Origin of the sequence: Pseudomonas silensiensis (assembly GCF_050434865.1) — a bacterium.
Taxonomy (GTDB): domain Bacteria; phylum Pseudomonadota; class Gammaproteobacteria; order Pseudomonadales; family Pseudomonadaceae; genus Aquipseudomonas; species Aquipseudomonas fluorescens_W.
The window spans coordinates 57672-115342 of sequence record NZ_JBNDJH010000018.1; the positions used below are offsets into that span (position 1 = coordinate 57672).

Sequence of the window (57671 nt, forward strand, 5' to 3'; positions counted from 1 at the left end):
GCGGCGACGAAGATTTCGCTGCCGATCTTGAACAGAATCCCCGCCAGCAAAGCCGCCGCCAATGACGCCGGAATCTTTTTCACCAGCCGCTCGAAGCTGCCGGTCAAACCACAAATCGTCACCAGCACCGCGCAGGTAATGTAGGCGCCAATGGCTTCGCCGTAGGTCACGCCGCCCAGACTGGTAATCAGCAACGCCGCGCCGGGGGTCGACCAGGCGATGGTGATTGGCGTGCGATAACGCAGAGACAGGCCAATCGAGCACACCGCCATGCCAATCGAGATCGCCCAGATCCACGAGGAAATCTGCCCGCTGGTCAGCCCCGCCGCTTGCCCGGCCTGGAACATCAGGACCAGCGAGCTGGTGTAACCGGTCATCATCGCGATGAAGCCGGCAACGATCGCAGAAGGCGACGTATCGGCAAAAGGGCGGAGCTGCGTGTGCGTGATGTCGTTCATGACAGCGGTGTTCCTTATACAGATGAAGATGTCTGCAATAGCGCAAAACCTGTAGGAGTGAGCCTGCTCGCGATAGCGGAGTGTCAGGCAACAATGTTGTCGACTGATCCACCGCTATCGCGAGCAGGCTCACTCCTACAGGGGATTGTGCGCAAAAGGCGGATTCTGTGATCAAGCCTAAACTCAAACGTAAGGAATCGTTGCAATACAGCGGAAGTGACAAACAGCCGTACAGTCGTGTTGCCACCCTCCATTGTGTACAATCGCAGTGTTTTTTACGCGATACTTGCCAGCGACCCTCTGTGCCGTATTACAGTCACGGTCAATTCGCCGCAGTTCTTCCGACTCGAGTGCCCATGAACGAACAGTTGCAACCCCTAAAGAAACAACCGCGAGCAGGCAAAGCCGGCCGCAGCGGTACCCAGGACGATATTGTCTATGCGCATATCTTCGAGGCCATCCTCGAACAGCGTCTGGCGCCCGGTACCAAGTTGAGCGAAGAAGCGCTGGGGGAAATTTTCGGGGTCAGTCGCACCATCATTCGCCGCGCGCTGTCGCGCCTGGCCCATGAAGGCGTCGTGCTGCTGCGTCCGAACCGTGGCGCTGTCGTCGCCAGCCCGAGTGTCGAAGAGGCTCGCCAGGTGTTCATGGCCCGGCGTCTGGTGGAGCGAGCGATTACTGAGTTGGCGGTGCAGCATGCCACTGCCGAGCAAATTGCCGAGTTGCGCCAGATGGTCAACGACGAGCGCGACAGCTTCTCCCGTGGTGATCGCGGCGCCGGTATTCGTCTGTCGGGCGAGTTCCACTTGAAGTTGGCCGAAGCGGCGAAAAACGCGCCACTGATCAGCTTCCAGCGCAGCCTGGTGTCCCAGACTTCGTTGATCATTGCCCAGTATGAAAGCGGCAATCGCTCCCACTGTTCCTACGACGAGCACACCCAGCTGATCGACGCCATCGAAGCGCGCAATGCCGAGTTGGCAGTGGATCTGATGATGCATCACATGGATCACATCGACAGCAAACTCAACCTCGACGAAGAAAGCGCGTCGGATGATTTGCACGCGGTGTTCTCGCATTTGTTGCAGACCAAGAAGCCAGGGCGGCCTGCTGCGAAACTCTGACACACCGAGGCTTGCTTGCGAAGGCGACCTCAACAACACAAAAAATCCCCCAGGCTGTAAAACGATGGGGGATTTTTTTATGCCCGAAAAACCTAGCGCTGATGCACCTGATTCCCCGCCGCATACGTCTGCAACACCGTCCGGTCATCCCCCAGCGTCATCAATACAAACAACGTCTCGGCAATGTTATTGGCCTGCTTCAAGCGATAGCTCAGCAGCGGCGTGGCGTTGTAGTCCAGCACAAGGAAGTCCGCATCAGTGCCGGGTTGCAGGGTGCCGATCTTGTCTTCCAGCCGCAGCGCACGCGCGCCGCCGAGGGTGGCCAGGTACAGCGATTTGAACGGGCTCAACCGTGCGCCTTGCATCTGCATGACCTTGTACGCTTCGTTCAGCGTTTGCAGCAGTGAGAAACTGGTGCCGCCGCCAACGTCCGTACCGAGGCCGACATTCAACTTGTGCTTCTCGGCCATCGGCAGGTTGAACAGGCCGCTGCCAAGGAAGAAGTTCGACGTCGGGCAGAAGGCGATCGCCGAGCCGGTTTCCGCCAGCCGCGCGCACTCGTCGTCGCACAGGTGCACGCCATGGGCGAACACCGAGCGCTCGCCGAGCAGTTTGTAGTGGTCGTAGACGTCCAGGTAACCCTTGCGCTCCGGGAACAGCTCCTTGACCCACTCGACTTCCTTGAGGTTTTCGCTGATGTGGGTCTGCATGTACACGTCAGGGAATTCGCTGAGCAACTGGCCGGCGAGAGTCAGCTGTTCAGGGGTGCTGGTCGGTGCAAAGCGCGGGGTGACCGCGTAGTGCAAACGGCCCTTGCCGTGCCAGCGTTCGATCAGCGCCTTGCTTTCCACGTAGCTGGATTCGGCGGTGTCGGTCAGGTAGTCCGGCGCGTTGCGGTCCATCATCACCTTGCCGGCGATCATCCGCAGGTCCAGCTGTTCGGCGGCCTCGAAGAACGAGTTCACCGACTGCGGGTGCACGCTGCCGAAGACCAACGCGGTGGTGGTGCCGTTGCGCAGCAGTTCCTTGATGAAAATGCCCGCGACTTCGTCAGCGTGAGCCTTGTCGGCAAACTGGCTTTCGCACGGGAAAGTGTAGGTGTTGAGCCAGTCCAGCAACTGCTCGCCGTAGGCGCCGACCATGCCGGTTTGCGGCAAGTGAATGTGGGTATCGATGAAGCCTGGGGTGATCAGCGCGTCCTGATAATGGGTGATCTCGATGTCGGCCGGCAGGGTCGGCAGCAAGTCGCTGGCGTGACCAAGGGCGCTGATCTGGCCGTTATCAACCACCAGCAGGCCGTCTTCGAAATACTCATAAGACGCTTCGATGCCCACTTCGGCGGGGTCGGCGATGCTGTGCAGAATGGCGGCGCGGTAGGCTTTGCGTGTCAGAGGCATGTGAGTTCTCAATTGGAAGCTTGGCTGCGGCGTGACGCGGGCAGCAATTTGGCAATCGATGATCCGGCGCTGGCAGTTTGCTGGCCGAAATTGGCGTTATAGGTGGCGATGATTTCGCCGGCGATGGAGATGGCGATTTCCACAGGCAACTTGCCTTTGACTTCGCCGATGCCCATCGGGCAGCGCATGCGTTGCAGCACGGCGCTGTCGAAACCACGGTCACGCAAGCGGTGTTCGAACTTCACCCGTTTGGTCTTCGAACCGATCAGGCCGAAGTAGGCGAAGTCGTTGCGCTTGAGGATCGCGGCGGTGAGTTCGAGGTCGAGCTGGTGATTGTGGGTCATGACGATGCAGTAGCTGCCGGCAGGCAGGTCGTCGACTTCGTCCACTGGTTCTTCGGTGACGATTTTGCGCACACCGTGGGGGATTTGTTCCGGGAATTCGGCCTCCCGCGAGTCGATCCAGCGCACCCGGCAGGGCAGGCTGGCGAGCAGCGGCACCAGCGCCCGACCGACGTGGCCGGCACCGAACACGGCGATCTGCGCCTGGACCTGGCCCATCGGTTCGAACAGCAACACAGTCACGCCGCCGCAGCACTGGCCGAGGCTGGCGCCTAGGCTGAAGCGCTCCAGATGGGTGTCCTGCTTGCCGCTGGCCAGCATCTCGCGGCCGATCTGCATGGCCTTGTATTCCAGATGCCCGCCACCGATGGTGTCGAAGGTCTGGGTGGCGCTGATGACCATCTTCGAACCGGCATTGCGCGGCGTTGAGCCGAGCTCTTCGATGATGGTCACCAACACGCAGGGCTCACCCCGGGATTGCAGGTCGGCGAGGGCGTCGATCCAGTTGTACATGTTTCACCTCGACATCTTTGTTGTCTGTTCGGGCCTATTCGCGAGCAGGGCTCACTCCTACATTTGGAATGCATTCCCCTGTAGGAGTGAGCCCTGCTCGCGATGGCCGCGCCTCGGTCTTAAAGCGAAGCCAGCTCCGGCTCAGTTTCGGCAGCTTTCACCGCCTTCAACTGCCGCATCTGCTCACAGCCCCACAACACCCGCTCCGGGGTCGCCGGTGCGTCGATTTTCGGTTGATGCTTGTAGTCGCCCAGGCTCGCCACGGCGTCCTTGATCGCACACCACGAGGCGATGCCGAGCATGAACGGCGGCTCACCCACAGCCTTGGAATGGAACACCGTGTCTTCCGGGTTCTTGCGGTTTTCCACCAGCTTCACCCGCAGGTCCAGCGGCATGTCCGCCACCGCCGGGATCTTGTAGCTGGCCGGGCCGTTGGTCATCAGTTTGCCCTTGTTGTTCCACACCAGTTCTTCCATGGTCAGCCAGCCCATGCCCTGGATGAAACCACCCTCGACCTGACCGATGTCGATCGCCGGGTTCAGCGAGTCGCCGACGTCGTGGAGGATGTCGGTGCGCAGCATTTTGTACTCGCCGGTGAGGGTGTCGATGATCACCTCGCAGCACGCTGCGCCGAAGGCGTAGTAATAGAACGGCCGACCGCGCGCCTGGCTACGGTCGTAGAAGATTTTCGGGGTCTTGTAGAACCCGGTGCTCGACAGCGACACCTGAGCGAAATACGCCTGCTGGATCAGCGCTTCGAAGGTCAGGATGTGATCGCGAACGCGTACATGACCGTTGTGGAATTCCACGTCCTCTTCGCTGACCTTGTACTGCCGCGCGGCAAATTCAACCAGGCGCTTCTTGATGATTTCTGCTGCGTTCTGTGCAGCTTTACCGTTCAGGTCGGCACCGCTGGAAGCGGCGGTCGGCGAAGTGTTCGGCACCTTGTCGGTATTGGTCGCGGTGATCTGCACGCGGTCCATTTCCACCTGGAATACTTCGGCCACGACCTGCGCGACTTTGGTGTTCAGGCCCTGGCCCATTTCGGTGCCGCCATGGTTCAGGTGGATGCTGCCGTCGGTGTAAATGTGGATCAGCGCACCGGCCTGGTTGAGGAAGCTGGCGGTGAAGGAAATACCGAATTTCACCGGGGTCAGCGCCAGGCCTTTTTTCAGGATCGGGCTGTTGGCGTTGTAGCGACGAATCGCTTCGCGGCGCTCGGCGTACTGGCTGCTTTCTTCCAGTTCGGCGGTCATTTCCTCGAGCATATTGTGCTCGACGGTCTGGTAGTAATGGGTGACGTTGCGCTCGGTCTTACCGTAGTAGTTGGCCTTGCGCACCGCCAGCGGATCGAGGGCCAGATGGCGGGCGATGGCGTCCATCACTTCTTCGATGGCGACCATGCCTTGCGGGCCGCCGAAACCACGGTAAGCGGTGTTCGACGCGGTGTTGGTTTTGCAGCGGTGACCGTTGATGGTCGCGTCGCCCAGGTAGTACGAGTTGTCGGCGTGGAACATCGCGCGGTCGACAATCGACGCCGAGAGGTCCGGCGAGCAACCGCAGTTGCCGGCCAGTTCCAGGGCAATACCGTGCAGCCGACCGGTGCTGTCAAAGCCCACGTCGTATTCGACGTAGAACGGGTGACGTTTGCCGGTCATCAGCATGTCTTCGACCCGAGGCAGGCGCATCTTGGTCGGCTGGCCGGTGAGGTGCGCGATCACTGCGCACAGGCACGCCGGACTGGCAGCCTGGGTTTCCTTGCCGCCGAAACCACCGCCCATGCGGCGCATGTCGACGACGATTTTGTTCATCGACACATCGAGCACTTCGGCGACGAGCTTCTGCACTTCGGTGGGGTTCTGCGTCGAGCAGTAGACGATCATCCCGCCATCTTCAGTCGGCATCACCGAAGAGATCTGGGTTTCCAGATAGAAGTGTTCCTGGCCGCCGATGTGCAGCGTGCCCTGGATACGATGCTCGGCGGTTGCCAGGGCGCCGGCCGAATCGCCGCGCTGATGCGTGTGACTGTCGAGCACAAAGTGGCGTTTGCGCAGCGCTTCGACCACATCCAGCACCGGCTCCAGATCTTCGTATTCGATGATCGCGGCCATCGCGGCTTTGCGGGCGGTTTCCAGGTCCTTCGCCGCAACGGCGAGCACCACTTGACCGACGAACTGGACGTCATCGATGGCCAGTAACGGATCGCCCGGCATCAGTGGACCGATGTCTTTCAGGCCCGGCACGTCTTTGTGGGTGATAGCGATGCGCACGCCGTCGAAGGCGTAACAAGGCTGGGTGTCGATGCTGATGATTTTCGCGTGGGCGCGGTCCGACAGGCGTGCGTAAACATGCAACTGGTTCGGAAATTCCAGCCGGTCGTCGATGTACTGCGCTTCACCGGACACGTGCTTGGCGGCGCTGTCGTGCTTGACGCTGCGGCCGACACCGGTGGTCAGGTCCTTGGCGAACAGTTCAGCCAGTTCGGCCTGGGTCTTCTCTACGGCGTGATGGTTAGACATAAGCGGTCACCCGAGTCTCGATGTGCGGTGTTTGCAGTTCGATGAAGTATTTACGCAGCAGGTTCTGCGCGCTGAGCAGGCGGTATTCCTTGCTGGCGCGGAAGTCCGAGAGTGGCGTGAAATCTTCGGCCAGTGCAGCGCAGGCGCGTTCGACGGTGTCGTTGTTCCAGGTGGCGCCGAGCAGAACGGCTTCACAGTTTTTTGCACGTTTCGGGATTGCGGCCATGCCGCCGAAGGCGACGCGGGCGTCGGCGATCACGCCGTTGTCGATGCGCAGGTTGAACGCGGCGCAGACAGCGGAAATGTCATCGTCCAGTCGCTTGGAGACTTTGTAGGCGCGGAACAGTTGTTCGGCGCTGGCACGCGGCACGATGATCTTTTCGATGAACTCGCTTTCCTGACGCGCGGTGACCCGGTAATCGATGAAGTAATCTTCCAGCGCCATCGTGCGGCGAACTTCGCCTTTGCACAAAACGATCTGCGCTCCGAGTGCAATCAGCAGGGGCGGGGAGTCACCGATCGGTGAGGCGTTGCCGATGTTGCCGCCGAGGGTGCCCTGGTTGCGGATCTGCAGGGAAGCAAAGCGTTGCAGCAATTCGCCGAAGTCCGGGTACTCGGTTTTCAAGGCCTCGTAGCAATCGGAGAGGGCGGTGGCAGCGCCGATTTCCAGGCGATCGTCGAAGCGCTCGATGCGCTTCATCTCGGCGACGTTGCCGACGTAGATCATCACCGGCAGGGTGCGGTGGAACTGCGTGACTTCCAGCGCCAGATCCGTGCCGCCGGCCAGCAGGCGAGCCTGTGGATAAGCGTCATAGAGGTCAGCCAGATCGGCGACGGTCAGCGGCACCAGGCAGCGCTTGTCGCCACTGTTGAGTTCGCCGATATCGGTAGGGGCAATGGCCTTCAGGCGAGCGATGGTGTCAGCTTCACGGGCGTCGAACTGGTCCGTTTGCTTGCCGCAGCAGGATTGTTCGGCGGCAGCCAGAATCGGCCGATAACCGGTGCAGCGGCAGAGGTTGCCGGCCAGTGCTTCGTGAGCTTTATGAGCATCCGGTTGATCACTGTTTTTTTGCAGCGCGAACAGCGACATGACGAAGCCCGGCGTGCAGAAGCCGCATTGCGACCCGTGGCACTCGACCATGGCTTTCTGCACGCTGTGCAGTTCGCCTTGGTGCTTGAGGTCTTCAACGCTGATCAATTGTTTGCCGTGCAATGACGAAACGAACGTCAGGCACGAGTTGAGGCTGCGATAGCGAATGTGTTCGCGGCCATCGTCATCCGTTTGCAGCTCGCCAACCACCACGGTGCAGGCGCCGCAGTCACCGCTGGCGCAGCCTTCTTTGGTGCCGGGTTTGCCCACATGGTCGCGCAGATAATTGAGCACGGTCAGGTTTGGGTCCAGGGCGTGCTCGCTACGGAGTTCCTGGTTAAGTAAAAACTGGATCACGGAAGGCCTCGCAGACTCATTATTGTTGTTAACCGACTTGAACCGAATTTATCAGGTCTGACTTTGCGGTCAATGATTTTCTGACTTAAAGGTCAGGAAATGGCATTTTGTCGATCAACGACTCGTTCCTTTATTATTGACCCTCACGGGATAGCCTGCTTTTTGCTGGATTCGTGCCAAAAACCGCCGAGTGGGCACTCCGCCATGACCCTTCATGTGCGCTACACTGCGCCGCTTGTGCAGATCGAAGAGTTTGAAGGACAACCATGACGTTCAAGGCGCCGGACAGCCTCGCCGAGCAAATTGCTCACCACCTCGCCGAACGCATCATTCGTGGCGAAATGAAGCCCGGGGAGCGCATCCAGGAACAGAAGGTCACGCAGGCCCTCAATGTCAGCCGCGGTTCGGTCCGTGAAGCCTTGCTGATCCTCGAGCGCCGCCACCTGATCGCGATCCTGCCGCGACGTGGCGCCCACGTGACCGAGCTCACGGTTCACAAGGTCCAGAGCCTGTGCACGCTGATGAGCGAGCTTTACATCCTGCTGGGTAATGCAGTGGCCAGCGGCTGGAAAGTCCAGGCCGACATGGCGCCATTCGTGCAAATCCAGCAGCGTCTGACCGCCAGCTACGAGCGCCAGGACATTCGCACCTTTGTCGACGACAGCTTCAGTGTGATGCGCGCCGCGTATCCGTTCGCCAACAACCCGTACTTGCAGGAAACCGTCGAGAATCTGCAGCCGGCCATGAGCCGCGCGTATTTCCTCGCCCTGGAACAGCGCAAGGCCTCGATGAGCGAGTTCCTCGAACTGTTCGAACGCTTGCTCGCCGCCGTGCTGGCCCGAGATTTTCCGCAGATCCGCATTGTGCTGACGGCGTATGCCCAGCGCAGCAGTGATCTGGTGGTTTCTGCCCTGACGGACGCTTAAGCGTGCGGCTAAAGTGCATCAAGCTGGCGGGGTTCAAATCCTTCGTCGACCCGACCACGGTGAACTTCCCCAGTAACATGGCGGCGGTGGTCGGGCCCAATGGTTGCGGCAAGTCGAACATCATCGACGCCGTGCGCTGGGTGATGGGCGAGAGTTCGGCCAAGAACCTGCGCGGCGAGTCGATGACCGACGTCATCTTCAACGGCTCGACCAGCCGTAAACCGGTGAGCCAGGCCAGCATCGAGCTGGTGTTCGATAACTCCGACGGCACCCTGCTCGGCGAATACGCGGCCTACGCGGAAATTTCCATTCGCCGCAAAGTGACCCGCGACAGCCAGACCACTTACTACCTCAACGGCACCAAGTGCCGCCGTCGCGATATCACCGACATCTTTCTGGGGACAGGCCTGGGCCCGCGCAGCTACTCGATTATTGAGCAGGGGATGATCTCCAAGCTGATCGAGTCGAAGCCCGAAGACCTGCGCAACTTCATTGAAGAAGCGGCAGGCATCTCCAAGTACAAGGAGCGCCGGCGCGAGACTGAAAACCGCATCCGCCGCACCCACGAAAACCTGGCCCGCCTGACCGACCTGCGCGAAGAGCTCGAGCGTCAGCTTGAACGCTTGTACCGCCAGGCCGAGGCCGCCAAGAAGTATCAGGAATACAAGGGCGAGGAGCGGCAGCTCAAGGCCCAACTGTCGGCCCTGCGCTGGCAGGCGTTGAATGAACAGGTCGGTCAGCGTGAAGCAGTCATCGGCAATCAGGAAGTCACCTTCGAAGCGTTGGTCGCCGAGCAGCGCAATGCCGATGCGGCGATTGAACGCTTGCGTGACGGGCACCACGACCTGTCCGAACGCTTCAATCTGGTGCAGGGGCGCTTCTATTCGGTCGGCGGCGACATCGCCCGGGTCGAGCAGAGTATTCAGCACGGTCAGCAGCGTTTGCGCCAATTGCAGGACGACCTGAAAGAAGCCGAGCGCGCGCGTCTGGAAACCGAGTCTCACTTGGGCCACGACCGCACCTTGCTGCTGACCCTGGGCGAAGAGCTGGACATGCTCACCCCCGAACAGGAAGTCACCAGCGCCGCCGCCGAAGAAGCGGCCGCCGCGCTGGAAGAATCCGAAACCACCATGCACGCCTGGCAAGAGCAGTGGGACACCTTCAACCTGACGGCCGCCGAACCGCGTCGCCAATCCGAAGTTCAGCAGTCGCGGATCCAGCAGCTGGAAACCAGTATGGAGCGACTGGCCGATCGTCAGAAGCGTCTGGGCGAAGAGCGCGCGTTGCTCTCGGCAGACCCGGAAGACGCGGCGATCATGGAGCTCAGCGAGCAATTGGCCGCGAGTGAAGCGACGCTGGAAGATTTGCAGGCCAGCGAAGAAGCCCAGGTCGAACGCCTCGAGCAACTGCGTCAGGAATTGCAACTGGCACTGCAAAATCAGCAGCAGGCTCAGGGCGATTTGCAGCGTCTGAACGGTCGCCTCGCTTCCCTTGAAGCCTTGCAGCAAGCCGCACTCGATCCCGGCACCGGCACCGCTGAATGGCTGCGCGAACAACATTTGGCGGACCGTCCGCGTCTGGCCGAAGGCCTGAAAGTTGAAGCTGGTTGGGAGCTGGCGGTGGAAACCGTGCTCGGTGCCGACCTGCAAGCGGTACTGGTGGATGACTTCGGCGATTTCGATCTGGCCGGCTTTACCCAGGGCGATTTGCGCTTGCTCAGCCCGGCCACTGATGGCGTGCGCGTGCCCGGCAGCTTGCTCGATAAAGTTGAAGCGCAGATCGATCTGGCGCCATGGTTAGGGCAGGTTAAACCGGTCGACAGCCTCGAACAGGCGTTGGCCCTGCGCAATCAATTGACCGCCGGCCAGAGCCTGATCAGCCGCGACGGTTACTGGGTCGGTCGGCACTTTTTGCGCGTGCGTCGGGCCAGCGAAGCGGAAAGCGGTGTGCTCGCCCGTGGTCAGGAAATCCAGCGTCTGGGCCTTGAGCGCGAAGAGCGCGAAGCCACGGTCGAAACCCTGGAAACCCAACTTCAGAATCTCAGGGCGCAACAGCGTCAGCAGGAAAACGGTCGCGAACATCTGCGCCGTCTGCTGCAAGACGAAGCGCGTCAGCAAGGCGAATTGAAAGCCCAGTTGTCCGCCGGTAAAGCCAAGGCCGAACAACTGACCTTGCGTCGTACACGACTGGACGAAGAACTCACCGAGTTGGCTGAGCAGCGGGCGCTGGAACACGAAAATATCGGCGAAGCGCGCCTGCAATTGCAGGAAGCCCTCGACAGCATGGCGCTGGACACCGAGCAGCGCGAGTTGCTGCTGGCCCAGCGCGACAGCTTGCGCGAGCGACTGGATCGGGTGCGGCAGGAAGCCCGGCAACACAAGGATCACGCGCATCAATTGGCGGTGCGTCTGGGCTCGCTCAAGGCGCAACACGACTCCACGCGTCAGGCGCTGGAACGTCTGGAAATGCAGTCCGAGCGCCTGACCGAGAAGCGCGAACAGCTGAGTCTCAACCTGGAGGAGGGCGAGGCGCCGCTGGAAGAGTTGCGCCTCAAACTCGAAGAGTTGCTCGACAAGCGCATGACCGTCGACGAAGAACTCAAGACTGCACAGATCGCTCTGGAAGACGCTGATCGCGAATTGCGCGACGCAGAAAAACGTCGCAGTCAGGCGGAGCAGCAATCGCAATTGATTCGCGGCCAGATGGAAACCCAGCGCATGGAATGGCAAGCCCTGACCGTGCGCCGCAAGGCGCTCGAAGATCAGTTGCTGGAAGACGGCTACGATCTCCACGGCGTGCTCGCCACGCTGGTGGCCGAGGCCAACGAGAAAGACGCCGAAGAAGAACTCGAACGCATTGCCGCGCGGATTCAGCGCCTCGGTGCGATCAACCTGGCGGCCATCGACGAATACCAGCAACAATCCGAGCGTAAACGTTATCTGGATGCGCAGAATGACGATTTGGTCGAGGCGCTCGATACGCTCGAAAACGTGATTCGCAAGATCGACAAGGAAACCCGGAACCGCTTCAAAGATACCTTTGATCAGATCAATGGCGGTTTACAGGCCCTTTTCCCAAAAGTTTTCGGTGGAGGCCGCGCCTATTTGGAACTGACGGGCGAAGATCTACTCGATACAGGGGTAACGATCATGGCGCAGCCGCCAGGAAAGAAGAACAGCACCATCCATTTGCTCTCCGGTGGCGAAAAAGCCCTGACCGCATTGGCTCTGGTTTTTGCCATCTTCAAGTTGAATCCGGCGCCGTTCTGCATGCTCGATGAAGTTGACGCGCCATTGGATGACGCTAACGTTGGACGCTACGCACGGCTGGTCAAAGAGATGTCGCAGACGGTGCAGTTCATCTATATCACCCACAACAAGATCGCCATGGAAATGGCCGAGCAACTGATGGGGGTGACGATGCACGAACCGGGATGCTCGCGTCTGGTGGCAGTGGATGTCGAGGAGGCGATGGCGATGGTGGATGCCTGAGTCGGCGCTTGTAGGAGAGGTATTATTGAGTTGTAGGACTTATTTACCTTCCCTGACTTGCTGGCCAATCGACATATTCGCGCAAGCCATAGTGACAGACGGTGTAAAGTTGCCTTTGGTCGTGCTAGTTTAATGTCAATTTTTCGTATACGTGGGCAAAACGCCTGTCAGAACATAGAGTTGGCGCCACGTTTTAAAGCGGTTTACGAGTTGTAAACCTCTTATTTTTCAGCATTTTTTATAGAGGCACGGGATTACATGGAAATCGGTCTGCGCGAGTGGCTGATCGTCATCGGCATTATTGTCATTGCCGGTATTCTTTTCGATGGCTGGCGTCGCATGCGCGGCGGCAAGGGGAAACTGAAATTCCGTCTCGACCGAAGTTTGTCCAACTTGCCGGACGAGGACACCAGCGCCGAGCTGTTGGGCCCGCCCCGCGTACTGGATACGCATAAAGAACCGCAACTGGACGAGCACGACCTGCCGTCGGTGAGCATGCCTGCCCGTGAGCCGCGTGAGTCGGGTTCCAAGCGCGGCAAGCGTGGTCATGGCGAGCCTTCGCAAGGCGACATGAACCTCAGTCTGGATCTGGACGGCGGCCCGAGCTTCAGCAGCCGTGACGACGATTTCCCGGATGACACCAAGGCTTCGAGTTCGACCAGCGACAGGGAACAACCGCAAGCCGAAGAAGTATTGGTGATCAGCGTGATCTGCCGCGACGCCGCCGGCTTCAAAGGCCCGGCGCTGTTGCAGAATATTCTGGAAAGTGGTCTGCGTTTCGGCGAGATGGACATCTTCCACCGCCACGAAAGCATGGCTGGCAATGGCGAAGTCCTGTTCTCGATGGCCAATGCGGTCAAGCCGGGCGTTTTCGATCTGGACGACATCGACCACTTCAGCACACCGGCAGTGAGCTTCTTCCTCGGTCTGCCAGGTCCGCGTCATCCGAAGCAAGCCTTCGATGTGATGGTGGCTGCGGCGCGCAAACTGTCCCAGGAGCTGAACGGCGAACTGAAAGACGATCAGCGCAGCGTGCTGACTGCCCAGACGATTGAGCATTACCGTCAGCGCATCGTTGAGTTCGAACGTCGCGCCCTGACCCAGAAGCGTTGATTCAAAAGGTTGTTCCCGCACCGCGCGCGGGACGATCAGCAAAATAGATTGAGCAGCCTCGGCTGCTCTTTTGCTTTATGAGAGAACACCCATGACCGCCGCCAAAAACCGCATTCTAGAGCTGCGCGCTGAGCTGGATCAGCACAACTATCGCTACCACGTGCTGGACGAGCCGAGCATTCCGGACGCCGAATACGATCGGTTGTTCAACGAGCTCAAGGCCCTCGAAGCAGCCCATCCCGCATTGATCACCAGCGACTCGCCGACCCAGCGTGTCGGCAGTGCGGCGCTGTCGGCGTTCACACAGGTGCGTCACGAAGTGCCGATGCTCAGCCTCGGCAACGCCTTCGAAGAAACCGACATGCGCGAGTTCGATCGTCGGGTGACTGAAGGTCTCGACCTGCCGGCCGGCGATTTGTTCGGTGGCGGCGCGGCGGTGGAATACAGCTGTGAACCCAAGCTCGATGGCCTGGCGGTCAGCTTGCTGTATCAGGACGGCGTGCTGGTGCGCGGCGCGACTCGCGGCGATGGCACCACCGGCGAAGACATCAGCGTCAACGTCCGTACCGTGCGCAACATTCCGCTCAAGCTGCACGGTACTGGCTGGCCGGCGACCCTGGAAGTGCGCGGCGAAGTGTTCATGTCCAAGGCCGGTTTTGAACGTCTCAACGCCACGCAGCTGGAAGTTGGCGGCAAGACCTTTGCCAATCCGCGCAACGCGGCGGCGGGCAGTTTGCGTCAGCTCGATTCGAAGATCACGGCCAACCGTCCGCTGGAGTTCTGCTGCTATGGCATCGGTCAGATTTCGGCCGATATTGCTGACACGCATATTGGCAATCTGCAGCAACTCAAAGCCTGGGGCATGCCGATCAGTCATGAGTTGAAACTGGCTCACGGCATTGATGAATGCCTGGATTACTACCGCGACATCGGTGAGCGCCGCAATTCGCTGCCCTACGAAATCGACGGCGTGGTGTTCAAGGTCAACAGCATTGCCTCTCAGCGTGAGCTGGGCTTCCGTGCCCGTGAACCGCGCTGGGCGATCGCGCACAAATTCCCTGCCATGGAAGAACTCACTGAATTGCTCGACGTGGAATTCCAGGTCGGCCGTACCGGTGCGGTAACACCCGTGGCGCGCTTGAAACCAGTCAAAGTGGCTGGCGTGACCGTGGCCAACGCGACGTTGCACAACATGGACGAAGTGGCGCGTCTGGGCCTGATGATCGGCGACACCGTGATCATTCGCCGCGCTGGCGATGTGATTCCGCAGGTGGTGCAAGTGGTCATCGAGCGTCGTCCGGACAATGCACGGCCAGTGCAGATTCCCGAGAAGTGCCCGGTTTGCGGCTCGCATGTCGAGCGCACGCAACTGGTCAAGCGCAGCAAAGGTCGCGAGACCGTCAGCGAAGGCGCGGTGTATCGCTGCGTTGGCCGTCTGGCCTGCGGTGCGCAACTCAAGCAGGCAATCATTCACTTCGTCTCCCGCCGCGCCATGGACATTGAAGGCCTGGGTGAGAAGAGCGTCGAGCAATTGGTGGATGAAGGTCTGGTCAATTCGCCGGCCGATCTGTACGCCCTGACGTTCGAGCAAATCGTCGATCTGGAAGGCTTTGCCGAACTGTCGAGCAAGAACCTGCTCAGCGCCATTGAAGACAGCAAGAAGCCGAGTCTGGCACGCTTCATCTACGCCCTCGGGATTCCCGATGTTGGCGAAGAGACGGCCAAGGTGCTGGCGCGTTCTCTCGGCTCGCTGGAGCGGGTTCAGCAGGCGTTGCCGCAAGTGCTCACGTACTTGCCGGACGTCGGCCTGGAAGTGGCTCACGAGATTCACAGCTTCTTCGAAGATGCGCATAACCAGCAGGTAATCAAGGACCTGCTCAAGCACGGCCTGCAGATTCAGGATCAGGGCGAGTTGGGTGCCGAGTTTGCTGCCAGCACCACGTTGGGTGGTTTCCTCGACAAGTTGCACATTCCTTCGGTGGGGCCGGGTGGGGCGCAGAAACTGGCGGACAAGTTTGGTTCGCTTGAAGGGGTTTTCAGCGCCGACTGGCTGGATATGCGCCAGGCGCTGCCGGAAAAACAGGCCACTTCGGTTCGGGAGTTCTTTGCGGTTGCGCAACATCGTCAAATTGCTGAAGCCGCCGAGAAACAGCTGCGCGATTTTGGTATGCACTGGCAGAGCGAGAAGAAAGTCGTTGAAGGCCTGCCGCTGGCCGGGCAGACCTGGGTGCTGACCGGCTCGCTGGAGCTGATGAGCCGCGACATCGCCAAGGACAAACTCGAAAGCCTCGGTGCCAAGGTGGCGGGCTCGGTGTCGGCCAAGACTCATTGTGTGGTCGCCGGGCCGGGCGCAGGTTCCAAGTTGGCAAAGGCCAATGAGCTGGGGTTGAAGGTTCTGGATGAAGAGGCGTTTGTTGCTCGTCTGAAGGAATACAACATCTTGATCTAACCCGGGATCTGTGGCGAGGGAGCTTGCTCCCGCTGGAGCGCGAAGCGGTCCCTTGAGTCTTGGCGCCTGCTGCGCAGGCGAGCGGGAGCAAGCTCCCTCGCCACAACTGCGGAACGATCTTCGCACGGCAATGATCTAGTCTTGGCAAGCCCCAGGGAGAGATCGCCATGTACCGCTTCTTCGAACAGCTCAGTTCACGCATCGCTGCGCCCTTCATCGGCGAAAGCTCGCGTAACAGCAAGGTCTGGCAGTGCCGCTGTGGGCAGTCGCTGTTTTTTCGCAACAGCCAGTGCCTGGCGTGTTCGGCGGCGTTGGGTTATCAGCCGGAGCAGAGTCGCCTGTCGTCGCTTCAGCCCGGCTTGCAGGCTGATACCTGGTTGCTCGACGCCGATCCCGAAACCGGTGTCTTGCGCCGCTGCGCCAACCTCGATTCCCCGGCCGCGTGCAATTGGTTGTTGCCCGCCAATGACCACGATGCGCTATGCATCGCCTGCAGCCTGAACCACACCATCCCCGACCTGTCGATTGCCGAAAACCACGAACGCTGGCGCAAGGTCGAAACGGCCAAGCGGCGTCTGGTCGCACAGTTGGTCAGCCTGGGTTTGCAGGTGATTCCCAAAACAGTGGATGAAGAGGCGGGCCTGGCTTTCGATTTCATCGGTGTCGACCTCGAAGGCAAGCCGCCCACCACCGGTCACGCCAACGGTCTGATCACCCTCGATATCAAAGAAGCCGACGACGCTCATCGCGAGCAGATCCGGGTGCAGATGCACGAACCTTATCGCACGCTGCTCGGGCATTTTCGGCATGAAGTCGGGCATTACTACTGGGATCGGTTGATCGCCAACAGCCATTGGCTGGAACCGTTCCGCAGCCTGTTCGGCGACGAGCGCGCCAGCTATGCCGACGCGCTCGAACGGCATTACCAGCAAGGCGCGCCGCTCGACTGGCAGCAACATTACGTCAGCGCCTACGCAACCATGCACCCGTGGGAGGATTGGGCCGAAACCTGGGCTCACTACCTACACATGATGGACGCGGTGGATACGGCGTTGGGATTCGGCATGAGCGCGCGGGAAATGGACTTCGACTACAAGCCATTTCCGGCCAGCACCCTCTACGACCCGCAGCATCCCGGCGGCGCGGCGTTCCTGTCATTCGTCAATGCGTGGATCGAACTGGCGGGCATGCTCAATGAACTGTCTCGCAGTATGGGGCAGCCGGATTTCTATCCGTTCGTCCTGCCGCCGGCAGTCATCGCCAAGCTGCACTTCATCCACCTGGTGATCCAGCAGGAGGGTGGCCGGGCGGATGAGGTGTTGCAGGCGCAGTAGCAAGTGCTTGAGTCCTCTCATATTTTTAATCCACCCGAACAGTTGTAACTTCGTCTCAGATAGGTACAATGGCGCGGCTCGCCGTCAGGTGAGCGTCGTTATGGTGACCCCATCGGTCCCCCCGCAACGATTACCCGTGAACCTGGTCAGATCCGGAAGGAAGCAGCCACAGCGGGAACATTGTGTGCCGGGGTGTGGCTGGTGGGGTTGCCTCCATAACGCAGCGCGAGTCCTCTCTCGCGTTATCTGTCTAAAAAAATACATGCTTGTTGCTCTGCCATGGATTGTCCAGGGCGGTGTTTTTTCGTGTCCGGTTTTCAGGGCGAACACATAAAAGGAGGCCGGGCTGTCGAATGCGACGGCTCGGCCTCCTTTTTTGTTTCCGGCACTAAGGCTTGGACAAGGCCTGGTCAACCGCTGCAATCAGCTTTCCCAGGTCCTTCGGGGTGGCGTTATGTATGACACCGAACAGATACGCCCGCTGTTCATCTTCATCGCCTAAATCTGCGAAAAAGGCTTTCAGCTTCACACCCAGCACATCGGCAAGCAGGAACAAGGCTTCCACGCTGGGGGTGTAGGTACCGGTTTCGAAGCGGCTGATGGTTTTGGGGTCAAAACCGGTCTTTTCGCCGAGTTCAGCCTGAGTAAGCCCAGCGACCTTGCGGTAGCGCCGAATGGCCGCACCCAAACTTGAATTTTGCATCGCTTAATTCCCATTTAGAATCAAGAACTTAACGATAGATTTTTGCATTAGACAACTGCATGATCCATCACCTTGCTTTGCAAAATGTGATGCGTTTCGTAGAATCGCCGATCAAAATGGATATTTTGGGTCTTTAAGGTTAGTTGATCTCTGCTGTCAGGAGGCCATCAACCGCTGTTCATGGAGTGATATCGTGTTGCTGCGCATTACCTATAAAAACATCTCTTCCGGGCATCCTGCACTGGTCGAGCGGTATCACCGCTAGCCACAGCGAGCCTGACTCATGGATGAGAAATACCGCAGGGCCGTGGATGCTGCCGCGATTTTTTCCGAGACCGATCTGAGCGGCCGGATCACCCACGTCAACGATCAGTTCTGTACCGTGTCCGGCTATAGCCGCGAAGAACTGCTCGGGCAGAATCATCGTCTCCTCAACTCCGGTCTGCACTCCGCCGATTTCTTCGCGGCCATGTGGCGCACCATCGCTTTGGGCAAGGTCTGGAAAGGCGAGATTTGTAATCGCGCCAAGGACGGCAGCCTGTATTGGGTCGACAGCACCATGGTGCCGGTGCTCGATGACGCTACCGGGCGGGTTGACCGTTATCTTTCGATTCGTTTCGACATCAGCGAAAAACACCAATTGCTGCATTCACTGCAATGGCGGGTGGGGCATGACGTGCTGACCGGGCTGCCGAATCGCGCGTTCCTCTCGGATTTGCTGGATCAGGCGCTGGAGTTCTCCCGTCACGAAAACATCCCGCTGGCGGTATGCATGCTCGATCTCGACGGCTTCAAAGCGGTCAACGATGGCTACGGGCATGCCAGTGGCGATCTGCTGTTGGTCGAGGTGGCCAAGCGTTTGCGCGCCATTGTGCGCGGCGAAGATGTGGTGGCACGGTTGGCCGGTGACGAGTTTGTGCTGGTGTTGCGATATGTACGAGATCTGCCGGAACTGCGTGCGGCGTTGAACCGGGTGCTCGGCGCCATTTCGGCGCCGTACTTGCTGCATGGCAAGGGCGTCAATGTGTTTGCCAGTATCGGCGTCACCCTGTTCCCCCACGACAATCAAGATGCCGAAACATTGTTGCGTCATGCCGATCAGGCCATGTACGTGGCGAAACAAAGCGGTCGCAATCGCTTTCATTTGTTCGACGTGTCCCGGGATCAGGAGGTCAAGGCTACTCACCAGACCGTCGAGCGAGTGCGCCAGGCGCTGGCTGCCGGTGAGTTGCGTGTGCATTTCCAGCCCAAGGTGAACATGCGCCGTGGCGAGGTTGTCGGCTTTCAGGCGTTGTTGCGTTGGGAGCATCCGCAACACGGTATGGTGCCGGCCCGGGAGTTTTTGCCGCTGGTGGAAGAAACGGACCTGATCATCGATATTGGTGAATGGGTGATGGATCAGGTCCTGTCGCAGGTGCACCATTGGCAGCAAGTGGGGCAGGGCTGGCCTGTCAGCATTCATATTGCGGCACGACATTTTCAGCGCGCGGATTTCGTCGACCGGCTCAAGCACGTGCTCGCCCGGCATGCCCAGGTGGCGCCGCAGATGCTCGATCTGGAAATCGTCGAGTCGGTGGCGATCGAAAATATTCAGCATGTCAGCGCCTGTTTACAGGCCTGCCAGGCGCTGGGGGTGCAGTTTTCATTGGGCAATTTTGGCACCGGTTATTCGTCCCTGAGCTACCTCAAACGTTTGCAAACCCAAACCATCAAGATCGACAAGTCGTTTGTGCGTGACATCCTTAAAGATCGGGATGATCTGGCCTTGACCAGGGCGGTCATTGGGCTGGCTCGGGCCTTTGGTCGGCAGGTGATCGCCGAAGGGCTGGAAAGTATCGAGCACGGTGAATTGCTGCTGCGACTGGGCTGCGAAGTTGCTCAAGGCTATTTCATTGCCCCGCCGATGCCGCCCGCAGAAGTAACGGGCTGGGTCAAAGGTTTTGTCGCGCCGCTGCAATGGCAGGTGTTGGAGCAGGCAGTCTGAACTCGGTCCATGTAACAGCCTCCGGCAGCTGCTACAGATCTGCGGGGCCGCCGATATACAGTCGAATGATGTCGTCGATTTCTCCGGACATTTTCATTCGCACCAAGGTGCGCAAAATGCGCTGCACGGGCACCTTGGGATCGTTGCGCACATAACAACCGACACTCTGCTCCTGCAAAACCGCCACGCCTTGCAGTTGCCGGTCAGGCAGCAGGCGCTGATTGAACCAGTCCAGCGTCCATTGATTGCTCACGGCGTAGTGATAGCGTCCGGCCAGGAGCTTTTCCAGCACCTGTTCCTGGTTGCGCGCGTCTTCGCGATACAGTCGGTCGGCGTCAAACAGCGGTTGCAGGGTCGGGTAGCTGTAGCCGAGTACCGTGCCGATGGCTTGTCGCGACAAGTCCGCAGGCGTCACTGACGTCAGCGGATCTGACCGGCTGATCAGCAGGTCGCGCTGAAACCAAAGTGGAATGCTCCAGATGTAGTCCCCGGACTGATTCGGCTGCCAGGACTGCGCCGCATAGCAGCGGATATCGACTTCGTCGTGCTCCATGGCGTTTTGCACTCGCGTGCGAGGCAGCACGTGAAATTCGGCTGGCACGCCGACCTGAGTCGCGAGGCTGACCATCACGTCGTGCAGGATGCCTTGGGTGGGGTGGCCGCGGTCCAGTTGCACCATTGGCATCGCCCAACTGTCGGGCACCACGAAGCGCAATGGCGGCTCGGCGCCAGCGACTTTCAGGCTGATTAACAGCAGTGCCCCCAAAACCAGCCGCATAAACGCTCCGGTGCTGATAAAACCCGAGCCGATAAAAGCCCCCCAAAGACCATCTTAGCCAGATTAGACGAGCGCACCGGATGCAATTTTGGCCTTGCTCCGCTAGCATTAGCCGCTTCTGTTCCTTCGTTGCGACGGTTTTCGATGAGTTATCAGGTTCTTGCACGTAAATGGCGTCCGCGCTCGTTCCGCGAAATGGTCGGCCAGACCCATGTGCTCAAGGCTCTGATCAATGCCTTGGACAGCCAGCGGCTGCACCACGCCTATCTGTTTACCGGTACCCGCGGGGTCGGCAAGACCACCATCGCGCGGATCATCGCCAAATGCCTGAACTGTGAAACAGGTATCACTTCAACGCCTTGCGGCGAGTGCTCGGTGTGCCGCGAGATCGATGAAGGCCGCTTCGTCGACCTGATCGAGATCGACGCCGCGAGCCGGACCAAGGTCGAAGACACCCGCGAACTGCTCGACAACGTGCAGTACGCGCCGAGCCGCGGGCGGTTCAAGGTCTACCTGATCGACGAAGTACACATGCTCTCCAGCCATTCCTTCAATGCGCTGTTGAAAACCCTTGAAGAGCCGCCGCCCTACGTCAAGTTCATCCTGGCGACCACCGATCCGCAGAAACTTCCTGCAACCATTCTTTCGCGGTGCCTGCAGTTCTCTCTGAAGAACATGACACCGGAGCGTGTGGTCGAGCATTTGACCCATGTGCTGGGTGTCGAGAACGTGCCGTTCGAAGACGACGCGCTCTGGCTGTTGGGCCGTGCTGCCGACGGTTCGATGCGCGACGCCATGAGCCTGACCGACCAGGCGATTGCCTTCGGTGAAGGCAAAGTCATGGCGGCCGACGTACGGGCGATGCTCGGCACGCTCGATCACGGCCAGGTCTACGACGTTCTGCATGCGCTGATCGAAGGCGACGCCAAGGCCTTGCTCGAAGCCGTCCGTCATCTGGCCGAGCAAGGCCCGGACTGGAACGGCGTGCTCTCGGAAATTCTCAACGTACTGCACCGTGTCGCCATCGCCCAGGCGCTGCCTGAAGGCGTCGACAACGGTCATGGCGACCGTGACCGAGTGCTGGCGCTGGCCCAGGCCTTGCCGGCCGAAGACGTGCAGTTTTATTACCAGATGGGCCTGATCGGTCGCCGCGACTTGCCGCTGGCGCCGGACCCGCGCGGTGGTTTCGAAATGGTGTTGCTGAGGATGCTCGCGTTCCGTCCGGCAGACACCACGGACGCCCCGAGGCAACCGCTAAAGCCAGTGGGGATCAGCCAAGCCACAGTTGATTCCGCAAATTCAGTGGCTGCCGCGCCCGTTGTTGCGCCGGTAGTCGCTGCGGCAGTTGCACCCGTCGCGCCAGCGCCAGTTGCGGCGGTGGTTGCCCCAGTGCAAGCGCCCGAGCCTGAGCCGGTTGCGCCCGTCGTCGTGTCCGAGCCTGTGGTTGAGGCGGTAGCGGTCGAGGCCGTCGTCGATCTGCCGTGGAACGACCCGATCGAACCCGAGGTCGTTCAGCAACCCGCCGTCGAGCCGGTGCTGGAAACGGCCAGCGAACAACCCGAACTGGCGCCGATGCCGTTGCCGACCCCCGACAGCGTGGTGCCGGACGCACCAGAGTGGGCCGCTGCGCCGATTCCCGAGCCGTCGGTGGCCGAAGTCGATGCCGCGACGCCGGGCATGGACCTGGACGACGAGCCGCCGCTGGACGAGGACTATATCGAGCCAGACATCGAGTCGGCCTACAGCTACCTCGATGAACTGGCCAGCGAACACACCGCTGAGCCAACGCCGGAAGTCGAGCCTGAACCGGCCGCCATGCCGGCCACCGGTCTGGCGGCGCAATGGCTGGAGTTGTTCCCGAAACTGCCGATCTCCGGCATGACCGGCAGCATCGCCGCCAACTGCACGCTGATCGCCGTCGACGGCGACAACTGGCTGATGCACCTGGACCCGGCCCACAGCGCGCTGTTCAACGCGACTCAACAGCGTCGATTGAACGATGCGTTGAACCAGTTTCACGGGCGTACGCTGAACCTGAGCATGGAGCTGATCAAGCCCGAGCAGGAGACCCCGGCCCAGGCCGCGTCCCGGCGCCGTGCGAACCGTCAGCGCGAGGCCGAAGAGTCGATCCACGGTGATCCGTTCATCCAGCAAATGATGCAGCAGTTCGGTGCGGTGGTCCGTAACGATACTATTGAACCTGTCGAGACCCTGGTCACTCAGGGCTAATAACTGAAGGTGTTCGGCCGAAAGGGCCGGGCGCTGTATTTATCCAAGTACTTTTGAGGTGATTCCCATGATGAAAGGTGGCATGGCCGGCCTGATGAAGCAGGCACAGCAGATGCAGGAAAAAATGGCCAAGATGCAGGAAGAACTGGCCAACGCCGAAGTCACCGGTAAAGCCGGTGGCGATATGGTCACCGTGGTGATGACCGGTCGTCACGACGTCAAGCGCGTGACCATCGATCCAAGCCTGGTCGAAGGCTTGAGCGAAGACGACAAAGAGATGCTGGAGGCTGTGTTCGCCGCCGCCGTCAACGATGCCGTGCGCAAGATCGAAGCCAACAGCCAGGACAAAATGTCCGGCATGACCGCTGGCATGCAACTGCCACCGGGTATGAAACTGCCATTCTGATTCGCCAAAGCGCGTCGGATGGGCTACAAAAAAATGCCAGGCATCGCGCCTGGCTTTTTTGTTTCTGCCGGGTTTTGTTAAACCCTGTGGCGAGGGAGCTTGTCGGAACGCCGCACCGTCCCGCTGGACTGCGCAGTAGTCCCCTTCCTCTTAGGGATAAGGGGGGCCGCTTCGCGACCCAGCGGGAGCAAGCTCCCTCGCCACAGTGAAAGGCAGAAACATCGAACGCCATACCATCACAAAGGTCTGCTCCCTATACCGCCGAATTCATCGATCAAAAGGAGAAGCTCACATGCCACAAGCATTGACCCTCAACCAACGTATCGTCCTGGCGTCCCGCCCGACAGGCGCGCCGACGCCGGAGAATTTCCGCCTGGAGCGCGTTGCGCTGCCGGACCTGGCCGACGGTCAGGTGCTGCTCAAGACCCTTTACCTGTCACTCGATCCCTACATGCGCGGACGCATGAGCGACGCGCCTTCGTACGCCGCACCGGTGGAAATCGGCGAGGTGATGACCGGTGGCGCTGTCAGTCGGGTCGAGCGCTCGCTGAATCCGAAATTCCATGAAGGTGATCTGGTGGTCGGTTCTACCGGTTGGCAGAGCCACAGCCTCAGCGACGGGCGCGACATCATTCCGGTGCCGTCCGGGCTGCCGAGCCCGTCAATGGCGTTGGGCGTGTTGGGCATGCCCGGAATGACCGCGTATATGGGCCTGATGGACATCGGCCAGCCAGAAGCCGGCGAAACCCTGGTGGTTGCGGCAGCGTCCGGGGCCGTGGGTTCGGTGGTCGGTCAGGTGGCGAAGATCAAGGGCTTGCGCGTGGTCGGCGTGGCCGGTGGCGCGGACAAGTGCCGTTATGTGGTCGATGAGCTGGGTTTTGATGCTTGTATCGATCACAAGAGCCCGAACTTCGCCGAAGAATTGGCCAAGGCGTGCTCCGAAGGCATCGACATCTATTACGAAAACGTCGGCGGCAAGGTGTTCGATGCCGTGCTGCCGCTGCTCAATCCCAAGGCACGAATTCCACTCTGCGGTCTGATCGCCTCCTACAACGCTCACGAAGCACCGACCGGCCCGGATCGTCTGCCGCAATTGCAGCGCACGCTGCTGACCAAGCGTGTGCGAATCCAGGGCTTCATCGTGTTCGACGACTATGGTGATCGTCAGCCGGAATTCGTCAGCGCCATGGCGCCGTGGGTGCGCGACGGCAAGGTGAAGTTCCGTGAAGACGTGGTCGATGGCCTGGAGCAGGCACCTGAAGCGTTCATCGGTCTGCTGGAAGGACGCAACTTCGGCAAACTGGTTGTGCGGGTCGCCCAGGACTGAGTAATTGACGCTAATCAGAGGCGCGGGTATAAACCGCGTCTCGTTGTTTTGTCGGACTTTTCCCCATGAGCTTCAGCCCTTTGATTCGCCAACTGATCGACGCCCTGCGAATTTTGCCAGGTGTGGGTCAGAAAACTGCCCAACGCATGGCGTTGCAGCTGCTCGAGCGTGATCGCAGCGGCGGCTCGCGACTGGCCCTGGCACTGAGCCAGGCCATGGAAGGGGTGGGTCACTGTCGGTTGTGTCGCACGCTGACCGAAGACGACCTCTGCCCGCAATGCGCCGATACCCGTCGCGACGACACCTTGCTCTGCGTGGTGGAAGGTCCGATGGATGTCTACGCGGTGGAGCAGACCGGTTTCCGTGGTCGCTACTTCGTGCTCAAGGGCCATCTGTCGCCACTCGACGGACTCGGCCCGGAAGCCATCGGTATTCCGCAACTGCTGGCGCGGATCGAAGAGGCGGGCACGTTCACTGAAGTCATTCTCGCGACCAACCCGACTGTGGAAGGTGAGGCGACAGCGCATTACATTGCCCAGTTGCTCAGCAACAAAGGCCTGATCGCCTCGCGCATTGCCCACGGCGTGCCATTGGGTGGCGAGCTGGAGTTGGTGGATGGTGGGACGTTGGCGCATTCGTTTGCCGGGCGTAAACCGATTGCTTTGTAATTGTTAAAAGCAAAAGATCGCAGCCTCGGCAGCTCCTACATGGGATCGGTTTACACCTGTAGGAGCTGCCGAAGGCTGCGATTTTTTGATCTTCCAACACTCCTTAACTTGAAAACCAAGCAAGCGCTCGGTTAACTTCGCTGAACCTTCAGTGGAGTTCGCCGATGCCTGCCTTTCAGGAATACTTCGACCCCAGCCACCAATTGGTCCGCGACAGCGTCAGACGTTTCGTCGAGCGCGAGATCTTGCCGGACATCGACCAGTGGGAAGAAGCCGAAAGCTTTCCCCGCGAGCTCTACCTCAAGGCTGGCGCGGCGGGGATTCTGGGGATCGGTTACCCCGAAGCCTTGGGTGGCAGTCACGAAGGTGATCTGTTCGCCAAGGTCGCCGCCAGCGAAGAGCTGATGCGCTGTGGCTCCGGCGGTCTGGTGGCGGGGCTCGGCTCGCTGGACATCGGGCTGCCGCCGATACTCAAGTGGGCCAGGCCTGAGGTCCGCGATCGTGTTGTGCCTCAGGTGCTCGCCGGCGAGAAGATCAGCGCCCTTGCCGTGACCGAGCCCAGTGGTGGCTCCGACGTCGCCAACCTGCAAACCCGCGCCGTGCGTGACGGCGACTTTTACCGGGTCAGCGGCAGCAAAACCTTTATCACCAGTGGCGTCCGCGCAGATTTCTACACTGTCGCGGTGCGTACCGGTGCGCCGGGTTTCGGTGGCATCAGCCTGCTGTTGATCGAGAAGGGCACGCCTGGTTTCACCGTCGGTCGTCAGTTGAAGAAAATGGGTTGGTGGGCGTCGGACACTGCCGAACTGTTCTTCGACGATTGTCGGGTGCCGTCAGGAAATCTGATTGGCGGCGAAAACATGGGCTTCGCCTGCATCATGGGTAATTTCCAGAGCGAGCGCCTGGCGCTGGCGCTAATGGCCAACATGACCGCGCAACTGGCGCTGGAAGAGAGCCTGAAATGGGCTCGCCAACGTGAAGCGTTCGGTAAACCCATCGGCAAATTTCAGGTGCTCAAGCATCGCCTTGCCGAAATGGCCACGGCGCTGGAAGTGTCACGGGAATTCACCTACCGACAGGCGGCGAAAATGGCGGCGGGGCAGAGTGTGATCAAGGAGATTTCCATGGCCAAGAATTTTGCTACTGACACGGCTGATCGGATCACCACGGATGCGGTGCAGATTCTGGGTGGTCTCGGCTACATGCGTGAGAGCCTGGTGGAGCGGCTGTACCGCGATAACCGCATTCTTTCGATCGGAGGGGGGACGCGGGAAGTGATGAACGAGATCATCAGCAAACAGATGGGACTGTGACGAGTTGATCGTTCCCACGCGGAGCATGGGAACGATCTGTCAGGGGGTTACTTATCGCTCAACGCAAACTGCGTCAGGCAGAACGTAGGAATCCCCATATCCTCCAAGCGCTGCGACCCGCCCAATTCTGGCAAGTCAATGATCGCCGCCGCTTCGTGAACCCGCGCGCCCATGCGTCGAACCAGGTTCGCCGCTGCAATCAGTGTCCCGCCCGTGGCGATCAAGTCATCGAACATCACCACCGAATCGCCCTCGCACAGGCTGTCGGCGTGGACTTCGAGGAAGGCTTCGCCGTATTCAGTCGCATAACCCTCGGCCAGCACGTCGGCCGGCAGTTTGCCTTGCTTGCGGAACAGCACCAGCGGCTTGTTCAGCTGATAGGCCAGGACCGAACCGATCAGAAAACCACGCGCGTCCATCGCACCGATGTGGGTGAAGTCAGCCTCGACATAACGGTGGGCGAAGCTGTCCATCACCAGGCGCAGGGCCGTGGGCGACTGGAACAATGGGGTAATGTCGCGGAAGATCACGCCCGGCTTGGGAAAGTCGATCACAGGGCGGATGAGGGATTTGATGTCGAAGGAGTCGAAGACCATCGTCGAGGTGTCCTGGCAGGCTGCAAACGACGCAGTATAACGGCGGCTGAACCGTTTCGCTCAGCCACCATCGCCGAAATCAGCCGTCTAGCGAGCCGCCGGCCAGGGCGCAGAGTTGAATTGGGTCGAGGATATGGATTTCCTTGCCTTCAGCCGCGATCAGTTCGTTTTGCTGGAATCGCGTGAACACCCGGGACACGGTTTCCACCGCCAGGCCCAGATAATTGCCGATTTCGTTGCGCGACATGCTCAGGCGGAACTGGTTGGCCGAGAAGCCCCGGGCGCGGAAACGGGCCGACAGGTTGACCAGGAACGTGGCGATGCGCTCGTCGGCGGTTTTCTTCGACAGCAGCAACATCATTTGCTGATCGTCGCGAATCTCTCGACTCATCACGCGCATCAACTGACGGCGCAGTTGCGGCAGTTGCACTGCCAGTTCGTCGAGGCGTTCGAACGGGATTTCACACACCGAGGTGGTTTCCATGGCTTGCGCCGAGACCGGGTGTTTTTCGGTGTCCATGCCCGACAGGCCGACCAGTTCGCTCGGCAAGTGGAACCCGGTGAGTTGTTCTTCGCCGCCATCGCTCAGGCTGAAGGTCTTCAGGGCGCCCGAGCGTACTGCATAAACGGAATCGAAGGTGTCGCCCTGGCGGAACAGGAATTCGCCCTTTTTCAGCGGGCGGCCACGTTTAACGATTTCGTCCAGCGCATCCATGTCTTCCAGATTCAAAGAAAGTGGCAAGCAGAGGGGGGCCAGGCTGCAATCCTTGCAATGGGCCTGACTATGAGCGCGCAGCTTTACTGGCTCGGACATTTCTTCAATCCTTGTGGGAAAAAACACACATAAGACGTAAGGGTAACCCACGGAAGGACATTCAGGCACGCGGCGATTTTGTCGCAGGGTCGTAAAGTCAGCGTTTCGCAGACCGGCAGTGAGTTAATAGCTAGATCACCCGCGAAAACCGCTGGCGATTGTGCTGTTCCAGGTATGCGTCGAACACCATGCACACCGAACGTACCAGCAATCGTCCGGCGGGCAGTACGGTGATCCGTTCGTTATCAAGTTCGATCAGGCCGTCTTCGGCCATTTCCTGCAACTGTGGCCAGAGTTCGCCGAAGTAACCCTGAAAGTCGATGTTGAAGGCGTGCTCGATCTCGGCGAATTCCAGGCTGAAATGACAGATCAGTTGTTGGATGACCGCACGTCGCAGGCGGTCATCGGCGTTGCACAGCAGGCCACGACTGGTGGCCAGCTGCGCGCTGGCGAGCGTGTTCTGGTACTGATTCAGGTCGCTGCTGTTCTGGCAATACAAGTCGCCGATCTGGCTGATGGCCGACACGCCCAGGCCAATCAGGTCGCAGTGACCGTGGGTGGTGTAGCCCTGGAAATTGCGTTGCAGGGTCGATTCTTCCTGAGCAATCGCCAGTTCATCGTCGGGCAGCGCGAAGTGGTCCATGCCGATGTAGCGGTAACCGGCCTGGGTCAGCTGCTCGATGGTGCCCTGGAGTATTTCCAGTTTTTGCGCCGGTGTCGGAAGCTCGTCGCTGTTGATTCGCCGTTGCGGCATGAAGCGTTCCGGCAGGTGCGCATAGTTGAACACCGAGAGGCGGTCCGGTTGCAGGTTGATGACTTCATCGACGGTGCGGGCGAAATTCTCGGGTGTCTGCCTTGGCAAGCCGTAGATCAGGTCAATGTTGATCGAGCGAAACTGCAGCGTGCGTGCGGCGTCGATCACCGCGCGGGTTTCTTCCAGGCTTTGCAGGCGATTGACTGCCCGCTGCACCGCCGGGTCGAGGTCTTGCAGGCCGATACTGACCCGGTTGAAACCCAGCTCACGAAGCAGGCCCATGGTTGACCAGTCGGCTTCGCGAGGGTCGATTTCGATGCCGTAGTCGCCGGAATCGTCGTCCAGCAAGTTGAAGCTTTTGCGCAACTGGGCCATCAACTGGCGCAGTTCATCGTGACTGAGAAAGGTCGGGGTGCCGCCGCCGAAATGCAGTTGCTCGACTTTCTGCGCGGGGTCGAGGTGGCAGGCGATCAGCTGGATTTCCTGCTCAAGGCGCTGCAAATAGGACTGGGCCCGGCCGCGGTCCTTGGTGATGACTTTATTGCAGGCGCAGTAGTAGCAAATGTTCGCGCAGAACGGCACGTGCACATACAGCGATAACGGGCGCAGGGCTTTACGGCTATCGCGCAGGGCGTGAAACAGGTCGAACGTGCCGACCTGACCGTCGAATTGCACCGCGGTCGGGTAGGAGGTGTAGCGCGGTCCCGCCAGGTCGTAACGGCGGATCAGATCGGTATCCCAACGAATGGCGTCGAGCATCATGCGGGCATTCCCCCGGATAGGCTGGCAGTGTCAGCGAGTCTAGGGGGAGGCGGGGTGGGGCATCTTGATTTGCGTCAACGGTGGTTAGCGGGTGTGCCGCTTTTTGTGGCGAGGGAGCTTGCTCCCGCTGGGGCGCGAAGCGGACCTAAAAGAGGGACTGCTGCGCAGTCCAGCGGGAGCAAGCTCCCTCGCCACAGGTCTAGTGGCCCATGAGCCAATGCTGATGCGGCCCCGGCAAGGTCCAGATGCCGAACAGGATCACCAGTAAGCCGCCGGTCATCCGCACGCTACGTTTGCGCAACAACGCCGTGACCCGCTCAGCCGCCAACCCTGTGGCGAGCAATACCGGCCAGGTGCCGAGCCCGAACGCGAGCATCAAAAGCGCACTGTCCAGCGCATTGCCCTGACTCGCCGACCACAGCAACGTGCTGTAAACCAACCCGCACGGCAGCCAGCCCCAGAGCGCACCCAACAGCAGCGCGCGGGGTACGCTCGACACCGGCAGCAGTTTGTTGGCAACCGGCTGGATATGCCGCCACAGGCCGCGACCGAGGCTTTCGATGCGGGTCAGGCCGCTCCACCAGCCAGCGAGGTACAGGCCCATGGCGACCAACAGCAATCCGGCGATGACGCGCATGAACATCGCCGCCGGGCTGTTGGCCACCGCCCAACCGGCCAGGCCGATCAGCAGGCCGGCCGTTGCATAGCTGAGAATTCGCCCCAGGTTGTAGGCCAGCAGCAGTCGAAAACGCCGGCTGCGTTGCTCCTTGGGAATCGCCAGGGTCAACGCGCCCATCAAGCCGCCGCACATGCCCAGGCAATGCCCGCCACCGAGCAGACCGAGAATCACCGCAGACACCAGCAGCGGCGCCAACTCAAGCATGAGGTGGCGCCTTGTCGTCCGGCTTGGCCGGATGACCGCTGGCTTCGTCGACCGCGGCCTTGTGGTTCGGGTCCTGGTCGTCGAACAGGATGCTGTGGGCCGGGCCGTCGAGGTCGTCGTACTGACCGCTGTCGACGGCCCAAAAGAAGATGTAAATGGCGATGGCCACGATCAGCAGCGCAGCCGGGATCATCACGTAGAGAGCTGGCATCTGGACTCCATGCCCGCGCGGCTCAGGCCGGCAGCGGACGGGTTTCTGGCGTGGCGCTGACCGCAGGCGTGTTGGGCATGCGAGTCAGGCGCAGGGCGTTCAGCACCACGGTCAACGAACTGATGGACATACCGACCGCGGCCCATACCGGAGTGATCCAGCCGAGGGCGGCGAACGGCAACATGAGGCCATTGTACAGCCCGGCCCACAGCAGGTTCTCGATGATTACCCGGCGGGTGCGTCGAGCCAGGCTGAAGGCTTGCACCAATGCATCGAGACGGTTCGACAGCAGCACTGCATCGGCACTGGTTTTCGCCAGATCGGTGGCCGACCCCATGGCCACGCTGATGTCGGCGGCGGCCAGTACGGGCACGTCGTTGACCCCGTCACCGAGCATCAACACCTTGCGGCCTTCCTTGTGCAGCTGTTGCAGGACCTGCAATTTGTCGTCCGGGCGCAAACCGCCACGGGCTTCATCGATGCCCAGTTCCGCCGCGACACTGGCGACCATCGGCGAACTGTCGCCGGACAGCAGCAGCGTGCGCCAACCGCGAGCCTTGCAGGCGGCGAGCAGGGCGGGGGCGTCAGCACGCAAACGGTCATCGAGAACAAACCATGCCAACGGTCCCTGACTGTCGCCGAGCAACAGCCATTGGCCAGCTTCATCCGGCATCAACGGCACGGCAGCGCCACTGAGTTCACAGACAAAACCCGGTTGGCCGATGCGCAGGCGTTGCTCGCCGACCGAGCCTTCGAGGCCGAGTCCCGGCGTGCTGTGGACTTCTTCGGCGGCCAGCGGCGCCCGGCCAAACGCGCGGGCGATCGGGTGTTCGGAACGGTTTTCCAGGGCGGCGGCGAGGCTCAGGCATTGATCGCTGTTCAGCGCGCCGAGTGGGCGAATCGAACGCAAGGCCAGGCGACCTTCAGTCAGTGTGCCGGTCTTGTCGAAAATCACCGTATCGATCTGGTTCAGGCCTTCCAGCACATGACCGCGCGTCAGCAGCAAACCGAGTTTGTGCAGCGTACCGGTGGCGGCGGTGAGGGCGGTCGGCGTGGCCAGCGACAAGGCGCACGGGCACGTCGCAACGAGCATCGCCAACACAATCCAGAAGGCTCGCGACGAATCCAGTTCCCACCAGATCAGGCCGATGACGGCAGCGGCAATCAGCGACAGCAGCAGGAACCATTGCGCGGCGCGGTCGGCAATTTCAGCCAGTCGCGGCTTCTCGGCCTGAGCACGGTCCAGCAGGCGGACGATGGCGGACAGTCGGGTGTCCTGGCCGAGGGCAAGGACTTCCACGGTCAGCGCACCTTCGACGTTCAGGGTGCCAGCGGTGACGGCATCGCCCGGCGTGCGCGGTTGCGGCAGGTATTCGCCGGTGAGCAGGGATTCGTCGATGCTCGACTGGCCGTCGAGGATCTTGCCGTCGGCCGGGAGGATCGCGCCGGGATGCACCAGCACCTGATCGCCTAAACGCAGTTCACTGAGCAGAATCCGCTCACTCTGGCCGTCGGCACTCAGGCGCAGGCACGAGGCGGGCAGCAGGTTTACAAGCTGTGCGGTGGCGGCAGCGGTGCGTTCGCGGGCGCGACGTTCGAGATAACGCCCGGCCAACAGGAACAGCGCGAACATGCCGACCGCATCGAAATACAGTTCACCGACGCCGGTGATCGAGGTCCAGATCCCGGCGATGTAGGCGCTGCCAATCGCCAGCGACACCGAGACGTCCATGGTCAGGTGTCGGGTGCGCAAGTCACGCATGGCGCCTTTGAAGAACGGCGCGCAGCTGTAGAACACGATCGGGGTGGTGAGAAATAGCGCGACCCAACGCAGGATGGTGTGCAGCTCGGGGCTGAGGTCGATGTTGAATTCCGGCCAGGTGGCCATGGTTGCCATCATCGCCTGGAACCACAGCAACCCGGCCACGCCGAGTTGACGCAGGGCCAGGCGGTTTTCGCTGGCCAGTTGTTCGCTGGCGCGGTCGGCCTGATAGGGGTGCGCGGCGTAACCGATGTGGCGCAATTCGCTGAGTACCTGGCTCAGCGGCAGTTGCGCATCGGCCCAGCGCACGTGCAGGCGATGGTTGGACAGGTTCAGGCGCGCTTCGGCCACTGCGGGCAAGCCACGCAGGTGTTTCTCGATCAGCCAGCCGCAGGCGGCGCAGCTGATGCCTTCCATCAACAGGGTGGTTTCGGCGAGTTCGCCTTCGTGGCGAACGAAGGGAGCTTGCACGTCGGCGCGGTCGTATAGCGCCAGTTCGTCCACCAACTGCACCGGCAAGGCTTCGGGGTTGGCCGATGACTCGCTGCGATGCTGGTAATAGGTTTCCAGTCCACCGGCCACAATGGCTTCGGCCACGGCCTGACAACCCGGGCAGCAGAACTCGCGGGTTTCACCGAGGACGGCAGCGGTGAAGCGGCTGCCGGCCGGGACGGGCAGGGCGCAGTGGTAGCAGGGGAGTGGAGTGGTCATGTGTGTTGCCATGAAAACCATTGTGGCGAGGGAGCTTGCTCCCGCTCGGCTGCGAAGCAGTCGTAAATCTGCGAACGCGCTATGACTGAAAGAACCGGTTTGCAGTTTTTTGGGCCGCTTCGCGTCCCAGCGGGAGCAAGCTCCCTCGCCACATTTGATCGCATTCGCAGTGTTTACTTCTTCAGGTCTTCGGCGCCTTGCAGCGGTTCATCACCCAGCAGCAGATCCTTGTCATGGCTGACCTGTTCTTCTTCGAACATGCGCCAGGTCTTGTCGTCCTGTACGCCCAGCAGTTCTACAAAGCGGCGACCGTCGACCTTGTCGTTCAACTGGCCAATGTAGCGGCCCTGTTCGGTTTCGCTGCGTGCCAGGGTGATCTTGCGATCTTTCTCCGGCTGGGTCGGCGAGATCAGGTTCAGCTCCAGGGTTTTCGGTTGGCTGTTGCCGCTCAGGCGCAGGTCGACTTCACCGGTCACGTCGTCCAGATGAACGCTGGCGCGCAGCAGCAGGGTCTGCGCCAGCAGCTCACGGTCGAGGGAGCGGTTGATGCCTTTGCCTGCCTCGTAATAGTTGTCGTTGACCAGGTTGTCCGGGTTGTTCACCGCGATCGTCACCATGGACAAGGTCAGGGTCACGGAACACGCCAGGATGGCGATGATGATCCACGGCCAAAGATGCTTGTACCAGGGACTTGCGGCAGTTGCTGTGGGCATGATCACTTCTCTCAACGAACTTGTGGGCCGATGAACCGGCTCTTGGCTTCAATGTGGACGCTGTCGTCATCGGCATCCTTGAGGATGAATTTCACCTCGTTGGTGCTCGATGGCAGTTTCTCCGGTGCGCTGGACAGTTCGACCGGCTGGCTGAAAATCTCCCCGGCGGCGACCTTGATCTCGCGCTTGCCTTGCAGCTTGAGGTCCGGCAGGCCAGCGGCTTCGAGCACGTAGGTGTGGTCGCGCTGATCCTTGTTCATGATCTTCAGGCTGTATACGTTTTCGATCCGGCCTTCGGCGTTCTCGCGGTACAGCACGCGGTCCTTGCTGACGTCGAAACCGACCAGCGAACGCATGAAGAAGGCGGTCACCAGCAAGGCGATCATCGCCAGCAGCACCGTGGCATAGCCGATCAGGCGCGGGCGAAGTTTATTGGTTTTTTGCCCGGACAGGTTGTGCTCGGTGGTGTAGCTGATCAGGCCGCGCGGGTAATCCATCTTGTCCATGATGCTGTCGCAGGCATCGATGCAGGCCGCACAGCCGATGCATTCGACTTGCAGGCCGTCGCGGATGTCGATGCCGGTCGGGCAGACCTGGACGCACATGGTGCAGTCGATGCAATCGCCCAGGCCCATGGCCTTGTAGTCGACGCCTTTCTTGCGCGGGCCGCGGCTTTCACCCCGGCGCGGGTCGTAGGAAACGATCAGGGTGTCTTTGTCGAACATCACGCTCTGGAAGCGCGCGTACGGGCACATGTAAATGCACACCTGCTCGCGCAACCAACCGGCATTGCCGTAGGTGGCGAGGGTGAAGAAACCGACCCAGAAATACGACCAGCCATCGGCTTCGCCGGTGAAAAAGTCGATGGTCAGTTCGCGGATCGGCGAGAAGTAACCGACGAAGGTCATGCCGGTCACGAAGCCGATCAACAGCCACATCGTGTGTTTGCTGAATTTACGCAGGAACTTGTTGGCGCTCATCGGCGCTTTGTCGAGCTTGATGCGCTGGTTGCGGTCGCCTTCGGTGACCTTTTCGCACCACATGAAAATCCAGGTCCAGACACTCTGTGGGCAGGTATAGCCGCACCAGACCCGCCCGGCGTACACGGTAATGAAGAACAGGCCGAAGGCACTGACGATCAGAATCCCCGAGAGCAGGATGAAGTCCTGAGGCCAGAAGGTTGCGCCAAAGATGAAGAACTTACGTTCCGGCAGGTTCCACCAGACGGCCTGATGGCCACCCCAGCTCAGCCAGACCGTACCGAAATACAGCAGAAACAGCCCGGCACCGCCCATCATCCGCAGGTTGCGGAACAGGCCGGTGAAGGCACGGGTGTAGATTTTTTCTCGAGAGGCGTAGAGGTCGACGCTGTTATTCGCGTTCTTGGCAGGGGTGACGTCGTGTACCGGAATCTGATTGCTCATCATTGCATCCCACGGCAGTGGAAAAATGCCTCGGTCAGTACATGCCGACCGCGGTCAAAAAGAGGTGTTGCAGTGGCGCAATGATACGCCTGTAGCTCTAGGTCAAGGGTGCGACCTTTGGTCACGTTGGTGGAATTCAACTGACGGTGTAATGACTTGAATCAATTGACTTGTGAATTATGGACGAGTTTTCGGGCTGGGGTGTTCAATCCAGCTTTGCTCAGCAACTGCCATTTCCCGGTTAATCCCCGGATTTCCCGCGTAGGAGCTGCCGTAGGCTGCGATCTTTTGATTTTGCTTTTTTGGGAATACTTGCGGGGATGGATTAAAAACAAGATCAAAAGATCGCAGCCTTCGGCAACTCCTACACGTTGAGTGCACAGCGCAATCCAAACAAAACGGCCCCGCCAATTCACATTGGCGGGGCCGTTTTTTGTTGCTTCAAGCGTTGGCCTTACTGGGCGTCCGCCACTGGCGCTTTCTCACCGTGAGAAAGGCTGTAGACGTAAGCGGCCAGCAGGTGAACCTTGTCGTTGCCTTGCAGCTGTTCTTGCGCAGGCATCTGGCCCTGACGGCCGTAACGGATGGTCTGCTGCAGTTGAGCGAAGCTCGAACCGTAGATGAACGCTGCCGGGTGGGTCAGGTTAGGCGCGCCCATCGCTGGCGTGCCTTTGCCTTCCGGACCGTGGCACACCGCGCAGTTGGCGGCGAACAGCTTCTGGCCGGCTACCGGGTCAGCCTTGGTGCCTTCCGGCAGTTTGCGGCCATCGAGGTTGGTCAGTACGAACGCGGCAACGTTCGCAACGCCTTGCTCGCCGATCACTTCCGCCCAGGCCGGCATCACAGCGTGACGACCGCCCATGATGGTGGTCTTGATGGTTTGCGCTTCGCCGCCCCAGCGCCAGTCGGCGTCGGTCAGGTTAGGGAAGCCATAAGCGCCCTTGGCATCGGAACCGTGGCAGACCGAGCAGTTGGAGGCGAACAGGCGGCCACCCATCTTCAGGGCTTGCGGGTCCTTGGCGACTTCTTCGATTGGCATGGAAGCGAACTTGGCGAAGATCGGGCCGAACTTGGCGTCCGACTTGGCCATTTCCTTTTCCCACTCGTGAACGCCAGTCCAGCCGCTCTGGCCGTTGGCGAACGCGGTCTGCTTCTCGTTATCCAAGTAGTTGTAACCTGGCAGCAAACCTTTCCAGTTACCCAGGCCCGGGTACAGCACCAGGTAACCCAGGGCGAAGATGATGGTGCCCACGAACAGCATGAACCACCATTTTGGCAGTGGGTTGTCGTACTCCTCGATCCCGTCGAAGGAGTGGCCAACCGTTTCTTCGGTGGCTTCGCTGCGCTGGCCCTTGCGGGTGGACAGCAGCAGCCAGGTCAGGGCGAAGATCGTGCCGAGACTGAGGACTGTGACGTACAGACTCCAGAACGTAGTCATTCTTTGTTACTCCTAGAAGCTTGCTCGACGTGCTTGATGGCTTCGGGATCATCCGCGAAAGGCAGCAAGGTCGCGTCTTCAAACTCCGACTTGCGCTTGGGGCTGAATACCCACAACGCCAGACCGATGAAGGCCACCATCACAACAACGGTGCCCAGGCCACGAATCATCCCGATATCCATCTAAATCACCGTTTGCTTTTGATGATGGTGCCCAGGCCTTGCAGATAGGCCACCAGCGCGTCCATTTCGGTTTTGCCCTTCACAGCATCCTTGGCGCCGGCGATGTCTTCGTCGGTGTAAGGGACGCCGAGCGTGCGCAAGACTTCCATTTTCTTGGCGGTGTCTTTGCCGTCGAGCTTGTTTTCCACGAGGAACGGGTAGGCCGGCATTTTCGACTCAGGCACTACGTTGCGCGGGTTGTACAAATGCGCACGCTGCCAGTCATCGGAATAACGACCGCCAACACGGGCCAGGTCCGGACCGGTACGCTTGGAACCCCACAGGAACGGGTGGTCCCAGACGCTTTCACCGGCGACCGAGTAGTGGCCGTAACGTTCGGTTTCAGCACGGAACGGGCGGATCATCTGCGAGTGGCAGCCGACACAACCGTTGGCGATGTAGATGTCGCGGCCTTCCAGTTCAAGGGCGGTGCGAGGCTTCATGCCTTCGACCGGCTTGTTGGTGACGTCCTGGAAAAACAGCGGAACGATCTGGGTCAGGCCGCCGATGCTGACGGCGATAACCATGAAGAAGGCCAGCAGGCCAATGTTCTTCTCGACTGCTTCATGCTTCATCAGTGAGCTCCAACTACAGCAATCTGTTCAGCAGCTTTGGCTTCTGCCGGGTTCGAGGCACGTACGGTACGCCATACGTTGTAGGCCATGAACAGCATGCCGCTGGCGAAGAACGCACCGCCGAGGGCGCGAACGATGAAACCAGGGTGGCTGGCTTGCAACGCTTCAACGAACGAGTAGGTGAGGGTGCCGTCGTCGTTGATTGCGCGCCACATCAGACCCTGGGTGATGCCGTTGACCCACATCGAAGCGATGTACAGAACGGTACCGATGGTCGCGAGCCAGAAGTGCGTGTTGATCAGGCCGATGCTGTGCATCTGCACACGACCGAACAGTTTCGGGATCATGTGGTAGATGGCGCCGATCGAGATCATCGCTACCCAGCCCAAGGCACCGGCGTGTACGTGGCCGATGGTCCAGTCTGTGTAGTGAGACAGCGAGTTGACGGTCTTGATGGCCATCATCGGGCCTTCGAAGGTCGACATGCCGTAGAAGGCCAGGGACACAACGAGGAAGCGCAGGATCGGGTCGGTGCGCAGCTTATGCCAGGCGCCCGACAGGGTCATCATGCCATTGATCATGCCGCCCCAGCTTGGTGCCAGCAGGATGATCGACATCGCCATGCCCAGCGACTGAGCCCAGTCCGGCAAAGCGGTGTAGTGCAGGTGGTGCGGACCGGCCCAGATGTACAGGGTGATCAGCGCCCAGAAGTGCACGATCGACAGACGATAGGAGTAGATCGGACGCTCGGCCTGCTTCGGAACGAAGTAGTACATCATCCCCAGGAAGCCGGTGGTCAGGAAGAAACCGACCGCGTTGTGGCCATACCACCACTGGATCATCGCATCAGTCGCACCGGCGTAGGCCGAGTAGGACTTGAAGAAGCTGACCGGCAGGGACGCGTGGTTGACGATGTGCAGCATCGCCGTCACAACGATGAAGGCACCGTAAAACCAGTTACCCACATAGATGTGCTTGGTCTTGCGCTTGGTGATGGTGCCGAAGAACACCAGACCGTAAGTAACCCAGACGATGGCCAGCAAAATAGCCAGGGGCCATTCCAGTTCCGCGTATTCCTTGGTGGTGGTGTAACCCAGCGGCAAGGTAACGATCGCGCCGACGATCACCGCTTGCCAACCCCAGAAGGTGAAGGCGGCGAGGCTGTCGGAAATCAGTCGCGTTTGGCAGGTTCGCTGCACGACGTAATAAGAAGTGGCAAACAGAGCACAACCACCGAAGGCGAAAATCACCAGGTTGGTGTGCAACGGGCGTAAGCGTCCAAAAGTCGTCCACGGCAGACCGAAGTTCAATTCCGGCCATACAAGCTGTGAGGCGATGAAGACACCAAGCCCCATGCCAAGGATCCCCCAGACCACCGTCATGATGGCGAACTGGCGGACTACCTTATAGTTATAAGCAGTCGGACTGATTGCTGTGCTCATTCTAAGGTTCCACGGTTTGGGTGTTTTATTAGGAGTAAAAATCGGCCGCAAGTATGGAGAAAGCGGGGGGTCATTGCAACGCGCCATGACCTGGGTCAATGCTTTCAAAAGCTGATTCTGCGGCCTTTCCATGCGCCGCGTAGGGACAAAATTGCCCAAGGGCAAAATGTCGCAGCAGACGAAAATGGTGAGGGGGTCAGGTCGGATGTAACGGGGTGTGTTCAAACACAACGATCGGGTGACAGATGGCAATTGGCACGACAGCCGGTATCTACCAGCCTTTGCGGCCTGTCATCGAGCAGATTCGTCGAACACATCGGGTTGGGTCGACCTGGAACCGGCTCATGCCAGTCCGCATCGGGGGAAGCTTAGACCCGAATCCGGGGAACCGAAAGGAGGACCAACGGAGGGGTGCGACACTTGGTCGCAAAGGGGCAGGGAACTGCCGCATCCGGGAGAATGCGGCAGCAGAGCGGTCGAGATTTATTCGTGTTTGCCTTCAGCCTGCAAACGCTCGGTGCTCAGCCCATGAGACAGGCTGTAAACGTAAGCGGCCAGCAGTTGCACCTTGTCGTTGCCGAGCAGTTCGTTCTGCGCTGGCATATGGCCCTGGCGGCCATGACGAATAGTCTGTTGCAGTTGCGCCAGGCTTGTTCCGTAGATAAAACCGGCCGGTTGCGTCAGATTCGGCGCACCCATGGCTTCAGTGCCCTGGCCGTTTGCCCCATGACAGGCTACGCACATCGTGCTGAACGCTTGCTGTCCGGCGTGCAGGTCGGTACCGCTGTCGGCAGGCAACGGCAGGCCGGCCAGGTCATGGCGCACATAAGCCGCGACGTTTTTCACGCCAGCATCACCAAGGATCTCACCCCAGGCCGGCATCGCGGCCATGCGACCGCCCATGATCGTGGTTTTGATGGTGTCGGCGTTGCCGCCCCAGCGCCAGTTGGAGTCTGCCAGGTTGGGGAAGCCAAAGGCGCCCTTGGCATCCGAGCCGTGGCAGACCGCGCAATTGGAGGCAAACAGGCGACCGCCCATTTTCAACGCTAGCGGGTCCTGGGCCACTTCTTCCACGGGCATCGCCGCGAATTTGGCGAAGATCGGCCCGAACTTCGCGTCGGCCTTGTTCATCTCCTTTTCCCACTCGTGGACGCCGGTCCAACCGTCCTCGTAACCCGGCAGGATGCCTTTCCAGTTGCCCAGGCCGGGGTAAAGCACCAGATAGCCCACGGCAAATACCAGCGTGCCGGCGAACAGCATGAACCACCACTGCGGCAGCGGGTTGTCGTACTCCTCGATGCCGTCGAAGCTGTGGCCCATGGTCTGGTCGACGCTGCCCTTGGTTTCGCCCTTGCGGGTGCCGATCAGCAGCCAGGTCAGGCCGATCAGGCTGCCGATGGTCAGTACGCAGATCCACGTACTCCAGAAGGTGGTCATGGCCGGGTACTCCTTGTTTCAGGTTCTTGGGTGGCGTCATCGGGTAGCGGTTCATCGGCGAACGGCAGCAAACGCGCTTCGGCGAATTCCGGATTGCGCTTGCCGTTGAACACCCACAGCGTCAGGCCGACGAAGGCCACGAACACCACGACCGTGCCCAGGCCGCGGATCATTCCACTGCTCATTTCACTTAATATTTCAAAGGGCATGGCTCACCTCTTGCTCTTGATGGACGTGCCCAGCACTTGCAGGTAAGCGACCAGGGCGTCCATTTCGGTCTTGCCCTTGAGCGAGGCGACTGAGCCGGCGATGTCGTCGTCGGTGTACGGCACGCCGAGGGTGCGCATCGCCTTGATCTTGGTTTCGGTGTGGCTGCTGTCGAGTTGATTGGCCACCAGCCACGGATAGCCGGGCATTTTCGATTCCGGCACCACGTTGCGCGGGTTGTACAAGTGCGCGCGGTGCCAGTCTTCGGAGTAGCGACCGCCGACCCGGGCCAGGTCCGGGCCGGTACGTTTCGAGCCCCACAGGAACGGGTGATCCCAGACGCTTTCACCGGCCACCGAGTAGTGGCCGTAGCGTTCGGTCTCGGCGCGAAACGGCCGGATCATCTGCGAATGGCAACCGACACAGCCTTCGCGGATGTAGATGTCGCGACCTTCCAGTTGCAGCGCGGTGTAGGGCTTCATGCCTTCCACCGGTTTATTGGTCACGTCCTGGAAGAACAGCGGGACGATCTGGGTCAGACCGCCAATGCTCACGGCCAGCACCATCAACAGCATCAGCAGGCCGACGTTTTTCTCGATTGTTTCGTGTTTCATGGCGGCCTCCTCAGGCGATCTGCGCAGCAGCGGCGACTTCGGCAGGCTGCGAGGCCCGAACGGTGCGCCAGGTGTTGTAGGCCATCAGCAACATGCCGCTGAAGAAGATCGCACCGCCTACCAGGCGCACGACGAAGCCTGGGTGGCTGGCCACCAGGGTTTCGACGAAGGAGTAGGTCAGCGTGCCGTCTTCATTGACAGCGCGCCACATGAGGCCTTGGGCGATGCCGTTGACCCACATCGAGGCGATGTACAGCACGGTGCCGATGGTGGCGAGCCAGAAGTGCGCGTTGATCAGGCCGATGCTGTGCATCTGCGTGCGGCCGAAGATTTTCGGGATCATGTGGTACAGCGCGCCAATGGAGATCATCGCTACCCAACCGAGGGCGCCGGCATGCACGTGGCCGATGGTCCAGTCGGTGTAGTGGGAGAGGGCGTTGACCGTTTTGATCGCCATCATCGGCCCTTCGAAGGTCGACATGCCGTAGAACGCCAGCGAGACCACGAGGAAGCGCAGGATCGGGTCGCTGCGCAACTTATGCCAGGCGCCCGAAAGCGTCATCATCCCGTTGATCATCCCGCCCCAGCTCGGTGCCAGCAGGATCAGCGACATCACCATGCCCAGCGACTGTGCCCAGTCCGGCAGCGCGGTGTAGTGCAAGTGGTGCGGACCGGCCCAGATGTACAGGGTGATCAGCGCCCAGAAGTGCACGATCGACAGGCGATAGGAATACACCGGACGCTCGGCCTGTTTCGGCACGAAGTAGTACATCATCCCGAGGAAGCCGGCGGTGAGGAAAAAGCCGACGGCGTTGTGCCCGTACCACCACTGCACCATGGCATCGGTCGCACCGGCGTACACCGAGTAGGACTTGGTGAAACTCACCGGCAGCTCAAGGTTGTTGACGATGTGCAGAATCGCCACGGTGATGATGAACCCACCGAAGAACCAGTTGCCGACGTAGATGTGCTTGGTCTTGCGCTGCATGATCGTGCCGAAGAACACCACGGCGTAAGCGACCCAGACGATGGTGATCAGGATGTCGATCGGCCATTCCAGTTCGGCGTATTCCTTGGAGCTGGTGTAACCCAGCGGCAGGCTGATGGCGGCCAAGAGAATCACAAGCTGCCAGCCCCAGAAGCAGAACGCGGCGATTTTCGGCGCGAACAATCGGGTTTGGCAGGTGCGTTGCACCGAATAGAACGAACTGGCGAACAGGGCGCAACCGCCGAAGGCGAAGATCACTGCGTTGGTGTGCAACGGGCGCAGGCGCCCGAAACTGGTCCACGGCAGATTGAAGTTGAGTTCGGGCCAGACCAATTGAGCCGCGAGAAAAACCCCGAGCCCCATGCCGACGATGCCCCACACCACCGTCATAATGGCGAATTGGCGGACCACCTTGTAGTTGTAGGCGGTACTGATAGAAGTGTTCATGGTTCCCCATCCACGGTTCAGCCGAAGTGAAGGCCTGTCTTTGCGAGTAAGCCGCATGGCAGACGCTCCCTTCGCCTGGAGTTATAGGCAGACTAAAAGCGAGGCAAGCATGGACAAAGAGCACAAGGCCAGTATTGACGGGGATCAATGGGCGCGGTGTGTGCGGGATCACGGATGGTTGTGGAATGCCGCCTCAACGCCGGCATCGGCGACGTTGATTCTGGCTCATGGCGCCGGTGCGCCGATGGACAGCGGCTGGATGAACGACATGGCTGCACGCCTTGCTGCATCTGGGATCAACGTGCTGCGCTTCGAGTTTCCGTACATGGCGCAACGGCGCATCGATGGTGGCAAGCGTCCACCGAACCCGGCCCCGAAACTGCTCGAGTGCTGGCGTGAGGTGTATGCGGTGGTGCGACGCCATGTCACTGGGCGTCTGGCTATCGGCGGCAAGTCCATGGGTGGGCGGATGGCCAGTCTTTTGGCGGATGAACTGGAGGCCGATGCGTTGGTGTGCCTCGGGTATCCGTTTTATGCGGTAGGGAAGCCGGAGAAACCTCGGGTCGAGCATTTGGCTGAGCTCAAGACCCGGACTTTGATTGTTCAGGGCGAGCGGGATGCATTGGGCAATCGTGAAGCGGTCGAGGCTTACACGTTGGCACCGAGTATCGAGGTGTTCTGGCTGGTCGCGGGGGATCATGATTTGAAGCCGTTGAAGGCTTCGGGGTTTAGCCATGAGCAGCATTTGGCTGTGACGGCAAGTCGAGTGGCTGCGTTCCTTCAGGGCCAGCCCTCACCCTAACCCTCCCGAAACGTCGGACCGCCCGTAGGGAGAGGGGACTGACCGATGTGTTTATTCGAGCTACATCGACCTGAAATATCGAGTCGAACTCAGGCTCCGGAAACGACAAGGATCGGCTCCCTTTCTCCCTCTCCCCTGTGGGGAGAGGGTTGGGTTGGATTTTCAAGACGATACAAATCTCAAACCCTATCCACCCTCACACTCCGAGTATCAGCTTCTAGCAACAATCAGCGGTTAAACCGCTCCACCAACGAATACTGAGTATTCGCTGTCTTCGTCAGTTCTTCACTCAACAACGCCGAGTGTTGCGCCTGTTCCGACGTCTGATCCGCCAGGTGCGAGATGTTGCTGATGTTGCGGCTGATCTCTTCGGCGACAGCACTTTGCTCTTCAGTCGCCGCAGCGATCTGGGTGGTCATGTCGGTAATGTTGGCCACCGCTTCACTGATCCCCACCAGTGCCTGGTCCGCTTCCAGTACCCGCGCCACACCTTCTTCGGCCTGGCGATGCCCGGCTTCCATGGTTTGCACCGCTGTGCTGGCGGTTTGCTGGAGCTTGGCGATCAACGCGTGGATCTGCCCGGTGGATTCGCTGGTGCGTTGCGCCAGTTGACGGACTTCGTCAGCCACCACCGCAAAGCCACGCCCCATCTCGCCGGCACGAGCGGCTTCGATTGCCGCGTTCAACGCCAGCAAGTTGGTCTGGTCAGCGATGCCTTTGATCACATCGACCACGCCACCGATTTCGTCGCTGTCCTTGGCCAGTTGAGTCACGGTCAGGCCGGTTTCACCGACCACCACCGACAGGCGCTGGATGGCTTCGCGGGTTTCCCCAGCGATGTCGCGGCCGCGACCGGTCAGGCGATTGGCTTCCTGAGTTGCATCGGCCGTGCGCTGCACGTGGCTGGCGACTTCCTGAGTGGTGGCGGCCATCTGATTGACAGCGGTGGCCACTTGCTCGGTTTCGACACGTTGGCGTTCCAGACCAGTGGAGCTGCTATGCGCCAGGGTGTCGGACTGTTTCGCTTGGTCGCTCAGGTGCTCGGCGGTGTCCTGCAGGCGGGTCAGGCAGGTTTTCAGGCGGGCTTCCTGGCTGAGGATCGACATCTCCAGACGCGCCTGGGCGCCGCGGCTGTCGGTGTACATCTGCGCGATCAGCGGGTCGGAAGTGGTCTGCCCGGCCAGGTGCAGCAGACGCTTGAGACCACGCTGTTGCCAGCTCAGCCCCAACAGGCCCAATGGCACCGACAGGCCGGCGGCCAACGCAAAACCCCATTGGGAATTGAGCGACGCACCGATCATGAAGCTCAGCTGGCTGACGAGAATGAATGGCAGCCAGTCCTGCAGCACCGGCAGCCATTTGTCCGTCGAAGGAATCGCCGACTTGCCCTGGTTGATGCGTTGATAGAGCGCTTCGGCACGGCGGATCTGCTCGGCGGTGGGTTTGACCCGCACCGATTCGTAACCGACCACCTGATTGCCTTCGAAAACCGGCGTGACATAGGCGTTAACCCAGTAGTGATCACCGGTCTTGCAGCGATTCTTGACAATGCCCATCCATGGCAAGCCTTGTTTCAGTGTGCCCCACATGTGCGCGAACACCGCGGCAGGGACGTCAGGGTGACGGACCAGGTTGTGCGGTGCACGGATCAGTTCCTCTCGAGAGAACCCACTGATTTCAACGAAGGCGTCGTTGCAGTAGGTGATCACGCCCTTGGCGTCGGTGGTGGAAATCAACCGTTGCTGAGCCGGGAAGGTCCGTTCGCGTTGTGTAATGGGCTGGTTGTTACGCATGGCTTTTTCAATCCGCAAGGCTTTCAGAAGTTGTCGGCTGCGCCGCGAATTTATTGAATTTTTTTTATTAATCGGACGTGGGTCTCACATTTTCTGCATTTCGCTGATGGGGCCTGGCTCTCCCAACGGTTGAGCTATTCAGGTTTCCCTCAGGGGACTGGGCGCGTATGATTCGCCGCTGTTTTATGTAGGACGTTGGCTGGGTGCAAGCAGGATTTTAGCGACACGACCTTTATAAGGTGTCGCCGGTTTTCCAGCATTTAAATTAATGGAAGTTGATTGTTGCCCAATCCTTGGAAAAAGGTTGGGTATGAAAAGGGCTCGTAGCAATGCGTAAAAAAGTTGCAATCATAGGGACGGCGTTCCGTTTTCCAGGCTCTACTTCTGCAACTTTTTGGCCGCACCTGTTAGATCGGCAGAGCTTCATCACCGAAGCAGATTTTTCACGCTGGTCCAAGGACGAGTTCCTGCACCCGGACAAGGCCAACCCAGCGACGTCCTATACATTCGCGTCTGGCTCGCTTGGCGATATCTCCACCTTCGACGCAGGCTTTTTCAATATTTCTCCGCGCGAAGCCGCGATCATGGACCCTCAGCAACGCCTGTTGCTCGAGCTCGGCTGGGAAGTGTTCGAGAACGCTGGCGTCAAGCCTTCGAGCCTGCGCGGCAGCGATTGTGGCGTTTACCTGGGCATTGCCAGTGTCGATTACAGCTACAGGTTGGCGCATGACTTGTCGGCGATCGAAGCGGCCACCGCCACGGGCAACACCTTCAGCATTGCGGCCAACCGGCTCTCTTATTTCTACGACCTGCAAGGTCCGAGCATGGCCATCGACACGGCGTGCTCGTCTTCTCTGATTGCGTTTCACCAGGCGTGCCAGGCGATTCAGAACGGTGATATTGAACAGGCGCTGGCCGGTGGTATCAGCCTGCACCTTCATCCGTTCGGCTTCCTGATTTTTTCCAAGGCGTCGATGCTCTCGCGCACAGGCCAATGCCATGTGTTCGATGAATCCGCTGACGGTTATGTCCGGTCCGAAGGTGCTGGTCTGTTCTATCTGAAGGATTACGACAAGGCGGTCGCGGACGGTAACCAGATCCTGGCCGTCGTAGCCGGCACCGCGGCGAACACCGATGGCCGCAAGTCGAGTCTGACTGTACCGAGTGCCGAGGCGCAGATTGCACTGATGACACAGGCTTACGCTACGGCCGGCATCGACGCCACGCAGATCGATTACCTTGAGGCGCACGGCACCGGCACACCGGTCGGCGATCCGATTGAAAGCCGCGCCATTGGCGAAGCGCTCGGCCAGCAACGCCCTGCCGACCAGCCGCTGCTGATCGGCTCGATCAAAAGCAACATTGGCCACCTTGAAGCCGCGTCCGGTGTTGCCGGTTTGATGAAGGCGCTTTTCTGTGTGATTAAACGCCAGGTGCCGGCCACCATCGGCATCACCAGGCTCAATCCGAATATCCCGTTCGCCGACCTCAACTTGCAGGTCGTCACCGAAACTCAGGCACTCAAGCCCACCGGCAAACTAGTGGTCGGGGTCAATTCGTTCGGTTTTGGTGGTGCGAACGCGCACGTTATTCTGGAAAGTCCACCGCAGGCCGATGAGGCACCAGCCTCGACTGATCACCCTGTGCCGCTGATTGTGGCGGCCAAGGACAGCGCAGGTCTGGCCGCTCAGTCGGAGCAGTTCGCGGAGTTTTTGTCCGAGTTTGGCGAGGGAAGCCTTTACGACGTTGCCTATCAGTCACTGGTGCGTCGTGATGTGCATCCGCAGCGGGTCGTGGTGTTTGGCGCCGATGCTCAACAGAGTGCTCAGGCACTGCTCGATTTTGCGACAGATCCCGGGGTGCCAACCCTGTCGGCGGTGCTCGAAAGCGGTCTGGCGCTGGAGCAACCGAAAGGCCCGGTGTTCGTTTATTCCGGTAATGGCTCGCAGTGGCAAGGCATGGGCAAGTCGTTGCTCGCCGACCCGGTGTTCCATCAGGCCGTGGCCGAGGTGGACGCCATTTTCGAACCGCTGGCGGGTTACTCGCTACGGGCGGAACTGGCCGGCGACAATGGCGAAGACCGCTATCAATTGACCGAGATTGCTCAACCGGCGCTGTTTGCATTGCAGGTCGGTATCACGCGGATGCTGGCCGCGAAAGGTGTTCTGCCGATGGCTGTCACTGGGCACAGCGTGGGTGAAGTCGCCGCCGCCTGGGCCTGCGGTGCGCTGACGCTCAAGGACGCCACGCGGGTTATTTACCACCGCAGTCGTTTGCAAGGATTGACCAAAGGCAGCGGGCAAATGTCGGCGGTCGGTCTCAGCGGCGAAGACACCGCCAGCCTGCTGCAAACGCTCAACCTGCACCACGATCTGGTGGTCGCCGGTGAGAACAGCTTCAAGGGCGCCACCGTCGCCGGTCCGCAAGCCGCACTGGACGTTCTGGAACAAGCGCTGACCGAGCGTCAGGTCTTCGTTCGGCGTTTGGGCCTCGATTACGCGTTCCACTCGCCGGCCATGGACGTGATCCGCGATGCGCTGATCGACGTGTTGAGCGATGTGGTGCCGGGGCCGTCGCGCATTCCGATGTATTCGACCGTGACCGGTGACGAACTGGCCGGTGAGCGACTGGACGCCGAGTACTGGTGGCAAAACATCCGCTTGCCGGTACTGTTCCAGTCCGCCACCGAAAAGCTCGCCGAGCAGGGCTATAACGTGTTCGTGGAAGTCGGTCCGCACCCGATTCTGCGTTCGTACGTGGCCGACGCGCACAGCCGTCAGGAACGGCAAGCCGTCGTGATCGCGACGAACCTGCGTGGCGAAGAAACCCCACAGCTAATCGACCGCACTGTGGCCAAAGTCTTGATCGCCGGCGTGGACATTCAGCTGGACTGTCTGTTCCCGCATACCGGTCGATTCGTGCAGTTGCCTAATTACGCCTGGCAACGCGAGCATCACTGGCACCCGGAAACACCCGAATCTTCCGGTCACCTTCAGCGCGAGCGCGTTCATCCGCTGTTGGGCTACGCGCTGCCTGGGCATGAACTGACCTGGGACAATCGCCTGGACACCCAGCTGTTCCCATCGCTGGGCGACCACATGGTCGGCGACGCGGTGTTGTTCCCTGGCGCCGGTTTCACCGAGGTCGCGCTGGCCGCTGCATTGCAGTATCAGCCGGGCGAGTACGTGGAAATCGAAGAGCTGGAAATCCACAGCCCGCTGTTGCTGCACGCCGATTCCAGCAAGAAAGTCCGAGTAGTGGTCGACAGCACCGACGGTGCGCTGTCCATTGTTTCGCGCAGCACGGCCCAGGCCGAACCGTGGGTTCAGCATGTGATCGCCAGATTTCCTGGCGAAGCCCGCGGCGGTTTGCTCGCCGGCACCGCGCCGGCCTTGCCGAGCCGCGCAACGGACTTCACCTCGGCGGATCATCTGGCGCTGACCCGTGCGGTCGGTCTCAATTACGGCCCGGCCTATCAGGCGGTTGCGGACGGTTGGATTGACGATAATCAAGTGTTGGCGCGGCTCACCGTTCCGAGCCTGATCGAGGCGGAACTCACGAGCCTGCATTTGCACCCGGCATTGCTCGACAGCGCTTTCCAGTTGATCACCCAACTGTTGAGCAGCGACACCAGAAGCCGTAAGGGCCTGGCGTTCATACCGGTCAAACTCGGACGTATCGCGTTCGCGGCGGGCAGCCTGCCGCCGTGCCTGGCTCAGGTCCGGCTAGTGCGCCGTTCGGAACATTCGCTGTTGGCTGACTTCACCCTGTACGACGCCGAAGGCCGCGCGGTCATCTGCATCAAGGACGCGCGTTTCCGGGGTGTGCGCCTGCACAAGGATCGCAGCGGCGATCTGAAACTGGTGGACTTCGTCGGGATTGCCAAACCCTATCCCGTCGCTGGCCCTCGTTCGCCGCTGACGGGTTCGCTGTTGGGCGCGACCTTGCAGCAACAGATTGCCGCGATTGCGCACGATCCGGCGCTGGTCCGTTATGCCGATGAAATCGACCCGCTGCTCGACAACCTGTGCGGCAGTTTCCTGTGGGAAGCTATCGAGCAACTTGGTGGTGAACTCACGCTGCAGCAGCGTTCGAGCTGGGGCCCGGAGGCGTACGCGCTCTCGGGTTACCTCGATCATTTGCTGGCGCTGGCTGTGGAAGAGGGCAGCCTCGTCCTGACCACTAAAGGCAGCTGGCAAGTGGCCGATCAAGGCGAGCGCGCGAGCGCGCAAGACATTTGGCAGGAACTGTTCCGCAGTTATCCCGAACACTTCCAGATCATTCATTCGGTCGGCCGCATCGGCGTGCACCTGCTGGCGCTGTTGAGCGGGCAAGTGAGCATCGCGCAACTACTGCCACGGGAAACCTCGCCGGCGCTATTGGCCCGTCAGGTGCTCGGCGCCGCCGGCTATCACGCCTTGCTCGGCAGCCTGCGCGCGCACATCACCGAACGCCTGGCCGTGCTGCCTGATGGCCAGCGCCTACGTATTCTCGAGCTGGGTTTTGACGGTGTGCCATTGGCCGCCGACCTCGCGGCGACGCTGGACTTCGACCGCATCGACTATCAGTGCTGCGCGGAAAACATTGACCAGGTGTCGATGCTCCAGGCGGACTTTGCCAACCTGCAGATCATGACCCTGGCCGATTTCGCGCAATTGCCACAGGTACCGGGCAACGATTTCGACCTGGTGCTGGTCACTACTGACCTGGCGCCGCTGGAAGCGGTCAACCAAGGCCTGCAACACGTGGCGACACGGCTTTGCGCTCACGGTGAACTGCTGTTGTTGGCGCAACACCCCGCGCGTTGGGCGGACTTTACCTTCGGCGCACAACCGTCCTGGTGGCTGGCCGGGTACGGACAGCAAAGACTGTCGGCGCAGCAGCGTCCAGGTTTCTGGCAACAGGAATTGCAGCGTCATGGCCTCGCCGTGTCCGAGCCGTTGGAGCTGATCCCTCACACGGCTTCCGGCAGCTACTGGTTGCTGGCGGCTGCGCACACACCAAAATCCCTTAAAGTTGACGCTGAGCCTGCGCGCCAGAACTGGTTGCTGGTGGCCAGCGAACAGGAGGCGGACGCGCCATTTGCCCGCGCCTTGGCGTCGACCTTGCGCGAGCATGGCCAGGACGTTGCGCTGCTGGCCCCGGATTCTGCCGCGGGGTTGGCGGACCAATTGCGTCTGACCGGCGCCGCACCGCACCACGTGGTGATGCTGGCCGGCCTGTTCGCCACGCAAGGATTGGAGGCTCAGGCTGACCGTTGCATGCTGGCCGCCGCGATCACTCAGGCCTGTGAGGCCGTAGGTATCGCGCCGGATTGCTGGTTGCTGACCTCCGGCGCCGCCGTTCATTTGCTGCCCCTTGGCGCTCGAACCGAAAGCACCGTGCAAGGGCTGGCCGATGCAGCCTTGTGGGGCTTCGGTCGAACCCTGGCCAACGAGGCCGTCGGTTGCCGCGTGCGCCTGCTCGACCTGGCCACCGACGCAGGTGTCGAAGCACTGCTGCCAGCGCTGTTGCAGGCCGACGGTGAAACCGAACTGGCGATCAGCGCCGCTGGTGATCGCTACGTCGCCCGTTTGCGCATCCAGCCCAATGACGTGCCGGGTGACCCGCTCCAGCATGCGCCCGCCCAGGTCAAACTTGGCTTTGATTTACCGGGTCAGCTGCGCAATTTGCGTTGGGAGACCCGACCACCGCTGGTACCGGCCGGTGATGAACTGGACATCGAAGTCCAGGCCACCGGTTTGAACTTCCGGGACGTCATGTATGCCCTCGGTCTGCTCTCCGATGAGGCCATTGAAAATGGCTTTTCGGGCCCGACCCTGGGCTTTGAGTTCGCCGGTGTGGTTTGCGGTAAAGGCGCGTTGGTCGAGGGAGATTTCCAACCGGGCGAGCGCGTCGTCGGGTTCGGTCCGTCAAGCTTCGCCAACCGTCTGGTGACCAATGCCAACGCGGTCGCGCGCATTCCTGAAGGCATGTCGTTCGAAGCGGCGGCGACCATTCCGAGCACGTTCTTCACCGTCTATTACGCGGTGCATTACCTGGCGCGGCTTGAGCCTGGCGAAAAGATCCTGATCCACGGCGCGGCCGGTGGTGTGGGCATCGCCGCCATCCAGATCGCCAAATGGTGCGGCGCCGAAATTTACGCCACGGCCGGCAGCGACGAGAAGCGCGATTTCCTGCGCCTGGTCGGCGTCCAGCACGTATTCGACTCCCGATCGCTGGCGTATGCCGACGACATCCTGGCAATCACCGATGGCCGGGGGGTGGACGTGGTGCTCAACTCGCTGGCGGGCGAGGCGATCAACCGCAACCTGAGAGTGCTCAAACCATTCGGGCGTTTCCTTGAGCTCGGCAAGCGCGATTTCTATCAGAACACCAAGATTGGCCTGCGGCCGTTCCGCAACAACATCAGCTACTTCGGCATCGATGCCGATCAACTGATGAGTGAGCGTCCACAGCTGACCCGTCGGTTGTTCAGCGAAATGATGGGGTTGTTCCAGGACGGCTTCCTCACGCCGCTGCCATACCGCGCCTTCGATGCCAATGAAGTCGTCGAAGCGTTCCGCTACATGCAGCAGGCGCGGCAGATCGGCAAGATCGTCGTTACCTATCGCACACTGATTCAGAATGTCTTCAGCGCACCGGCGGCTCAGCCGCCAGCGTTACAGCTGTCGGCCGATGGCGCCTATCTGGTCACCGGTGGTCTCAGCGGATTCGGCCTGCGCACCGCGCAATGGCTGGTGGAAAAAGGCGCTCGCCATCTGGTGTTGCTGGGTCGCCGTGGCGCCGCCACCGAAGAAGCGCAGCCGATGCTCGCGGTCTGGCGCGAGCAGGGCATCAAGGTTCAAGCGCTGGCGTGCGACATCACCGACGCCGCGCAACTGAAGTCGGTCATTGCGCGCATCGAAGCCGGTGACCACCCGTTGCGCGGTGTTGTGCACGCGGCCACGGTGTTCGATGACGGGCTGATTCGCAACCTGACCTCACAACAAGTACAGCGGGTACTTGAGCCCAAAGCCAAGGGTGCGCAATACCTGCATGAAATGACCGCACACCTGGCGCTGGACTTCTTCGTGCTGTTTTCCTCCGCAACCACGCTGTTCGGCAACCCGGGTCAAGCCAACTATGTTGCGGCCAACCATTGGCTCGAAGCCCTGGCCCGCCATCGCCTGGCTCTCGGTTTGCCTGCGACCAGCGTGCTATGGGGCGCCATTGACGATGCGGGTTTCCTCGCGCGAAACGAGGACATCAAAGACGCCCTGCAAAGTCGCATGGGTGGCTCGGCGTTGCTCTCGCAAGTGGCGCTGGACACCCTCGAACGACTGCTCTTGCAGCAACGTTCCGGCCTCGGCGTGCTGGAGCTCGACTGGAAAGCGCTGTCGCGCTTCCTACCGGCTGCGAACACGCCGAAGTTCAGCGAACTGGCCCGTCTCAATGGTGGTGAACAGGACGAGGAAAGTGACATCGACGATATCCAGCGTTTGCTGGTCGAGCTGAACGCACAGGAGCTGACGGAGCTGTTTGGTGAAATGCTCAAACAGGAAATCAGCGAAATCCTGCGCTTGCCGACCAACAAACTCGACATCACCCGTCCCCTGCAAGAGTTGGGGCTGGACTCGTTGATGAGCGTCGAGCTGGTGGTCGCAGTTGAGGAACGCTTCGGGATTCGCCTGCCGGTGATGGAACTGAGCGAAACCTCCAGCATCGCCAAGTTGACCGGGCGGATTCTCGAACTGTTACGCGGCAACCAGGAGCATGACGCGGCACAGGTCAGCGCCGACACGCTGCAATCGCGTGCAGCCGATGCGCTGTCGCGTCACGGCGCGGAGCTGTCCCGGGAGGACATTGCGCAATTGAGCGATGGCCTCAATGGCCAGGATTCCAACCTCACTCGTTTGATTAACTGATTCGGACTATGACCAATAAATCCTCCCCAGGGCTTGCCGCTTCTATGAAAGACAAGCTGATCCAGCAAGCCTTGGAGCGGCGCCTGCGCCAGACGACTAATGTCGCGCCAGGACCTTCGCTGGAGGGCGTGAACGGCGCGGTGCATAGCGTGCCGGAACAGTTTTATCGTTTCGATCAGCACCCCGGCTATCAGCAGCTGCGGATCATGCTCGACGGCGCGGCGCGTTTCGGGCTGACCAATCCGTTCTTCAAATTGCATGAAGGCCTGGCGGGCGCGGAAACCGTGATCCAGGGCGCCCGTTATGTGAATTACGCCAGCTACAACTACCTGGGTTACTCCGGACACCCGGCGGTGACAGCGGCGGCGAAAGCGGCCATCGATCACTACGGGACGTCGGTGTCCGCCAGTCGTCCGGTCTCGGGCGACCGGCCGATCCACCGTGAGCTGGAGCGCGAGCTGGCCGACCTGTACGAAGTGGAAGACGCCATTACGTTTGTCAGCGGTCATGCGACCAACGTGACGACCATCGGTTACCTGTTCGGCCCGCGGGATTTAATCCTGCATGACGAACTGATCCACAACAGCGTGCTGCAAGGTGTGCAATTGTCCGGCGCGCGACGCCTGAGTTTTGCGCACAACGACTGGGAAGCCCTCGACCGGGTGCTGAGCGATCAGCGCCAACATTTCGAACGCGTGCTGGTGGTGCTTGAAGGCATCTACAGCATGGACGGTGATTACCCGGACTTACCGCGTTTTGTCGAGCTGAAGAAAAAACACAAGGTGTTTTTGATGGTCGATGAGGCGCACTCGCTGGGTGTCATGGGGCAGACGGGCAAAGGCATCCGCGAACACTTCGGCCTGGCCGGCGGTGACGTGGATATCTGGATGGGCACCTTAAGTAAAAGCCTGGCCAGTTGTGGCGGCTACATTGCCGGCGAAGCGGCGCTGGTCGAGCACTTGAAGTTTCTTGCGCCGGGTTTTTTGTACAGCGTCGGCATGCCTGCACCGGTGGCCGCCGCGGCGCTGGCCGCCTTGCGTTGCCTGCGTGAAGACCGTGAGCGGGTGGCGACGCTTCAGGCGCGGGGCCAACAATTTTTGCAGTTGGCCAAAGAGGCGGGCCTGGACACCGGCACCAGCACGGGGCTGGCGGTGATCCCGGTGATTACCGGCAGCTCGCTCAAAGCCACGCAATTGTCCTGGGCCTTGTCGCGTCGGGGCATCAACGCCCAGCCGATCCTGCACCCGGCCGTGCCGGAGAAAGCGGCCCGTGTCCGGTTCTTCGTATCGTGCCTGCACACGCCGGAGCAAATCGCCGAAACCGTCAGTGCCGTGGCGCAGGAACTGCAAAAGCTATAGGCCGAGCATGCCCTTGAGGTAGCGTCGGATCTGTCGATAACGCGCGCAGCTGTCGAGCAGGCCAGTCTCGGGACACGCACTGTGTTCCGGGCTGCAGGGCATGCCGCGAACGTGCACCAGTCGCTGCACATCTGCGTCGAGCCCCATTTTCCGCTGCCCGGCTACTGAATGGTGCGGTCTGCGATCCACCACCAGCGAGGCCGGTGCGCGGCGTCCCGGTGCCTGCAAAACGTGCGGACTGATGCGCCACAGCGGTACGCCGTGCGCCTCGGCGCGCTGGTGCAAATCTGCCGCTTCACCGGCAACCCAGACCAGCAGTTTGCCGTCCTCGCGAGCCACTTGCGTCATCAGCTCGGTGTTGTCACGGGTGAACTTCACCCGGCCCCAGCGGCTGTTGAGTAAGTTGCGAATAGCCGGTTGTTGGCGTCGAGGCACGCCGAGCACCGTCAGTGAGCCGGCAAATTGCGCATCCTGATGTTTTTGCCGGGCCAGTTGACGGGCCACGGTCATGACGTCGCAACGCTGATCGGTCAACGGATCAACGTAGCGGCAATAGCGGATGTAGGCCGCAGCGACCAGTTGCTCAAGGGTCGGTCGTGCCTGCCGGCGCGGGATGGCAAGACGGTCGTCGGTCAAACCCCAGCCGGCAAAGAAGGGCAGCCCGAAGCACGTCACCGGCACGCCCTGAATCAGGGCTTCGAGCCCGGCCTGGCTGGTGGCGATGTACACGCGCGCGGCCCGCCGTGCCAGCGAAGCCCAGGACACCGGGCGACTTTCCAGCGTTACGCCGCGCGCCTTCGCCGCGTCGAGCAAGCAGCTTTTCTTGTGCCCGCTCATGCAGTCCGGATGAATCCTTACGCGGACGTCGGTACCGGGGTTTTCGGCCAGTGCGGCATCGAGCATGCGAATGAAATCGGCCTCGCACAAACCGCCGCCCGGAATCGAAAAGTCACCGTAGGTTTGATCCACCACCAGCACCAGCGGCGTGTCCCGACCCAATGGGTCATCGTCGCTCAGGTCCGGTGCGTTGTTGTATTTGCCGATGCAACTGCTGCGCATCAGCGTTATCAGCTCGTTGGCGGTGGCCAGTTCGTCGGCTGTCAGCTGCTGCGGCTGCTGGAGGATGTTTTCCAGCAGTGAAGGACGATTCGCCAGGTAATGAATGCCAATCGGATCGACCACCATCGACATCGGCGTATCGCCCTCGACCCCGAGGGAGGAGGAGCGCAGAAAACCGTCCTCTAGTGCGATGTAGGGAATGTCCCAGCGATTGCACAGCACCCGGGCGTGATCCGACGAGCGCTTGTAGCCAATCCCGGAAATCGCCTTGAGACCCTTGGGCTTTTTCGTGCCACGCCGCCACAGCCATGACGGCTTGCCTTCGGGGTCGAGAAATTCGGTCAGGTGAAATACCCGCCACATGACCCACTGGGACATGATACCGATCCAGCCCGGCCCTTCGACCAGCGAGTGATTCAGTTTGTCGCGCTTCATGGCTGTGACTTCAGTGAGCGGCGCATGTTCACCACCGCAGGGAAGGGCAGCAACCGGCCGAGCCAATTCATGGGTGTAGTGTGCCCCCGGACGAAACCTTGCTGAATGTAGAGCTGTTGGGCGCTCCGATTTTTCACCTGAACCTCAAGTTCAACCCTGTCATAGCCTGCTTGGCGGGCTTGCCTGAATGTCTCTGTCAGCAGCGCGGTGGCTACGCCTTGATGGCGTGCCGGTTTGATCACGTGCAAGCCATACAGGTAGAACCCGTAATACCACTCGCGGTATTCAGCAATGATAAACAGCAGGTAGCGCACACCGCCGCGAAGACGGCCGAACTCATCCCGGAAAGGGCCGAAACCTGGCGAGAACGGTCCGCGTCGATGGTGCTTGAACGCGACATAACCGAGCGCGGTGGGGCCGCGATAGGCAATCAGAATCCGGTCCCAATTGATCGCCCGGACCAGCAGCCGATAGCGGCAGGCTTCATCACCGAGGATAAAGGCCAGCGAACTACGCCCCGAGGTGATCAGCCGCGCAATCGCCTCATTGCGCTCCGGCAAACCGGAGCCGAGGACGATTCGTAGCGGCTCTAGGGCAATCTCAGTCATGGAGGGCGGTCTGGGCGTGGCTCAGCGGTTTGCTGATCGTCTTGGCACGACACAGCTGGTCGACGAACGTCCTGGCCAGGTGTTCGACCGCCAGTGACGTGGCCGCGCGGCTGCTGAACGCCTTGTTGGACCAGATGAAGTAGTCGGTATCGCCATCCGGCGCACCGAGTGCGGCATACACCTGGGGCAGAATCGGCACGTGGTCGCCAAAAAAACACAGCCCGGTCGGGGTCGACCGCGACATCAGACACTCGCGCAATTGGCCGAGCATCCGGTCGGCGTTGCTGACGTGCCGCAGGTACGGCGCCAGATCGCGCAGGTCATCCAGCAGCGGGCGGTCGAACCAGGTCGGCAATTCTGCGGCATCGACGGTTTCCAGTTGCAGCGGGCCGTGGTTTTCCATGGTCACTGCGTGGATGTACAACGGCTGAGTGCGGGCGCTGTCGTTGAGCAATTCAGTGATCTTGTCAGCCACCGCACAATCGCCAATGAACGGCCCGGCTTTTTGTGAATCGTTGAAGCTGCGCTGGTCGATGAACTCATCAAAACCCAGCGCCGGCAGCACCTGGTCGCGACCGTAAAAACTACCGTCGTACGGGTGAATGCACACGGTGCGGTAGCCCTTGCGTTTCATTTCGGCGGCAATGCTCGGTAACCCTTGGCGCGCCAGGTGGCGATACGGGTTGAAGCGGTGTACGCCGAGCTTGTCACCTGCAATCCCGGTAAGAAAGGCGAACTCGGTGCGCACGGTATTGGCGCCCCAGGCCGCGACTTGCAGGCGACCGTGTGCCAGCGCTTCACCGCGCAACACGTCGTAGTGACTCAACACCTGCTCGCGGATGCCCGGCCACAACCGGCGAATATCGAAAAACGACTCACTCTGCACGGACACCAGATCCGGCAGTACGGTGCCCATCGTGGCGGGCGCCTGACGCGGATCGAGGGCGAACGGCGAGTGCAATTGCTCGATAGCGACCTTGCGTCGTGCTGCGTGAAAATAGGTCCACAAACTGGCGGCCAGACCCCAGCGGGTCAAATCCAGGTTGGCATCGTAAGTCGGTTGCAGTGGCTTGATGCCGCCGAGAATCAGCAACAGCACGGCGCTTGCCAGAGTCTCGAGACCAACGTGTAACGCCTGCGGGGCAGCACGCTCGAAATACAGTCCGCACGCAAGATAGGCAATAAACGCCAAG

Annotated in this window: 42 protein-coding genes and 1 other RNA gene (2 of these 43 cut by a window edge); 16 read left to right on the top strand and 27 right to left on the bottom strand. The window is 60.5% G+C overall.

Annotated features, from left to right (window positions below; all coding sequences use genetic code 11):
• Window positions 1-458: the 5' end (the start) of a benzoate/H(+) symporter BenE family transporter gene (locus QF010_RS23375; protein WP_033055676.1), read on the bottom strand. It extends 733 nt beyond the left edge of the window; the window shows 458 of its 1191 coding nt (coding positions 1-458); the start codon lies at window positions 456-458; the stop codon falls past the left edge of the window.
• Window positions 459-814: 356 nt separating this feature from the next.
• Here QF010_RS23375 and QF010_RS23380 point away from each other — a divergent pair, with 356 nt between their 5' ends.
• Window positions 815-1579, top strand: a complete 765-nt coding sequence (locus QF010_RS23380; protein ID WP_008146364.1) for a GntR family transcriptional regulator — start codon at window positions 815-817, stop codon at window positions 1577-1579.
• A 92-nt stretch (window positions 1580-1671) separates the two neighbouring features.
• Here QF010_RS23380 and guaD read toward each other — a convergent pair whose 3' ends face one another.
• The 4 genes from guaD to xdhA all read right to left on the bottom strand — a co-directional run bounded on the left by guaD (window position 1672) and on the right by xdhA (window position 7796).
• Complete coding sequence (gene guaD, locus QF010_RS23385) at window positions 1672-2976, bottom strand: guanine deaminase (RefSeq protein ID WP_033055675.1); 1305 nt, start codon at window positions 2974-2976, stop codon at window positions 1672-1674.
• 8 nt (window positions 2977-2984) lie between these two features.
• Entirely contained in the window at window positions 2985-3830 is an 846-nt protein-coding gene (gene xdhC / locus QF010_RS23390) for a xanthine dehydrogenase accessory protein XdhC (RefSeq protein WP_429534039.1), read from the bottom strand.
• A gap of 119 nt (window positions 3831-3949) precedes the next feature.
• Window positions 3950-6349, bottom strand: coding sequence for a xanthine dehydrogenase molybdopterin binding subunit (gene xdhB / locus QF010_RS23395; protein ID WP_429534040.1), 2400 nt, complete (start codon window positions 6347-6349; stop codon window positions 3950-3952).
• The gene (gene xdhA / locus QF010_RS23400) at window positions 6342-7796 is read right to left on the bottom strand and encodes a xanthine dehydrogenase small subunit (RefSeq protein WP_429512543.1); all 1455 of its coding nucleotides are present in this window, start codon (window positions 7794-7796) and stop codon (window positions 6342-6344) included. Before xdhA ends, xdhB begins: the two co-directional genes overlap by 8 nt.
• A gap of 266 nt (window positions 7797-8062) precedes the next feature.
• On the opposite strand from xdhA, the gene QF010_RS23405 reads away from it, so the two are divergent.
• The 6 genes from QF010_RS23405 (at window position 8063) to ffs (ending at window position 17316) form a co-directional block, all read left to right on the top strand.
• Window positions 8063-8722, top strand: coding sequence for a GntR family transcriptional regulator (locus QF010_RS23405; RefSeq protein ID WP_033055671.1), 660 nt, complete (start codon window positions 8063-8065; stop codon window positions 8720-8722).
• A 2-nt stretch (window positions 8723-8724) separates the two neighbouring features.
• A complete protein-coding gene (gene smc, locus QF010_RS23410) occupies window positions 8725-12213 on the top strand; it encodes a chromosome segregation protein SMC (RefSeq protein ID WP_033055670.1) in 3489 nt (1162 codons plus the stop codon).
• Between the two features lie 258 nt (window positions 12214-12471).
• Window positions 12472-13326, top strand: a complete 855-nt coding sequence (gene zipA / locus QF010_RS23415) for a cell division protein ZipA (protein WP_033055669.1) — start codon at window positions 12472-12474, stop codon at window positions 13324-13326.
• A 91-nt stretch (window positions 13327-13417) separates the two neighbouring features.
• A complete protein-coding gene (ligA, locus tag QF010_RS23420) occupies window positions 13418-15775 on the top strand; it encodes an NAD-dependent DNA ligase LigA (RefSeq protein ID WP_429534041.1) in 2358 nt (785 codons plus the stop codon).
• Between the two features lie 167 nt (window positions 15776-15942).
• Window positions 15943-17109: a zinc-binding metallopeptidase family protein gene (locus tag QF010_RS23425; protein WP_429534042.1), complete on the top strand. Its 1167-nt coding sequence runs from the start codon at window positions 15943-15945 to the stop codon at window positions 17107-17109.
• Window positions 17110-17219: 110 nt separating this feature from the next.
• Window positions 17220-17316: signal recognition particle sRNA small type (gene ffs / locus QF010_RS23430), an RNA gene on the top strand.
• Between the two features lie 181 nt (window positions 17317-17497).
• Here the strand turns inward: ffs and QF010_RS23435 are convergent.
• A complete protein-coding gene (locus QF010_RS23435; protein ID WP_429512549.1) occupies window positions 17498-17812 on the bottom strand; it encodes a helix-turn-helix domain-containing protein in 315 nt (104 codons plus the stop codon).
• A 283-nt stretch (window positions 17813-18095) separates the two neighbouring features.
• Here QF010_RS23435 and QF010_RS23440 point away from each other — a divergent pair, with 283 nt between their 5' ends.
• Entirely contained in the window at window positions 18096-19796 is a 1701-nt protein-coding gene (locus tag QF010_RS23440; RefSeq protein WP_429534043.1) for a putative bifunctional diguanylate cyclase/phosphodiesterase, read from the top strand.
• A 31-nt stretch (window positions 19797-19827) separates the two neighbouring features.
• Here QF010_RS23440 and QF010_RS23445 read toward each other — a convergent pair whose 3' ends face one another.
• A complete protein-coding gene (locus tag QF010_RS23445) occupies window positions 19828-20574 on the bottom strand; it encodes a substrate-binding periplasmic protein (protein WP_033055664.1) in 747 nt (248 codons plus the stop codon).
• A gap of 144 nt (window positions 20575-20718) precedes the next feature.
• Between QF010_RS23445 and dnaX the strand changes: the two genes are divergently transcribed.
• The 5 genes from dnaX (at window position 20719) to QF010_RS23470 (ending at window position 26517) form a co-directional block, all read left to right on the top strand.
• Window positions 20719-22803, top strand: coding sequence for a DNA polymerase III subunit gamma/tau (gene dnaX / locus QF010_RS23450; protein ID WP_429534044.1), 2085 nt, complete (start codon window positions 20719-20721; stop codon window positions 22801-22803).
• Window positions 22804-22870: 67 nt separating this feature from the next.
• On the top strand, window positions 22871-23209 hold the full coding sequence (locus tag QF010_RS23455; protein ID WP_008028561.1) for a YbaB/EbfC family nucleoid-associated protein: 339 nt from the start codon (window positions 22871-22873) through the stop codon (window positions 23207-23209).
• A 292-nt stretch (window positions 23210-23501) separates the two neighbouring features.
• A complete protein-coding gene (locus QF010_RS23460; RefSeq protein ID WP_429534045.1) occupies window positions 23502-24536 on the top strand; it encodes an NADP-dependent oxidoreductase in 1035 nt (344 codons plus the stop codon).
• Between the two features lie 65 nt (window positions 24537-24601).
• On the top strand, window positions 24602-25204 hold the full coding sequence (gene recR, locus QF010_RS23465) for a recombination mediator RecR (protein ID WP_033055661.1): 603 nt from the start codon (window positions 24602-24604) through the stop codon (window positions 25202-25204).
• A 164-nt stretch (window positions 25205-25368) separates the two neighbouring features.
• Window positions 25369-26517 carry an acyl-CoA dehydrogenase family protein gene (locus QF010_RS23470; RefSeq protein ID WP_429512555.1) on the top strand — a complete coding sequence of 383 codons (1149 nt, stop codon included), beginning with the start codon at window positions 25369-25371 and terminating at the stop codon, window positions 26515-26517.
• A 47-nt stretch (window positions 26518-26564) separates the two neighbouring features.
• Here QF010_RS23470 and QF010_RS23475 read toward each other — a convergent pair whose 3' ends face one another.
• From QF010_RS23475 to ccoN (QF010_RS23550), 16 genes are all read right to left on the bottom strand, one after another.
• On the bottom strand, window positions 26565-27113 hold the full coding sequence (locus QF010_RS23475; protein WP_008146813.1) for an adenine phosphoribosyltransferase: 549 nt from the start codon (window positions 27111-27113) through the stop codon (window positions 26565-26567).
• A 79-nt stretch (window positions 27114-27192) separates the two neighbouring features.
• Complete coding sequence (gene fnr, locus QF010_RS23480) at window positions 27193-27927, bottom strand: fumarate/nitrate reduction transcriptional regulator Fnr (protein ID WP_033055658.1); 735 nt, start codon at window positions 27925-27927, stop codon at window positions 27193-27195.
• A gap of 130 nt (window positions 27928-28057) precedes the next feature.
• Window positions 28058-29440: an oxygen-independent coproporphyrinogen III oxidase gene (hemN, locus tag QF010_RS23485; protein ID WP_429534066.1), complete on the bottom strand. Its 1383-nt coding sequence runs from the start codon at window positions 29438-29440 to the stop codon at window positions 28058-28060.
• Window positions 29441-29642: 202 nt separating this feature from the next.
• Complete coding sequence (locus QF010_RS23490) at window positions 29643-30326, bottom strand: sulfite exporter TauE/SafE family protein (protein WP_033055657.1); 684 nt, start codon at window positions 30324-30326, stop codon at window positions 29643-29645.
• Complete coding sequence (ccoS, locus tag QF010_RS23495) at window positions 30319-30537, bottom strand: cbb3-type cytochrome oxidase assembly protein CcoS (protein ID WP_007905420.1); 219 nt, start codon at window positions 30535-30537, stop codon at window positions 30319-30321. Before ccoS ends, QF010_RS23490 begins: the two co-directional genes overlap by 8 nt.
• A gap of 22 nt (window positions 30538-30559) precedes the next feature.
• Window positions 30560-33010: a heavy metal translocating P-type ATPase gene (locus QF010_RS23500; RefSeq protein ID WP_429534046.1), complete on the bottom strand. Its 2451-nt coding sequence runs from the start codon at window positions 33008-33010 to the stop codon at window positions 30560-30562.
• 173 nt (window positions 33011-33183) lie between these two features.
• The gene (locus QF010_RS23505; RefSeq protein WP_008146825.1) at window positions 33184-33723 is read right to left on the bottom strand and encodes a FixH family protein; all 540 of its coding nucleotides are present in this window, start codon (window positions 33721-33723) and stop codon (window positions 33184-33186) included.
• 11 nt (window positions 33724-33734) lie between these two features.
• The gene (gene ccoG / locus QF010_RS23510; protein ID WP_429534047.1) at window positions 33735-35147 is read right to left on the bottom strand and encodes a cytochrome c oxidase accessory protein CcoG; all 1413 of its coding nucleotides are present in this window, start codon (window positions 35145-35147) and stop codon (window positions 33735-33737) included.
• 454 nt (window positions 35148-35601) lie between these two features.
• Window positions 35602-36585 carry a cytochrome-c oxidase, cbb3-type subunit III gene (gene ccoP, locus QF010_RS23515; protein ID WP_033055650.1) on the bottom strand — a complete coding sequence of 328 codons (984 nt, stop codon included), beginning with the start codon at window positions 36583-36585 and terminating at the stop codon, window positions 35602-35604.
• Window positions 36582-36767, bottom strand: coding sequence for a CcoQ/FixQ family Cbb3-type cytochrome c oxidase assembly chaperone (locus QF010_RS23520; RefSeq protein ID WP_003175465.1), 186 nt, complete (start codon window positions 36765-36767; stop codon window positions 36582-36584). The genes ccoP (QF010_RS23515) and QF010_RS23520 overlap by 4 nt, the downstream gene beginning before the upstream one ends.
• 5 nt (window positions 36768-36772) lie before the next feature.
• Entirely contained in the window at window positions 36773-37381 is a 609-nt protein-coding gene (gene ccoO / locus QF010_RS23525; protein WP_018925301.1) for a cytochrome-c oxidase, cbb3-type subunit II, read from the bottom strand.
• Window positions 37381-38823 carry a cytochrome-c oxidase, cbb3-type subunit I gene (ccoN, locus tag QF010_RS23530; RefSeq protein ID WP_008157290.1) on the bottom strand — a complete coding sequence of 481 codons (1443 nt, stop codon included), beginning with the start codon at window positions 38821-38823 and terminating at the stop codon, window positions 37381-37383. The genes ccoO (QF010_RS23525) and ccoN (QF010_RS23530) overlap by 1 nt, the downstream gene beginning before the upstream one ends.
• 483 nt (window positions 38824-39306) lie before the next feature.
• Entirely contained in the window at window positions 39307-40260 is a 954-nt protein-coding gene (gene ccoP, locus QF010_RS23535) for a cytochrome-c oxidase, cbb3-type subunit III (protein ID WP_429512563.1), read from the bottom strand.
• Window positions 40257-40457 (bottom strand): cbb3-type cytochrome oxidase subunit 3, encoded by a 201-nt coding sequence (locus tag QF010_RS23540; RefSeq protein WP_197281724.1) that lies wholly within the window; start codon window positions 40455-40457, stop codon window positions 40257-40259. Before QF010_RS23540 ends, ccoP (QF010_RS23535) begins: the two co-directional genes overlap by 4 nt.
• A 15-nt stretch (window positions 40458-40472) precedes the next feature.
• Window positions 40473-41081 (bottom strand): cytochrome-c oxidase, cbb3-type subunit II, encoded by a 609-nt coding sequence (gene ccoO, locus QF010_RS23545; RefSeq protein ID WP_008157297.1) that lies wholly within the window; start codon window positions 41079-41081, stop codon window positions 40473-40475.
• Window positions 41082-41091: 10 nt separating this feature from the next.
• Window positions 41092-42516, bottom strand: a complete 1425-nt coding sequence (gene ccoN, locus QF010_RS23550) for a cytochrome-c oxidase, cbb3-type subunit I (RefSeq protein WP_008157299.1) — start codon at window positions 42514-42516, stop codon at window positions 41092-41094.
• A gap of 109 nt (window positions 42517-42625) precedes the next feature.
• On the opposite strand from ccoN (QF010_RS23550), the gene QF010_RS23555 reads away from it, so the two are divergent.
• Window positions 42626-43318, top strand: coding sequence for an alpha/beta family hydrolase (locus tag QF010_RS23555; protein ID WP_429512566.1), 693 nt, complete (start codon window positions 42626-42628; stop codon window positions 43316-43318).
• A gap of 227 nt (window positions 43319-43545) precedes the next feature.
• Here the strand turns inward: QF010_RS23555 and QF010_RS23560 are convergent, their stop codons facing one another.
• Window positions 43546-45111, bottom strand: a complete 1566-nt coding sequence (locus tag QF010_RS23560) for a methyl-accepting chemotaxis protein (RefSeq protein WP_008157303.1) — start codon at window positions 45109-45111, stop codon at window positions 43546-43548.
• Window positions 45112-45440: 329 nt separating this feature from the next.
• On the opposite strand from QF010_RS23560, the gene QF010_RS23565 reads away from it, so the two are divergent.
• Together QF010_RS23565 and QF010_RS23570 are read left to right on the top strand one after the other, a co-directional pair.
• Window positions 45441-53018, top strand: a complete 7578-nt coding sequence (locus QF010_RS23565; protein ID WP_429534048.1) for an SDR family NAD(P)-dependent oxidoreductase — start codon at window positions 45441-45443, stop codon at window positions 53016-53018.
• A gap of 8 nt (window positions 53019-53026) precedes the next feature.
• Window positions 53027-54376 carry an aminotransferase class I/II-fold pyridoxal phosphate-dependent enzyme gene (locus tag QF010_RS23570; protein ID WP_429534049.1) on the top strand — a complete coding sequence of 450 codons (1350 nt, stop codon included), beginning with the start codon at window positions 53027-53029 and terminating at the stop codon, window positions 54374-54376.
• Here QF010_RS23570 and QF010_RS23575 read toward each other — a convergent pair.
• The 3 genes in view from QF010_RS23575 to QF010_RS23585 are tightly spaced (each overlapping or abutting the next) and all read right to left on the bottom strand, a layout consistent with a single transcriptional unit that may run on beyond the window.
• The gene (locus tag QF010_RS23575) at window positions 54371-55870 is read right to left on the bottom strand and encodes a capsular polysaccharide export protein, LipB/KpsS family (RefSeq protein ID WP_429534050.1); all 1500 of its coding nucleotides are present in this window, start codon (window positions 55868-55870) and stop codon (window positions 54371-54373) included. The genes QF010_RS23570 and QF010_RS23575 overlap by 6 nt on opposite strands.
• A complete protein-coding gene (locus QF010_RS23580) occupies window positions 55867-56478 on the bottom strand; it encodes a GNAT family N-acetyltransferase (protein WP_429534051.1) in 612 nt (203 codons plus the stop codon). Before QF010_RS23580 ends, QF010_RS23575 begins: the two co-directional genes overlap by 4 nt.
• A protein-coding gene (locus tag QF010_RS23585; RefSeq protein WP_429534052.1) for an LTA synthase family protein crosses the window boundary here: on the bottom strand, window positions 56471-57671 show its 3' portion. The gene runs 350 nt beyond the window's last position; the window shows 1201 of its 1551 coding nt (coding positions 351-1551); its start codon lies beyond the right edge, outside the window; its stop codon occupies window positions 56471-56473. Before QF010_RS23585 ends, QF010_RS23580 begins: the two co-directional genes overlap by 8 nt.

What these genes read in the sequence shown, in the direction of transcription:
- QF010_RS23380 (WP_008146364.1), top strand. Translation starts at nt 815, where the DNA reads ATGAACGAACAGTTGCAACCCCTAAAGAAACAACCGCGAGCAGGCAAA.
- guaD (WP_033055675.1), bottom strand. Translation starts at nt 2,976, where the DNA reads ATGCCTCTGACACGCAAAGCCTACCGCGCCGCCATTCTGCACAGCATC.
- xdhC (WP_429534039.1), bottom strand. Translation starts at nt 3,830, where the DNA reads ATGTACAACTGGATCGACGCCCTCGCCGACCTGCAATCCCGGGGTGAG.
- xdhB (WP_429534040.1), bottom strand. Translation starts at nt 6,349, where the DNA reads ATGTCTAACCATCACGCCGTAGAGAAGACCCAGGCCGAACTGGCTGAA.
- QF010_RS23405 (WP_033055671.1), top strand. Translation starts at nt 8,063, where the DNA reads ATGACGTTCAAGGCGCCGGACAGCCTCGCCGAGCAAATTGCTCACCAC.
- zipA (WP_033055669.1), top strand. Translation starts at nt 12,472, where the DNA reads ATGGAAATCGGTCTGCGCGAGTGGCTGATCGTCATCGGCATTATTGTC.
- ligA (WP_429534041.1), top strand. Translation starts at nt 13,418, where the DNA reads ATGACCGCCGCCAAAAACCGCATTCTAGAGCTGCGCGCTGAGCTGGAT.
- QF010_RS23425 (WP_429534042.1), top strand. Translation starts at nt 15,943, where the DNA reads ATGTACCGCTTCTTCGAACAGCTCAGTTCACGCATCGCTGCGCCCTTC.
- QF010_RS23435 (WP_429512549.1), bottom strand. Translation starts at nt 17,812, where the DNA reads ATGCAAAATTCAAGTTTGGGTGCGGCCATTCGGCGCTACCGCAAGGTC.
- QF010_RS23440 (WP_429534043.1), top strand. Translation starts at nt 18,096, where the DNA reads ATGGATGAGAAATACCGCAGGGCCGTGGATGCTGCCGCGATTTTTTCC.
- QF010_RS23445 (WP_033055664.1), bottom strand. Translation starts at nt 20,574, where the DNA reads ATGCGGCTGGTTTTGGGGGCACTGCTGTTAATCAGCCTGAAAGTCGCT.
- dnaX (WP_429534044.1), top strand. Translation starts at nt 20,719, where the DNA reads ATGAGTTATCAGGTTCTTGCACGTAAATGGCGTCCGCGCTCGTTCCGC.
- QF010_RS23455 (WP_008028561.1), top strand. Translation starts at nt 22,871, where the DNA reads ATGATGAAAGGTGGCATGGCCGGCCTGATGAAGCAGGCACAGCAGATG.
- QF010_RS23460 (WP_429534045.1), top strand. Translation starts at nt 23,502, where the DNA reads ATGCCACAAGCATTGACCCTCAACCAACGTATCGTCCTGGCGTCCCGC.
- recR (WP_033055661.1), top strand. Translation starts at nt 24,602, where the DNA reads ATGAGCTTCAGCCCTTTGATTCGCCAACTGATCGACGCCCTGCGAATT.
- QF010_RS23470 (WP_429512555.1), top strand. Translation starts at nt 25,369, where the DNA reads ATGCCTGCCTTTCAGGAATACTTCGACCCCAGCCACCAATTGGTCCGC.
- QF010_RS23475 (WP_008146813.1), bottom strand. Translation starts at nt 27,113, where the DNA reads ATGGTCTTCGACTCCTTCGACATCAAATCCCTCATCCGCCCTGTGATC.
- fnr (WP_033055658.1), bottom strand. Translation starts at nt 27,927, where the DNA reads ATGTCCGAGCCAGTAAAGCTGCGCGCTCATAGTCAGGCCCATTGCAAG.
- hemN (WP_429534066.1), bottom strand. Translation starts at nt 29,440, where the DNA reads ATGCTCGACGCCATTCGTTGGGATACCGATCTGATCCGCCGTTACGAC.
- QF010_RS23490 (WP_033055657.1), bottom strand. Translation starts at nt 30,326, where the DNA reads ATGCTTGAGTTGGCGCCGCTGCTGGTGTCTGCGGTGATTCTCGGTCTG.
- ccoS (WP_007905420.1), bottom strand. Translation starts at nt 30,537, where the DNA reads ATGCCAGCTCTCTACGTGATGATCCCGGCTGCGCTGCTGATCGTGGCC.
- QF010_RS23500 (WP_429534046.1), bottom strand. Translation starts at nt 33,010, where the DNA reads ATGACCACTCCACTCCCCTGCTACCACTGCGCCCTGCCCGTCCCGGCC.
- QF010_RS23505 (WP_008146825.1), bottom strand. Translation starts at nt 33,723, where the DNA reads ATGCCCACAGCAACTGCCGCAAGTCCCTGGTACAAGCATCTTTGGCCG.
- ccoG (WP_429534047.1), bottom strand. Translation starts at nt 35,147, where the DNA reads ATGAGCAATCAGATTCCGGTACACGACGTCACCCCTGCCAAGAACGCG.
- ccoP (WP_033055650.1), bottom strand. Translation starts at nt 36,585, where the DNA reads ATGACTACGTTCTGGAGTCTGTACGTCACAGTCCTCAGTCTCGGCACG.
- QF010_RS23520 (WP_003175465.1), bottom strand. Translation starts at nt 36,767, where the DNA reads ATGGATATCGGGATGATTCGTGGCCTGGGCACCGTTGTTGTGATGGTG.
- ccoO (WP_018925301.1), bottom strand. Translation starts at nt 37,381, where the DNA reads ATGAAGCATGAAGCAGTCGAGAAGAACATTGGCCTGCTGGCCTTCTTC.
- ccoN (WP_008157290.1), bottom strand. Translation starts at nt 38,823, where the DNA reads ATGAGCACAGCAATCAGTCCGACTGCTTATAACTATAAGGTAGTCCGC.
- ccoP (WP_429512563.1), bottom strand. Translation starts at nt 40,260, where the DNA reads ATGACCACCTTCTGGAGTACGTGGATCTGCGTACTGACCATCGGCAGC.
- ccoO (WP_008157297.1), bottom strand. Translation starts at nt 41,081, where the DNA reads ATGAAACACGAAACAATCGAGAAAAACGTCGGCCTGCTGATGCTGTTG.
- ccoN (WP_008157299.1), bottom strand. Translation starts at nt 42,516, where the DNA reads ATGAACACTTCTATCAGTACCGCCTACAACTACAAGGTGGTCCGCCAA.
- QF010_RS23555 (WP_429512566.1), top strand. Translation starts at nt 42,626, where the DNA reads ATGGACAAAGAGCACAAGGCCAGTATTGACGGGGATCAATGGGCGCGG.
- QF010_RS23560 (WP_008157303.1), bottom strand. Translation starts at nt 45,111, where the DNA reads ATGCGTAACAACCAGCCCATTACACAACGCGAACGGACCTTCCCGGCT.
- QF010_RS23565 (WP_429534048.1), top strand. Translation starts at nt 45,441, where the DNA reads ATGCGTAAAAAAGTTGCAATCATAGGGACGGCGTTCCGTTTTCCAGGC.
- QF010_RS23570 (WP_429534049.1), top strand. Translation starts at nt 53,027, where the DNA reads ATGACCAATAAATCCTCCCCAGGGCTTGCCGCTTCTATGAAAGACAAG.
- QF010_RS23575 (WP_429534050.1), bottom strand. Translation starts at nt 55,870, where the DNA reads ATGAAGCGCGACAAACTGAATCACTCGCTGGTCGAAGGGCCGGGCTGG.
- QF010_RS23580 (WP_429534051.1), bottom strand. Translation starts at nt 56,478, where the DNA reads ATGACTGAGATTGCCCTAGAGCCGCTACGAATCGTCCTCGGCTCCGGT.